This is a genomic window from Frankia sp. AiPa1 (assembly GCF_023243075.1).
In the GTDB taxonomy this organism is placed as follows: Bacteria; Actinomycetota; Actinomycetes; order Frankiales; family Frankiaceae; genus Frankia.
The window spans coordinates 1-55259 of the sequence record NZ_JALKFZ020000117.1; the positions used below are offsets into that span (position 1 = coordinate 1).

At 71.9% G+C, this 55259-nt stretch carries 40 protein-coding genes and 1 riboswitch; of the genes, 11 read left to right on the forward strand and 29 right to left on the reverse strand.

Annotated elements, in window-relative coordinates; genetic code table 11:
* Nucleotides 1-657 precede the first annotated feature (657 nt).
* Nucleotides 658-1935, reverse strand: coding sequence for a threonine synthase (gene thrC / locus MXD95_RS09275; protein WP_250640145.1), 1278 nt, complete (start codon nt 1933-1935; stop codon nt 658-660).
* Nucleotides 1936-1942: 7 nt separating this feature from the next.
* A riboswitch (SAM riboswitch) is annotated at nt 1943-2062 on the reverse strand.
* A gap of 238 nt (nt 2063-2300) precedes the next feature.
* On the opposite strand from thrC, the gene MXD95_RS09280 reads away from it, so the two are divergent.
* Both MXD95_RS09280 and MXD95_RS09285 read left to right on the forward strand, forming a co-directional pair.
* The gene (locus MXD95_RS09280) at nt 2301-3098 is read left to right on the forward strand and encodes an HAD family hydrolase (protein ID WP_250640182.1); all 798 of its coding nucleotides are present in this window, start codon (nt 2301-2303) and stop codon (nt 3096-3098) included.
* Nucleotides 3099-3401: 303 nt separating this feature from the next.
* Nucleotides 3402-4913: an alpha,alpha-trehalose-phosphate synthase (UDP-forming) gene (locus MXD95_RS09285; protein WP_250640146.1), complete on the forward strand. Its 1512-nt coding sequence runs from the start codon at nt 3402-3404 to the stop codon at nt 4911-4913.
* A gap of 47 nt (nt 4914-4960) precedes the next feature.
* On the opposite strand, the gene otsB is transcribed toward MXD95_RS09285, so the two are convergent.
* From otsB to MXD95_RS09300, 3 genes are all read right to left on the reverse strand, one after another.
* Nucleotides 4961-5830, reverse strand: a complete 870-nt coding sequence (gene otsB, locus MXD95_RS09290) for a trehalose-phosphatase (RefSeq protein WP_250640147.1) — start codon at nt 5828-5830, stop codon at nt 4961-4963.
* A gap of 89 nt (nt 5831-5919) precedes the next feature.
* Nucleotides 5920-6579 (reverse strand): LytR C-terminal domain-containing protein, encoded by a 660-nt coding sequence (locus MXD95_RS09295; RefSeq protein WP_250640148.1) that lies wholly within the window; start codon nt 6577-6579, stop codon nt 5920-5922.
* A gap of 7 nt (nt 6580-6586) precedes the next feature.
* Nucleotides 6587-6940 carry a DUF3263 domain-containing protein gene (locus MXD95_RS09300; RefSeq protein ID WP_250640149.1) on the reverse strand — a complete coding sequence of 118 codons (354 nt, stop codon included), beginning with the start codon at nt 6938-6940 and terminating at the stop codon, nt 6587-6589.
* 354 nt (nt 6941-7294) lie between these two features.
* Between MXD95_RS09300 and MXD95_RS09305 the strand changes: the two genes are divergently transcribed.
* Nucleotides 7295-7672 carry an RNHCP domain-containing protein gene (locus MXD95_RS09305; protein WP_250640150.1) on the forward strand — a complete coding sequence of 126 codons (378 nt, stop codon included), beginning with the start codon at nt 7295-7297 and terminating at the stop codon, nt 7670-7672.
* Between the two features lie 84 nt (nt 7673-7756).
* Here MXD95_RS09305 and MXD95_RS09310 read toward each other — a convergent pair whose 3' ends face one another.
* Nucleotides 7757-9013: a Glu/Leu/Phe/Val family dehydrogenase gene (locus MXD95_RS09310; RefSeq protein ID WP_250640183.1), complete on the reverse strand. Its 1257-nt coding sequence runs from the start codon at nt 9011-9013 to the stop codon at nt 7757-7759.
* Nucleotides 9014-9208: 195 nt separating this feature from the next.
* On the opposite strand from MXD95_RS09310, the gene MXD95_RS09315 reads away from it, so the two are divergent.
* Nucleotides 9209-10678 carry a hypothetical protein gene (locus MXD95_RS09315; RefSeq protein WP_250640151.1) on the forward strand — a complete coding sequence of 490 codons (1470 nt, stop codon included), beginning with the start codon at nt 9209-9211 and terminating at the stop codon, nt 10676-10678.
* Here MXD95_RS09315 and mptB read toward each other — a convergent pair.
* Nucleotides 10596-12560, reverse strand: a complete 1965-nt coding sequence (gene mptB / locus MXD95_RS09320; RefSeq protein WP_250640152.1) for a polyprenol phosphomannose-dependent alpha 1,6 mannosyltransferase MptB — start codon at nt 12558-12560, stop codon at nt 10596-10598. The two genes, MXD95_RS09315 and mptB, sit on opposite strands and share 83 nt — an antisense overlap.
* 2 nt (nt 12561-12562) lie before the next feature.
* On the opposite strand from mptB, the gene MXD95_RS09325 reads away from it, so the two are divergent.
* Entirely contained in the window at nt 12563-14299 is a 1737-nt protein-coding gene (locus tag MXD95_RS09325; protein WP_250640153.1) for a hypothetical protein, read from the forward strand.
* Between the two features lie 322 nt (nt 14300-14621).
* Nucleotides 14622-15014, forward strand: a complete 393-nt coding sequence (locus MXD95_RS09330) for an SCO5389 family protein (protein WP_250640154.1) — start codon at nt 14622-14624, stop codon at nt 15012-15014.
* 57 nt (nt 15015-15071) lie between these two features.
* Here MXD95_RS09330 and MXD95_RS09335 read toward each other — a convergent pair whose 3' ends face one another.
* The 14 genes from MXD95_RS09335 to MXD95_RS09400 all read right to left on the reverse strand — a co-directional run bounded on the left by MXD95_RS09335 (nt 15072) and on the right by MXD95_RS09400 (nt 39203).
* Nucleotides 15072-17000: an NAD-binding protein gene (locus MXD95_RS09335; RefSeq protein ID WP_250640155.1), complete on the reverse strand. Its 1929-nt coding sequence runs from the start codon at nt 16998-17000 to the stop codon at nt 15072-15074.
* Entirely contained in the window at nt 16997-18586 is a 1590-nt protein-coding gene (locus MXD95_RS09340) for a PP2C family protein-serine/threonine phosphatase (RefSeq protein WP_250640156.1), read from the reverse strand. Before MXD95_RS09340 ends, MXD95_RS09335 begins: the two co-directional genes overlap by 4 nt.
* A gap of 450 nt (nt 18587-19036) precedes the next feature.
* The gene (locus tag MXD95_RS09345; RefSeq protein WP_250640157.1) at nt 19037-22357 is read right to left on the reverse strand and encodes a hypothetical protein; all 3321 of its coding nucleotides are present in this window, start codon (nt 22355-22357) and stop codon (nt 19037-19039) included.
* A 43-nt stretch (nt 22358-22400) separates the two neighbouring features.
* The gene (locus tag MXD95_RS09350) at nt 22401-23654 is read right to left on the reverse strand and encodes a hypothetical protein (protein WP_250640158.1); all 1254 of its coding nucleotides are present in this window, start codon (nt 23652-23654) and stop codon (nt 22401-22403) included.
* 749 nt (nt 23655-24403) lie between these two features.
* On the reverse strand, nt 24404-26908 hold the full coding sequence (locus MXD95_RS09355) for an ATP-dependent Clp protease ATP-binding subunit (RefSeq protein ID WP_250640159.1): 2505 nt from the start codon (nt 26906-26908) through the stop codon (nt 24404-24406).
* A gap of 477 nt (nt 26909-27385) precedes the next feature.
* The gene (locus MXD95_RS09360) at nt 27386-28441 is read right to left on the reverse strand and encodes a (2Fe-2S)-binding protein (RefSeq protein WP_250640160.1); all 1056 of its coding nucleotides are present in this window, start codon (nt 28439-28441) and stop codon (nt 27386-27388) included.
* A 270-nt stretch (nt 28442-28711) separates the two neighbouring features.
* Nucleotides 28712-29587, reverse strand: coding sequence for an SGNH/GDSL hydrolase family protein (locus MXD95_RS09365; RefSeq protein WP_250640161.1), 876 nt, complete (start codon nt 29585-29587; stop codon nt 28712-28714).
* A gap of 278 nt (nt 29588-29865) precedes the next feature.
* A complete protein-coding gene (locus MXD95_RS09370) occupies nt 29866-30618 on the reverse strand; it encodes a type III pantothenate kinase (protein ID WP_250640162.1) in 753 nt (250 codons plus the stop codon).
* A complete protein-coding gene (gene nadC, locus MXD95_RS09375; protein ID WP_250640163.1) occupies nt 30618-31745 on the reverse strand; it encodes a carboxylating nicotinate-nucleotide diphosphorylase in 1128 nt (375 codons plus the stop codon). The genes MXD95_RS09370 and nadC overlap by 1 nt, the downstream gene beginning before the upstream one ends.
* Nucleotides 31742-33586 carry an L-aspartate oxidase gene (locus MXD95_RS09380; protein ID WP_250640164.1) on the reverse strand — a complete coding sequence of 615 codons (1845 nt, stop codon included), beginning with the start codon at nt 33584-33586 and terminating at the stop codon, nt 31742-31744. Before MXD95_RS09380 ends, nadC begins: the two co-directional genes overlap by 4 nt.
* On the reverse strand, nt 33583-34029 hold the full coding sequence (gene panD, locus MXD95_RS09385) for an aspartate 1-decarboxylase (RefSeq protein WP_250640165.1): 447 nt from the start codon (nt 34027-34029) through the stop codon (nt 33583-33585). Before panD ends, MXD95_RS09380 begins: the two co-directional genes overlap by 4 nt.
* A gap of 2 nt (nt 34030-34031) precedes the next feature.
* Nucleotides 34032-35126, reverse strand: coding sequence for a pantoate--beta-alanine ligase (panC, locus tag MXD95_RS09390; RefSeq protein WP_250640166.1), 1095 nt, complete (start codon nt 35124-35126; stop codon nt 34032-34034).
* Between the two features lie 214 nt (nt 35127-35340).
* Nucleotides 35341-38112 carry an MMPL family transporter gene (locus MXD95_RS09395; RefSeq protein WP_250640167.1) on the reverse strand — a complete coding sequence of 924 codons (2772 nt, stop codon included), beginning with the start codon at nt 38110-38112 and terminating at the stop codon, nt 35341-35343.
* A 179-nt stretch (nt 38113-38291) separates the two neighbouring features.
* Nucleotides 38292-39203, reverse strand: a complete 912-nt coding sequence (locus MXD95_RS09400; protein WP_250640168.1) for a phosphoribosylaminoimidazolesuccinocarboxamide synthase — start codon at nt 39201-39203, stop codon at nt 38292-38294.
* Nucleotides 39204-39772: 569 nt separating this feature from the next.
* Between MXD95_RS09400 and MXD95_RS09405 the strand changes: the two genes are divergently transcribed.
* The 4 genes from MXD95_RS09405 to MXD95_RS09420 all read left to right on the forward strand — a co-directional run bounded on the left by MXD95_RS09405 (nt 39773) and on the right by MXD95_RS09420 (nt 43662).
* Nucleotides 39773-40261: an HIT family protein gene (locus MXD95_RS09405; protein ID WP_250640169.1), complete on the forward strand. Its 489-nt coding sequence runs from the start codon at nt 39773-39775 to the stop codon at nt 40259-40261.
* Between the two features lie 40 nt (nt 40262-40301).
* On the forward strand, nt 40302-40847 hold the full coding sequence (locus MXD95_RS09410; RefSeq protein ID WP_250640170.1) for an NUDIX hydrolase: 546 nt from the start codon (nt 40302-40304) through the stop codon (nt 40845-40847).
* A 693-nt stretch (nt 40848-41540) separates the two neighbouring features.
* A complete protein-coding gene (locus tag MXD95_RS09415; protein WP_250640171.1) occupies nt 41541-42638 on the forward strand; it encodes an LLM class flavin-dependent oxidoreductase in 1098 nt (365 codons plus the stop codon).
* 136 nt (nt 42639-42774) lie between these two features.
* Nucleotides 42775-43662: a hypothetical protein gene (locus MXD95_RS09420; protein ID WP_250640172.1), complete on the forward strand. Its 888-nt coding sequence runs from the start codon at nt 42775-42777 to the stop codon at nt 43660-43662.
* A gap of 172 nt (nt 43663-43834) precedes the next feature.
* On the opposite strand, the gene MXD95_RS09425 is transcribed toward MXD95_RS09420, so the two are convergent.
* Complete coding sequence (locus MXD95_RS09425; protein ID WP_250640173.1) at nt 43835-44821, reverse strand: carbohydrate kinase family protein; 987 nt, start codon at nt 44819-44821, stop codon at nt 43835-43837.
* Nucleotides 44822-44987: 166 nt separating this feature from the next.
* On the opposite strand from MXD95_RS09425, the gene MXD95_RS09430 reads away from it, so the two are divergent.
* Nucleotides 44988-45905, forward strand: a complete 918-nt coding sequence (locus MXD95_RS09430; protein WP_250640174.1) for a CehA/McbA family metallohydrolase — start codon at nt 44988-44990, stop codon at nt 45903-45905.
* A 10-nt stretch (nt 45906-45915) separates the two neighbouring features.
* Here the strand turns inward: MXD95_RS09430 and MXD95_RS09435 are convergent, their stop codons facing one another.
* The 8 genes from MXD95_RS09435 to MXD95_RS09470 form a co-directional block, all read right to left on the reverse strand.
* On the reverse strand, nt 45916-47544 hold the full coding sequence (locus tag MXD95_RS09435) for an ATP-binding protein (RefSeq protein WP_250640175.1): 1629 nt from the start codon (nt 47542-47544) through the stop codon (nt 45916-45918).
* Nucleotides 47545-47706: 162 nt separating this feature from the next.
* The gene (purB, locus tag MXD95_RS09440; RefSeq protein WP_250640176.1) at nt 47707-49014 is read right to left on the reverse strand and encodes an adenylosuccinate lyase; all 1308 of its coding nucleotides are present in this window, start codon (nt 49012-49014) and stop codon (nt 47707-47709) included.
* Nucleotides 49011-49556, reverse strand: a complete 546-nt coding sequence (gene purE / locus MXD95_RS09445; protein WP_250640177.1) for a 5-(carboxyamino)imidazole ribonucleotide mutase — start codon at nt 49554-49556, stop codon at nt 49011-49013. Before purE ends, purB begins: the two co-directional genes overlap by 4 nt.
* A gap of 92 nt (nt 49557-49648) precedes the next feature.
* Nucleotides 49649-50977 carry a phosphoribosylamine--glycine ligase gene (purD, locus tag MXD95_RS09450; RefSeq protein WP_250640178.1) on the reverse strand — a complete coding sequence of 443 codons (1329 nt, stop codon included), beginning with the start codon at nt 50975-50977 and terminating at the stop codon, nt 49649-49651.
* A 286-nt stretch (nt 50978-51263) separates the two neighbouring features.
* Nucleotides 51264-52433 carry a hypothetical protein gene (locus MXD95_RS09455; protein WP_250640179.1) on the reverse strand — a complete coding sequence of 390 codons (1170 nt, stop codon included), beginning with the start codon at nt 52431-52433 and terminating at the stop codon, nt 51264-51266.
* Nucleotides 52434-52622: 189 nt separating this feature from the next.
* Nucleotides 52623-53906, reverse strand: a complete 1284-nt coding sequence (locus tag MXD95_RS09460; RefSeq protein WP_250640180.1) for an adenylosuccinate synthase — start codon at nt 53904-53906, stop codon at nt 52623-52625.
* 98 nt (nt 53907-54004) lie between these two features.
* Complete coding sequence (locus tag MXD95_RS09465; RefSeq protein WP_250640181.1) at nt 54005-54460, reverse strand: DUF3151 domain-containing protein; 456 nt, start codon at nt 54458-54460, stop codon at nt 54005-54007.
* Nucleotides 54461-54590: 130 nt separating this feature from the next.
* Entirely contained in the window at nt 54591-55211 is a 621-nt protein-coding gene (locus MXD95_RS09470; RefSeq protein ID WP_250640184.1) for a transglycosylase family protein, read from the reverse strand.
* Between the last annotated feature and the right edge of the window lie 48 nt (nt 55212-55259).

The window sequence follows — 55259 nt, forward strand, 5'->3', positions numbered from 1 at the left end:
ACAGCGTCGGCCAGCTGGTTCATGCCGCGCTCCAGGCCGCGCCGAGCCTCCTCGTCGAAGGCAATAATCTTCGGCATGGTTTCTGGGTCCTCCCAGTGGGATGGCAGGTTCGATGGCCTGGCCGCAACGACGCCCGCGACGGACGGCTCCCGTCGGCTCCGGCCCGGTGCTGACGAACCACCATGACGGCCTTGCGGACTGGGCAGCCTCGTCGTTCAGCCTTGGCACTCCCGGCAAGAGAGTGCCAGCTCCTGTTTAGCACTCACCCTGTGAGAGTGCAAGCGCGCGCCTGTCCGGCGCGCCCGGCTCCCTGGTCCGCACCTCACCTTTTCAGCTCCCTGTCGCCTGCGCGACACCTCATCCGCTCGGCACCCCAATCCGACCCACCCCACGGCTCTCCCGCCGCCGCGCATGCCGCCGCCCTCGCGCCGCCGATCCACCCCGCAACGCTCGCGCCGCCGCTCTCGTGCCGCCGATCCACCCCGCAACGCTCGCGCCGCCGCAGGCCTGGACCGCCTGGGGCGCTGCACCTGTTACGCGTCTCAGTCGCGCCCGCCGTCGCACTCCGTCACCCACTGCTCGGGTGGGGGGTCTCGGCGGTGGGGAGTCGGAACGGGGCCGGCGTCGCCGACGAACTGGCGAACTGGGCGCGACCGCCTAGTCGTCGCCTAGACCGGCGGCCTCGAAGGCGCGCAGGGACGGCTTGATCGTCGCAGTCGGGCCGCCGGTCTCGACCAGGGGGTCCAGGGTCTTCAGGCCGTCACCGGTGTTGTAGATGACGGTCTCGGCCGCAGGGTCCAGCAGCCCCTCGCGCAGCAGGCGGCGCAGTGTCGCGACGGTGACGCCGCCGGCGGTCTCGCCGAAGACGCCCTCGGTGCGGGCGAGCAGGCGCATGCCATCGAGGATCTCGGCGTCGGTGACGTCCGTGATGGCGCCGCCGGTGCGGCGGGCGACGTCCAGCGCGTACGGGCCGTCGGCGGGGTTACCGATGGACAGGGACTTGGCGATCGTCGACGGGCGCACGGGTGCGACGGTGTCGTTGCCGCGGGCGAAGGCAGCTGCCACGGGATTGCAGCCGGCGGCCTGGGCGCCGTAGACGCGGTACGGGGTCGGTTCGACCAGACCGAGCTTGCCGAGCTCGCCGAACGCCTTGTCCACCTTGGTGAGCAGCGAGCCGGACGCGATCGGCACGACGACCTGCTGCGGCAGCCGCCAGCCGAGCTGCTCGGCGACCTCGTACCCGAGCGTCTTGGAACCCTCGGCGTAGAACGGGCGGACGTTGACATTGACGAACGCCCACTCGTACTCGCCGGCGAGTTCGCTGCACAGCCGGTTGACGTCGTCGTAGGTGCCCTGGATGGCCACCAGCGTGCCGCCGTACACAGCGGTCGAGACGGTCTTGCCGGCCTCGAGGTCATGCGGGACGAGAACCACCGAACGCAGGCCGGCGCCGGCAGCATGCGCGGCCACGGACTGGGCGAGGTTTCCGGTGGACGCGCAGGCCACGGTGGTGAAGCCGAGCTCACGGGCGGCGGACAGGGCGATGGAGACAACCCGGTCCTTGAACGAGTGGGTGGGGTTGGCGCTGTCGTCCTTGACGTAGAGCGTCTTCATCCCAAGCGCGGCGGCCAGGCGCGGCGCGGGGCGCAGCGGCGTCCATCCGGCGCCGAGCGAGACCCGCCGGGCCGGATCGTGCCCGGCGGGCAGCAGCCCGACATAGCGCCACAGGTTCTGGGGGCCGGCCTCGATCGACTCGCGGGTGACCCGGCGCAGCAGGTCAGGGTCGTAGGCGATCTCCAGCGGGGCGAAACATTCCACGCACACGTGCGTCGGGGAGAGCGGATAGGTGGCTCCGCAGTGGCGACACGACAGCCCGACGGCGGGATTCGCGCTGCCCGTGACGGAGGCGTTGGCGCGCTCGGGCGCAAGAGTCATGAAAAGCTCCTCATCTTTCCCATGGCAACTTGCCACGGGTCGGAATTAGCACCTGCCGCGCACGCCTGACGTGCGGGTGGTTGCCGGGGCTTCGCTGGGCCGTTCCCTCTGCCCCTCTGGATGAGCCAGATGAAGTTGTCTGTCCGTACTGTAGACCGCGTGTGGGAGATCGTGCACCGATGTTTCGCGGCTCACGACGTGGGCGCGGCTGCGGCCTGGAGCCGGTCCGGCCTGGCGCAACGGCCGGAGCGCCGGTCGCCTGGGAGCGGACATCAGGCACCGGAATCGGGTGCTGGGCACCAGCCGCCCGGCCCGTAGTGCAGCGTGCCACAGAGCGCCGTCCGTCTACCAGGGGGTTCATGACAGTGAGTGTTCGCGTCGTCTACACCGATCTTGACGGCACGATGGTCGGCCCCAAGGGCTGTTTCTTCCTGGCCGAGGGCGGGGAGGTCACCCTGGAGCCGGCACGGGTGCTCACCGAGCTGCACACGGCGGGCATCAAACTGGTCCTGGTGAGTGGGCGGACCCGGCCTCAGCTTGTCGAGGCAGCGCAGATCTTCGGCGCGGACGGGTTCATCGGCGAACTCGGCGCGATCGTCGGCTGGAATCACGGGCGCGAGAGCGAGATCCTGCGCGGCGCGATGCCGCCCGAGTTCGACCGGGTCCCCCCCGAGCTGCTCGATCGGCTGATCGAACGCCATCCCGGCCAGCTCGAGCTGCACACCCCCTGGCACGCGGGGCGGGAGGTGGACGTCATGCTGCGCGGGCGGATCGACGTGCCCGAGGTGGACGCCTGGCTTGCCGAGGCGGGGTTCGGCTGGCTGAGCATGCGCGACAACGGGCTGATCTCGCCGGCGCACATGCCGCGGCTCGGTGCTCCGCCGCACGTCTACCATCTGGTTCCCGCCGGGGTCGGCAAGGGCGACGCGGTGGCCTACGATCTCAAGCGTCGTGGGCTGTCCGCGGCCGAGGCGATCGCGATCGGCGACTCGGCGAGCGACCTGGAGATGGCCACGTCCGTGGGGCGGATGCACCTGGTCGCGAACGCACTGCGGCATCCACACATCACCGGGCTGCTGCCGAGGTACGACAACGTCACCGTCGAGGCCGGACCGGTCGGCGCGGGCTGGGCGAGCGCGGTACGCACCGCCCTGACCTCGTGACCTCCAGGCCTTCAGGCTTCCAGGCCTTCAGAACTCCTGGCACACGACGGCCCCGGGGCTTCGACGCCTGGGCTTCGACGGCCGGAACGTCGTCGCGCACATCCGCCAGACGGCCCGGTCGGATGGCGATACCAGGTCGGGCATAGCGGCGGAAGGTTTCCGTGCAACGGCCACCGACCGGACGAGTGGCGGACACCTGCCGGGCGGGCCATCGTCACCTCGGTGCCGCATTCGCGCGGTCGGCGGGAGGCCGCGGTGCGGAGCTGGCTTTCTGGCCAGCGTCGATGGCCTACTCTCCGCTTTGTGCAACGCAGCCCGGAAGCCACGCAGAGCACGCCCGCGAGAACCGATCCCGCCGGGACGGCGCGGGTCCTCGTCGCCTCGAACCGGGGGCCGGTCGCCTTCGCCAGCGGTCCGGACGGCGAGCTGCAGCTGCGGCGTGGGGCTGGCGGCCTGGTGTCCGGCCTCGCCCAGGCAGCCGCCGACGCGCCACCAGGCGCGGAACCGATCGTGTGGGTGTGCGCGGCGCTGGGCGAGGCCGACCGGCGAGCGGCGGGCCGGGCACCGGACGGCCGGCTGGACCGCGCCGGATTCGACACCGGCCGGGCGGCGGTGCGGATTCTCGACGTCGATCCGCCGATTTTCGACCGGGCCTACAACGCGATCGCGAATCGGGTGCTGTGGTTCATCCAACATATGCTCTACGCGCCGGCGGCACAGCCGGTGTTCGGCGCGGAGTTCCGCCAGGACTGGGCCGGCTACGAGGCGTACAACGCGATGTTCGCCGAGGCCTTGGCCCAGGAGGCGGCACCCGGCGCCAGCGTGCTTGTCCAGGACTATCACCTGATGCTGGTGCCCGGGCAGCTACGCCGGATGCGTCCCGACCTGCGCATCGCCCATTTCAGTCACACCCCGTGGGCGCCGCCGGAGTATTTCCGCATCCTGCCCGACGACGTCCGCGAGCAGATCCTGCGTGGGCTGCTCGGCGCGGACCGGCTGGGATTCCTCACCGATGACTGGGCCGACGCGTTCGAACAGTGCGTGCGTGCCCTGCCCGGGATCGAGGTCCGGCGACGTCAGGTGCGTGTCGACGGCGGACGCACGGTGCGGGTCGGCGTTCACCCGTTGGGGGTGGATGCCGGCGAGCTGCGGGAGCGGGCGGGGCAGGCGGACGTGGCCAGCCGGGCGGCCGAGCTCGCGGCGCTGGCGCGGGGGCGGCGGCTGATCGTTCGGGTCGACCGGACCGAGCTGTCCAAGAACATCGTGCGGGGCCTGCTGGCCTACCGTGAGCTCCTGCGTACCCGGCCGCAGTGGCGCGGCAAGGTGATGCATCTGGTCTGTGCCTATCCTTCGCGGCACAACCTGCCCGAGTACCGCGAGTACACCGCCTCGGTGCGACGGCTCGCCGCCGAGATCGACGACGAGTTCGCCGTGGGCGACTGGTGCCCGCTTCGCCTGGAGGTGACAGACGACTATCCCCGCTCGATCGCGGCACTGTCACTGGCTGAGGTCCTGGTGGTGAACCCCGTCCGGGACGGGATGAACCTGGTCGCGAAGGAGGGGGCGGTGCTGTCCCGGCAGGACGCGGTGTTGGTGCTGTCCCGCGAGGCCGGGGCGCACGCCGAGATGGGCCGGTCCGCGCTGGTGGTCAACCCGTTCGACGTGCAGGCGACCGCCGCCGCGATGCACACCGCGCTGGTCATGCCGGCATCCGAGCGGCACCGACGGGCGGCGGAGCTCGCTGGCGTGGCCGGCCGGCTGCCCCCGCGCACCTGGTTCACCGACCAGCTCGCCGCCCTGGCCTCCGGCTCCTGAGCACCGCCGTCCGGCTGGCAGGCCGGGCTGGACCCCAGCCGAGGCGGTCAGCCGCCCAGGCGCTCGATCAGAACCTCGAGCAGCGAGACCATCCCGGCTGGGCCACTGACGACAAGATCCGCTCGTTCCCGCAGGATGCCGGGCACCTCGGGGCTGTCGCTGCACACCGCCAGCCCCGGCACACCGGACGACCTCAGTTCGTCGACGGCGTCGAACGCCGGCAGGTCACCGAGATCGTCCCCGGCGACCAGCACCGACCGGGATCCGCGGACGGCAACCAGTTCCCGCAGCGCACCGCCCTTGTTGTGGCCGGGTGGCCGTAGTTCCAAAACCCGTTTGCCGGGGGCGGCCTCCAGGCCGTGTTCCTGCGCGAGGGTGGTGAGCGCGGGGGTGAGCGCGGCGAGCGCCGCGTCCGGGGAGGCCGCACGACGCACATGGACGACCAGCGCGTGATGTTTGTCCTCGACGACCGTTCCGGGTGGCGCGTCCCGCAGCATCCCGGGCAGCGCCGCGCGCACGGCGGCGACGCCGGGCAGCGGGTCGGGGCTGGTGACCTTTCGGGTCTGGGAATCCCAGCGCTGCAGTCCGTACTGGCCGAGGATGACCAGTTCGCCGAGGTCGGTCAGCTTTTCGACGCCGGTCAGCTCCAGCACCGCGTCCACCGGCCGGCCGGTGATGATGGCGAGGGTGCCCACCAGCCGGGAGATTCCGAGCAGCGCCTCCACCGCTCCCGGCGCCGGGACGGCGTCGGTGGGCCGAGCGACGATCGGGGACAGGGTGCCGTCGTAGTCGAGGGCGACCAGGGCGCGCCGGGGCGCGGTCAGTAGCGCGGCGAGACCTGCTCCGCCCGCCGGGGTGCGGGGGGCGGGCGGCGTGTGCGGGTCGGAGGCGGGCTCGTGGCGGGTGGATTCGGTCACGGGGCCTTCCCAGGTCGAAGTCGAAATGGTCGAGATCCGGCGGACATGCCCACCGTGGGACATCACAGCGGGACGATCAGCGATCATTTTTACGGTTCGGCGGGGAAGTCGCGCGTGATGACGAGGATCAGGGGGTCGTCCACGACGATGCGGGTCTGTGACCGGGGGACGATTTTCTGGATGCCGGGGATGGCGTCCTTGAGCTTCTGGGCGGCCGCCTCCTGGTCGTCGGCGTAGAACACCGTCGGCACCGGGACGTTGTAGGTGGACTGGAAGTTGCCGGTCCGGGAGACCTGGAAGCCGGCCTCGGTGAGCTGCTTCGCGGTGGACTCAGCCAAGCCCTTGATGGTCGACTTGTTGAGCACCGTGATCGGGGTGGTGACCGCGGCCCCCGGCAGCCCGGAGGGACTCGACGCGGGGCGCTCGGGCGGCGCGGAGGCCGGCAGTGCCGGCGGCGTGGTGGACGGGCTCGGGCTTGGACTCGAGCTGTGTGTCGGCGTCGCCGGGCGGGTCGCCGACGGCTTCGCGGCGCCGGACGAGCCGAGGTCGGCACCGGAAGGGGTTCGGGTGGCGGCCGCAACCGGCCTGGTCGGGTCGTTGCCGTCGGGCTTGCCGTTGATGAGATTGACGACCAGGATGCCCACGAGCACCGCGAGGATCGCGATGAGGCCTGCCCACACCCCGCGCAGCCGCGACGCCCGCCGTTGCGGCGCTCGCTGCCGCCCCGCTGCGCCTGTGCCATGCGTCATGCGCGGCCTACTCCTCGTCCCGGTCGCGTCGACCGACTCGGGCTGCCCGGCGCTGGTCGCGCAACCGGCGAAGCCGACGGACGAGCATCGGATCGGAGATCAGCGCCGCCTCGGTGTCGATCAGCTGGTTGAGAATCTGGTAGTACCGCGTGGAGGACAGGCCGAACTCGGCCCGGATCGCTTCCTCCTTGGCACCGGGATGGCGCCACCAGCCCTGCTCGAAAGCAAGGATGCGCGTGTCCCGCTCGGCCAGCCGCGAGCCCGCGCCCCGCGCATCAGGTGCCTGCGCGGGAGTGGCCTGTGGGTCGGGCGAGGGTCCGGTTCGCTCGGACCTCTCCGGGGGCAGGGGGGCGGCCTGCACAGCGCGACCTCCTCGAGACGCGGCCGGGATGACTGACACAACCGGGCCTGGATACGCCACGACCGGTACGGTGCGACGCCCACTATTTCACCCCGTGGGTCCGACATCCCCGCTCGTCCCCCGCGCACACACTCCCCGGCCACACACGTCTCGGCCACGGAAACATCGCGGTGAAACATGCCATGGCCAAAGACCCCCCGGTCACCCACGCGCCGGCCACATGATTCGCGATCACGCGCCTGCGGCCACCCGTCTGCCGGCTCCGCTCTGCCGGCTCCGTGGAACCGGCGCGAGCACAGGCGACAGGGACAGACCGGGCGGACGTCACCGTGAGGCGATAACTAGGCTGAGGCGGTGAGCCGCCGTTTCACCCGCCTGCGTGAGGACTTCACCTGTCGTGTGTGCGGGCTGGACGTGCGTGGTGACGGCTACACCAACCACTGCCCCCGCTGCCTGTGCTCGCGTCACCTCGACCGCAGCCCTGGTGACCGGGCGGAGACCTGCGGCGGGGTGATGCGGCCGGTGGCCGTCGAGTTCCGTGCGCAGGACACGGTGCTCACCCACGCCTGCGAACGGTGCGGGACCCGTCGTCGATGCCGCACGTCGCCGGCGGACGACGGGGACGCCCTGCTGGCGGTGGCTGCCGCCGTTGCCGATGCGGTGACTCGCACCGGCCCCCGTGAGCCCCGTGAGCCCCGTGAGGCTCGCAGGGCGCGTGGCGAGAACGGGTAGCCGCACGAGTTGCCGGGGGCACGTCCGGTCGGTGGCCCTGACCGCACGTGCCCCCGGCAACCTGGCGACCGGTACCGGCCCGGATCAGGGATAGAGACCGCGGGTGCGGTGCGCGTCGGCGACCCGGCTGACGCCGATGCAGAGGGCGGCGCTGCGCATGCTGATGCCCTGTGTCGTGGCAAGCATCGCCACCTCGCCGTAGGCGCGCTCCATCAGGGCTGACAACCGGTCGTTGACCTGGTCCTCGGACCAGAAATACGCCTGGATGTCCTGCACCCACTCGAAGTAGGAGACCGCGACGCCGCCGCCGTTGGCGAGGATGTCCGGCACGACCAGGACGCCCCGGTCCTCGAGGATCCGGTCGGCCTCGGCGGTGACCGGGCCGTTGGCGCCCTCGACGATGATCCCGGCCCGGATCCGGTCGGCGTTCTCGACCGTGATCACACCCTCGAGCGCCGCTGGGATGAGCACGTCGACATCCAGTTCGAGCAGGTCGTCGTTGGTGATGCTGTCCGTGGCGGGGAAGCCGACGACGGTCTCGGCGCCCTCGGCGAGGTGGTGGATGAGCGCGGCCGGGTTGAGGCCCTGCGGGTTGTGGACGCCGCCCTTGACGTCGGAGACGGCGACGACCTTGCAGCCGGCGTCGTGCAGGTACTGGGCGGCGAGCGCGCCCACCTTGCCGAAGCCCTGGATGGCGACCGTCGTCGCGTACGGGTCGCGGCCGGTCTGGCGCAGCGCGGCGAACACCGCGAGCTGCACGCCGCGGCTGGTCGCCCCGGCCCGGCCGGCGGAACCACCGATCGACAGCGGCTTGCCCGTCACGACGCCGGTGGCGGTATGGCCGGTGTGCGTCGAGTACGTGTCCATGATCCAGGCCATGGTCTGCTCGTCGGTGCCGACGTCCGGTGCCGGGATGTCCTTCTCCGGGCCGATCAGCGGCACGAGCTCGGCCGCGTAGCGCCGGGTCATCCGCTCGCGCTCCTGCCGGGAGAGCATCCCCGGCTCCACCGCGATGCCACCCTTGGCGCCGCCGTAGGGGATCCCCATCAGCGCGCACTTCCAGGTCATCCACATCGCCAGCGCCTTGACCTCATCGAGGTCGGTGCTGGGGTGGTAGCGGATGCCGCCCTTGCCGGGGCCGCGGGCGAGGTTGTGCTGGACGCGGTAGCCGGTCAGCACCATCAGCTGCCCGTCGTCGCGTAGCAGCGGAACGCTGACGGTGATCGACCGTCGGGGCGTGCGGAGCAGTTCGTGCAGTCCGTCGTCGAGGCCCAGATGCCGAGCCGCGTTCGCCAGTTGAACGCAGGCCGTGTCCCATGCTGAGCCGGATCCGAGGATCACAGGCACCTCCACGGCGCGTTTCGAGCCACCCTCCGCCGTCGGACGCGCCGCCCGGTCCGACGGCCACGGCAAGCTCCGTTGCGTGCCATGGCAGTGACTCGATATGGCGCAAACAATAGGTGACGGCGAGGGGAGTCCGCCGAGCGCATCGGGGTGAGCCATCGCGCATCGCGACGCCCGGGTACGTTCGCGGACGTGCGTGTGGACCCGTCGGCCTGCCTGCCAGGGTCGAGCCGGCCGCCCCTGGCAGGCCGGTCCGGCACCGTGGCGCCCCCGGCCGACGGGCCCGCCACAGCCCGGAGTGCTCCGGGCTCGGAGCGTCGCGCGGGCGCCCGGCTCTGGGCCGCCTGGCTGGTCACGCGCGCCCTGTTGACCGTCCTGGTGCTGACCGGTCAGACCTTCGGTGCCCAGCAGAACGTGCAGGGTGACCTGCGGATCTATGCGGGCTGGGCGCACGCGCTCGGTCACGGTGGAGGACTGCCCGTCGGCGACGACCGGTGGCAGTACCCGCCCGCGGCCGCGGTCGCGTTCGTCCTGCCGGAGTTCGTGCACACACTTTCGATGTTGTCCTATCGGGTGGCGTTCGTCGGGCTGGCGTTGATCGTCGACGGGATGGTGACCGTCGCGCTGAATCGCCGCACGCGGGCGGCGGCGATGTTCTGGGTGGCGGGGATCACCGCGCTGGGCCCGGTGGTGCTGGCCCGGTTCGACCTGCTGCCGGCGGCCGCGGCCATGGGCACCGTGCTGGCGATGGCCCGCGGACGCCCCGGCCGGGCGGGATTCCACCTTGGCGTCGGGGTGCTGCTGAAGGTCTGGCCGGTGCTTCTGCTGGTCGCCGTGCCCCGCCCGGCCCGCGGACCGGGCGCCGGAGGTACTGGCCGGTCGATGCCCGAGGCCGCCGGGAGAGGGGCCGCGGGATCCTGGTCATGGGCGGGGCCGCGGCGGCTGGTTGGCGGGATGCTGGGTGCGGCGACGGTGCTCGGCGTGGTGCTGGCGGCGAGCGGGTGGTGGCGGGACGCCTTCGGTTTCGTCGGTGCGCAGCAGGCCCGCGGGCTGCAGGTGGAGGCGGTCGCGGCGACCCCGTTCGTCCTCGCGCACATGGCCGGTGGGCCGGGCCCGCGGTATTCCTACGGATCGTTGCAGTTCGACGGGCCCCTTGCCCGCGCGGTCGCGACGGCCTGCTCGTTGGCCGAGGCGGCGGTGATCATCCTCGCGGTGGCCTGGTGGTGGTTGTGGACCGTGCGCCGGCCGCAGGGGGCGCCGACCCCGGGGGCGACCGCGGCGACGCTGGCCGAGCGGGGCCTCGCCCTGGTCCTCGTGGTGGTCGTGACCGCCCGGGTCCTCAGCCCGCAGTACCTGGTCTGGCTGCTCGCGCTCGTGGCCGCGAGCCTTGCCGTCGGCCCTGCGGCCGACGGCCCCGGAACGAGGCCCTGGGGGTCCGGGCGTCCCGCCGGGCGGCTGGCGACAGCGCTGGTCGCCGTCGCGCTGGTGTCCCAGGTGATCTATCCGTGGCGGTACAACGACGTCGTCCAGGGCCGGATCGTGCTCAGTGTGCTGCTGGTGGCGCGCAACCTGGGAATGATCATGATGTGCTGGTGGGCGCTGCGGGCCGCCGCCGAGCCGACACCACTGCCCGGCCGGCGCCCGCCAGGGCCAGCAGCATGATCACGGCGAGCGCCGCCAACCCGCCCGCGCCGAGCAGGTGCCAGGTCGCGGCCAGCGGCGACAGGGTCGCGAGGCACAGCCACACGGACACCACGACGGTCCCCCAGAGCGTCCAGCCCATGACGCGGGAGGCGACGAACCGGGGGCGGTCTGTCATTCGGACCGGTTCCCGGGCCAGGGTCGTGACCGCACCGGGAGATGCGGCGGGTGCCGCGGGCTCGGCGAACATCGCGGCGAGGATGGCCAGCGCCGGCAGGCAGGTCGCCAGGTACCAGGGATAGACCACCGGGTTGGCCAGCGCCACCGCCAGCCCGCCGTAGCCGATCACGGCCAGATCGGGCCGGGCGAGCGTGGGAGTTGACCGGCCGAAGCCGGTGGTGCTGGTGGTGGTGCTGGTGGTGTGACGCCACGCGCGCACCACCAGCAGGACGAGGGCCACCGCTGCCGCGACCAGGCAGAGTCCGCGCGTCACCCGTAGCGTCACTGCGGTGACGGGATGTATGCCGACGAGGTCGAGCAGGGGATCGGCGGCGTAGGCGAGCAGCGAGGCGGGGGCGATGCCGGTGCTCAGGGCGCCCGAAGTGGACAGGGCGTGGATCCAGGTGGGCCCGAAGCCCGCGGCGAGGCTACTCAGCACGGTGGCCACGGCGACGGCCATGACATCCACGACAAGGCGCACCGCCCCGGCCCGCCCTGGGTGCGCGCTCCGCCGAGCGAGGAGCAGGTGGGCGACGAGCAGCCAGACGACCACCGGCAGCACGGTCGCCTTCACGTTGGCGGCGAGGGCGGCGAGCCCGGTCGCCCCGGCGCCCGCCACGATCGGCCGCCACCGCGCGGCCCGGCTGGCGACGAGCCCGGTGCGGCGTTGCGGGTCGACCGTGGTGTCGCCCGCCGCTTCGGGTGCTGGGGCGGTGGCGGTCCCGAGCCGGGCCGTCGCGGTCTGGCCCTGCTGGGCGCCCGCACGGTCCAGGAGAAGGGCGGCGACGACGAGCGCCGCGGCGCTCGCGTCGAGATGGGCGCCGCCGACGAGATGGATGGCGACCACCGGGTTGGCCGCGACCAGTACCGCGACGGCGGCCCGCCGCCCGGGCGCGCGGCCAGCCAGCAGCAGGGAGCCGAGGATCAGGCCGAGCACGGCAATCACGGCGAGCACCCGCAGCGCCACGACCGTCCCTGCCGGGCCGCCGCCCACCACCGCGGCGGCCTTCTCCAGTGCCACGGCGGCCCCGCCATACGGACTGTGGGTGAGCGTCCAGCGCGGATCGACGGCCCGGACGAAGGTCGGCCCCGATCCGTCCGCCGCGCCTGAGGTCAGGAGGGTCGCGATCCCGTGCGTGGCCGGGTCCAGACCGAGCCGGGCGAGCTCACCCTGACCGGCGTAGGCGTGGACGTCCCGGCTGAACAGGGGCGGACCGACGGCGAAGGGGAGGGTCCAGACGAACGCGGCGACCAGCCCGGTGCGGGTCGTCACCCGCCCGGCCAGCATGGCGAGGACCAGCGCGGCCCAGCACAGACACAGGGCGATGACGCCGAGCGCGGACAACCCGGCCAGGACGCCCCTCGTGGTCTCGCCCGGTGGTGCCGATGGAAGAATTCCCCACCAGGATGTCGGGTCAGTGACGTTCGGATCACGTGGTCCGAGCCGTCCCTCGGTGACCATGGCCGTGACCGCGGCGATGGCACCCGCGATGACCAGCCTGAAGACCCCGACCGGGGCGCGCTTCGTGGTCGGGCGGGGGCGGGTGGGAGCGGCCGTCGGGGTCGCCGTCGGTGTCGCCGTCGGCATTCTGGGCGTCACCGGGCGCTCGCTCGCGGGCGGGACGCCGGGAGATGATCGGTGGAGCGCGGCGGACGGACCGTCGGCGATGGCTGGGGAGGACATACGTGACTGCCCTCGCCTCGACCGGCCCTCCCCTGGACGCGACGTCGGCACCGGTCGATCAGCAGTCGGCCGCGGATGCGGCGCCCTCGGGCCCCGCGTCGGCTCCACCTGCCCAGACCCCTTTCCTTGCGCTTGAGCCGCCGCGGCAGCGCGGGCGTTTCGTCCGCGGGCTGCTCGTGGTGGCCGCGATCGTCCGCCGCTGGCCGTGGACGGTGACCGCCGCTCTGTGCCTGCTGTGCCTGCTGCTGCGGGTGACCGGTCCCGACACGCCCGCCCAGGAATACCGTGTGTGGCTGTTCCGCCACGGGGGACCTGTCCTCTGGGACGATCAATGGTACGGCGGTCACACGATACCCGGGTACAGCGTGTTGTTTCCCCCGCTGGGGGCGCTACTCGGAGCCGAGCTGCTCGGGGCGCTGGCGTGCCTGGCATCCACCGTGATCGTCACCCGGCTGCTGCGGGGGCCGCGGGTCCGCCGTGGTCATGACCTGGTGCTGGTCTGGTTCGCCGTGGCCACGGTGTCGAACCTGGTCGTCGGGCGGATGCCGTTCGCGCTCGGGATGGCCTTCGGCGCGTTGGCGCTTCTCGGCGTCCGGGAACGCCGGACCAGGCTCGCCTGGGCCGGCGCGGTGCTCTCGTCGCTGGCCTCGCCGCTGGCCGCCGGATTCGTGCTGCTCGTCGGGGCCGCGCTGCTGCCGACGATCGGCTGGCGCCGCATCGTCCCGTTCGTCGGCGCGCTCGCCGGCATCATCGTCGCGCTCGCCTTCCCCGAGAACGGCTACCAGCCCTTCCCCGCCGTGACCTACCTTTCGCTGCTCGCGCTGATCGGTGTGGGTCTGCTGGTGGTGCCGAAGGACGCCCGGGCGATCCGGCACGGCCTGCTGCTGTGGGCGGCGGCGGCGACGGTGTTCTTCTTCGTCCAGACCCAGATCGGCGGCAACATCACGCGCCCGGCGACGATGCTGGCCGGGCCGGCCGCGGCGCTGCTGCTCGCCGACCGGCGCCGGGTGCTCGCCGTCGTGGCCGTCCCGCTGATCGGCTGGCAGATCGGGCCCATCCACGGCGCCCTGCTCACCCGTGGCGACCCGTCCGCCAAGGCCAGCTACTACACCGGTCTGCTCGACTATCTCGATCGCGGCACCCCCGTGCCGGCGGGCCGGGTGGAGGTACCGTTCACCCAGGCACACTGGGAGGCGCGCTACGTCGCCCCGTCGGTCCCCATGGCGCGCGGCTGGTTGCGGCAGCTGGACAGCAAGTACAACGCCCTGTTCTACGACGGAACCCTGAACGCCGCGACCTACCATCGCTGGCTGCTCGCTCGCGGTATCCGTTACGTCGCCCTGCCCGACGTCAGTCTCGACCCGTCCGCCGTCGCGGAGGCCACGTTGCTGCGCGCCGGACTGCCTTACCTTGACCTTGCCTGGCAGGACGCCCACTGGAAGGTCTGGCTGGTCAAGGACTCACCTGGGCTCGTGCAGGGCCCGGCCAGCCTCACCGAACTGGGCGTGAGCTCGGTGGGCGTCGACTTCCGCGCCCCCGGCATCGCCACCGTGCTGGTGCACTACACCCCCTACTGGCAGCTCACCCAGGGTCAGGCCTGCGTCTTCCGTGCGGCCGGCGGCTGGACCGGCATCGTCACCGAGTCCCCCGGCCCGGTCCGTCTCACCGCCCGCCTCTCCGTCGACGGTCTGACCCGGGCCAGCGCCCTCGACTGCCCCGTAGACCAGCGCGTCGCCTGACGGCGCCCCCAGACCGTCACCTTCCGCGAGGGGCGGTCGAGCAAGATCCGGCCAACTAGGTCGTCGTGGGGGGCAAATCGGACGCGAACACCCCCACCGCGACCTCTTTAGATCTTGAGTCCGCCCGGATCCGGTATGCCCGCCACGGAATGTGACGCCGACGTGATGATCTGGCCGTCGACGCGCCACTTGATGATATTGACAACGGTTTTCATTTCGGTCAGAGTGGCCTTGCCGGTCGACGGATGGTGGTCCACGGATGTTGGGCGGCGAGGTCGTCGACGGTCGTCGACGGCGCGGATCCGATGTGCTGGAGGTTGCGATGTCCCTGACCGTGTCCCCTGAACTGCTCGCGGCCGCCGAGCGAGGTCAGGTCGGTGAGCCCGAGTTTCTGGACTGCGTGCGCGAGTCCCTTCCGTACGCGTACGCCCTGGTGGAGCGGTTGGCCGGGGAGCTGCCCTCGGCGGCGGGAGTGTTCGTGGACAACCAGGTGCCGCCGCCGGACGAGCGGGCGCAGGGAGAGCTGCTGCGGGCGATGGCGAGCACCTCGATCCGGGGGGCGCTGGAGCGACGCTTCGGAGTCGCCCTGGCATTCCAGAACTGCCATCGGGTGGCCGCGTTCCGTCCGAGCGCAGTCGATGGTCCCGAGCACAAGCGGTTCGTCTCGGTGACGGGTCAGCTGCTCAACCAGCAGCCGGGGTTCGTCAACTGCTGAGACCTGACGGCTGACCGGGCGGTCGCCGCTCGGTTGTCGGGCGGTCGTCGGGTGGGGTCAGGCTGGATCGTCGAGGCGGACGATGCGCAGGCCAGCGTGGGCGAGGATCGACGGCATGGTGCGGATGACCTCGCGGTCGCGCTCCCGGTCGGCGTCGGGAAGCACCCGCCAGTCGACCATCGCCGGGTGGCGGCGCTCGGAGCCGCTTTCCTGGCGGATCGGGCCCAGGCGGAAACCCTGGTTGGCTCGTTCCAGGAGCCACCGTTCATGCTCCAGCGGGGCGAGCCGTTCGATCTCGGCATCGGTGAAGGCGAAGTCGGTGTCGGCGGCGCCGACCGGCAGCAGCATCAGGTTCTGCGCGCGCAGGATCTCACCGAAGCCGGCGACCTGGTCCCGGTTGGAGCCGCGCAGGTCGTCGGGTAGCTCGTCCCAGGGAACCATCGAGCGGCGGGAGCCGAGCTGGGCGCCGCGCAGCTGCTCGGAGACCAGGAAGCGGGTATGGGTGGCCTGCGCGAACCGTTCGATGAGATCGGTGTCGCCGAGATCGATGGGCAGTGCCTCGTCGTTCACGGCGAAGAACCGCACGCCTCCCTGGAGGTCCTCGAGCAGCGGGCGGGGGGTGCTCGGAGTCTGGCGCGATGACGTCGGCTGGCCGAACACCTCCTGCAGGCTGCGCTGGCGGTCCGTGCACACCACGATGGCGCTCTGGCCGACCCCGAACCGGTCATTGACCAGCTGGGCGGCGTCGAGCCCGCAGAGCAGGGCCTGCTCCTCGTCGTCCTGGCAGACATAGACGAACTCGGGTGGCCGGCCGGATCCGTCTGGCCCGTCCGGGTTATCCGGCCTGGGTGGCCCGTCCGGCCGGCCGGATCCGGCCGCGGTGAGCACGGCCTGTGTCAGCTCGCCGCCTGGCGTGTCGTGGGCGGTGAGCTGGATGCGGGCCAGGGCTGGCTCGCGGGAACGCAAGGCGGCGAGCTGGGTCGTGGCGGCCGGGTCAGACACGGCGATGGTCAGGAGGGGCCCGTTCGGGCCAGCGTAGGACGACCAGCGGCGCGCCAGCTCCAGCACGAGGGCCCGGCCGAGCCCGGACAGGCCGAGGACCACCAGCGGTGCCGGTGCCGGTGACGGAGGCGGGCCTATGGTGCTGTCCGCCGCCGCCCAGCTCGGCGGGTGCCGGGCCAGCATGGCGTGCGCGCCGAGCACCTCCACGGCAAAGAAGTCCAGCCGGAAGCCAGCGTCGTCGCTCAGGCCGATCCGGCGGGCCCGCAGGTGCGGGATCAGTGAGAGATCGCCCACTTGGGCCAGGCAGCGCAGTGGCTGGTCCCATCGGGTGGCCGCAAGACGTCGGGCGGCCAGCGCGATCGCCAGATTGGAGGAGGTCTCCGGCAGGCAGCCGTAGACCACATCGGCCCGGGCCACGCCTGCCTGCGCGAGGACGAGTGGCTCCACCGGGTCGCCGATCACCCGCAACAGGCCCGGGGGGAGCTCCGCGTCCGGGTACTCCCGCTGGGCGTCCTCGGCTACCAGCACCACCCGTCTGGACCGGACGAGCCGGTCGACCAGTGCGGTCGCCGTCGGTCCGCTGCCGCAGACGATCACGTGGTAACGCGCACGGCGGGCCCGGAATCGCTCGAACCTCTGTGCGAAGACGGTGCTCACGGCATCGGCGACGCCGACGGTCGTGGCGATCGGTGCGAGGAAACGGGCGATCTCCAGCGGCAGCGGGTACTGCCCCTGATCCTGGAAGACCGTCCCGTCGGCGATGAACAGCGTGGCGGCGAAGAACACCACGTTCGACCAGGTGAACGTCTCGGGATTGGCATGGAAATGCCGGTATGTTCCGACCAGGCCGAGGGCGAAGGCCACCACGCCGAGCACGGCGAACACGGCGAGCAGATGATGTCGCAGCCACCGTGCCAGCCGGCCGGTCAGGGCAAGCGCCGCCGCCGCGGGGTGCGGCCGGTGGCCCTGGCGGCCGGACGTCACCGTCCGGCGGGTTCGGACACCAGGTCGGCGACGACGATGGTGGTGTCGTCACGGGCCCCGGCGAGCAGGGCAGCTTCGACCAGCGCGTCGGCGGCGCGCTCGGGCGGCTCGGAGCCGAGCTCGCTGAGCAGGCCATCGAGCTGCTCCGGCCGCATCACCTTGGTGATCCCGTCGCTGGCCAGCACCACCCGGTCGCCGGCGCGGACCGGCTCGGAGAAGATGTCGGCCTCGATCTCGTCAGCTAGCCCCACGGCGTTGAGCAGCGGCCCGTTGCGGATCGCGTGCGGGGTGGTGAGCGCCCGGGGCCGGCCGCGCCCTGGCTGCAGCCAGACCGAGCTGTCCCCGACATGGGCGACGGTCAGAAACTCACCGGTGCTCTGCTGGCGGCCAAGAATCACGACGTCGAGGGTGCACGCCATACCGAGCCAGGTCGGCTCCTCGCGGGCGCGTCGGCGCACCTCCCGGTTGGCTCGCTCGACCGCGCGGCGCAGGCCGACCAGTGGATCCTCGGCATACTGCGGCCGGAAACCGGCGACGGTGGTGACGGTCAGCGTCGAAGCGATCTGGCCTGCGGCTTCGCCACCCACACCATCGGAGACGGCGAGCAGGCCATCGACGACCACGAAGGCATCCTCGTTGGGCCCGCCGCGCTTGCCCCGCCGGGTGCGTCCGGCTGCGGCCAGCCGCAGCGGGGCGGCCGTGGTCTGCTCCGGCTCGGTCGCGATGAGGTCCGCGGCCTGCTCCCGAGGCGGACGGGCCGGGCCCGTGGGCAGCGTCGTGGCCTCGTGCGAGCTCTCCCAGTGCGGCTCGGCCGCGACCGAGGACGGCTGGAACGCAGCGGTCGACGCGCTGGCCGGTGCCGGCGGCGCGACCCGCGCGGTCAGGGGCGGGACCAGGGGGTTCTCGCCGGTCAGCGGGTCGAAGTAGCGGGTCGCGTTCTGTCGATCGTCGTCGTAGGAAGGGATCTGGCGCGGTGGCCCGGCCGGCGGTGGCGTCCAGCCGGTCGCATCCGGATCGCGACCCTCGTCATCCCCGCCTGATGGCTCCTGCGCGGCCACATCCCCTCCCCATGGTGAGCCCGCGTCCTCGCCCCCGTTGTTCTGCCCGCCGTGGCGGCCCTGCGGTTCGGGCCGGTCCTGGCCGTCCTGGCCGTCCTGGCCGTCCTGGCCGTCCCACGCGCCATGGTCGCCGCCGGGCCGGTGCGTCACCATGGTGTCGGCGTGGTCCGGCGGGGCGAACGCGGCGTCAAACTCGTCCGGCCCGTCGGACGAGCCGGATTCTCCGGACGCATCGAGCTTCCCCGAAATGGTTGGCATGCGGGACGTACTGGACGAGCCGGTCGATACTGACGCCGTGGGCGCCGCGTCCTGCTCGGCGAGCACCTCGTCGTCGGCGGGGGCCGGGGGTGGCGCCGCGCCGGCGGCCTCCCGGATCGGCACCGCCCCGGACGGATGACGCTGCCGATCCAGACCATGGCCTCGACGCTGGCCGTTCTGGCGCACCGGCCGGTTGTTGAGAGCCAGGAACACCACCAGGGCCACCAGCAGCACCACGATGAGCATGATTGGCACCAGCGAGCTACCCATGGCCTCCGTCCTCGCCGTACCAGTCACGATCACGCTGTCGGACGTGTCGCCGGGTGTCTTCCTTCATACCCAAAGGCACTGCCACGCCGCAGACCCCGGGAGTGTCGCGACACCGACAGATGCGCGGGTTCGACGCGGGCGGGGAGCGCGACGCACAGTGCAGGCCCGGCGCGGAGTGCAGGCCCACGCGGTGGCAGGTCCCACGTAGGTCGCGGGGCCGTCGCCGGTAGTGGGTCCAACGCCGGTAGCGGCCCGACGCCGCCTGAGGTCATTGTTCCAGACTCACCCGATCCCGAGTAGAGCGAACCGTATGACGGCGACTCTCCAGGCGCCAATACGGCGCGGCCGCCCGTGTCCCGTGTCCCGGCGCGGCCGTCGACGGCGCGTCGGGCGTCCGGACGAGACCTCGGGTCCGCCCGGCCTCGCCTCGCCGTGTGCCAGCGCACGGTCTCACCGCCCGGCCGGGTGGCCGGCCGAGGCGGCCGAGGCGGGCGTGACAAAGGCGGGCGTGAATGGCAGTCCGGGCAGCCCGAAGGCGCGGCGCCGTCGCCGGTCCGGGCCGCGACCGGCGACGGCGGCGACGATCCAGGTTTCGACGGCGCGGGTCAGATCCCCGGCGGTCGGCAGGCGAGGAGCGTCGACACCGGTCGTACGGTCGCGATCACCGCTGTGCGTGGCCCGTGGATCAGGTCCGGCGCCGCGGGCGTGCGCCGCGATGGTGGGCCCCGACGACGCTGCTGCCGACGCCTGCCACGCCTGGTCGTGCCACGCCTGGTCGTGCCAGGAGTGTTCTGGCCCGAACCGGTCAGACCGGGCCTGTTCGGGCCAGGCTTCGCCCGTGCTGGTGCGGGAGCCAGCGCCGGGGTGGAGGTGGGGGTGGCCATCGGCGTGGGCGGGCGAGGGCTGTCGGGCGTGGCTCGGACTGACCGGGCTCGGACGGTCCTGGTCCAGCCGGGCCTCGTCCGAGGGGGCCTCGTCCGATCGGGGCAGGTGGTACAGCGCGATCAGGCGGCGGGTGACCCGTTCCAGATCGGCCGGCCGCGGCCCAGGGGTCTCGCTGTGGGCGCCCTGTAGAGCCTGACGGAAGTACTCCTCCGCCGCGGCCGCCAACCGCGCTCCGCCCGGCCAGGAGCCGCCGTCCCGATGATCATGTTTTCTCCAGCGGCACAGGGCCTGATAGAGGTCCTGGTCCGCGCTCCAGTCGGGCACGTGCTGGGCAAGGAGTCCGAAGGCCCGTGCGGCGTCTGGCCGTCCCGGGCCGCAGGCGGCCAGGAACGCCGCGGCCGGATCGGGTCGCACCCCTAAAGCGGCGTGCGACCCAGGGAGCGCATCTCGCGGCCCGCCCGGAGCGAGCCGAGCGTCGATTTCGGTGCACAGATTCTGCAGATCCACGTCGGGTCCGGCGGCCGGCCGCGCTCCACCACGGGAGTAGAGGTCCAGCAGGCGCCGGATGACGGCGGGCCGATGTCCCGGGTCGGCACCGGAACCGCCGGCGGCGTCCAGCCGGCGGTAGAACGGCCCCACCCCGGTGGCAAGGACGGCCTGGCGCAGGTCGTGCGCGCCGGACCAGTCCGGGACGTAGAGGATGAACAGCCGGAAGGCATCCGCTCCCCATGCCTGGGTCTCCCGCATCAACCGGACGACGGCAGCGGACGGTGACTCCGCGGCGGTCGCGGGCGTCCAGCCCGTGCGTGGCGCCGGGCGGGTGACCCCTTGCGCGGTGACGACCGGTGTCCAAGCGGCCTGGTGGGCAGGGAGGGTGCCGTGGGCGGTGTCCCTCCCCACGGCACCCTCCCTGGCACGGTCGCTGCCGTGGGCATCCGCGGGAGCGGGTGACGCGGGCTGGCCTGATGTACTCGCCTGAGCGGGAGAGTGGCCATGGCCGGCCAGGTGGGGCTGCCCGGCAGGCCATGGCGTCGGGGGGCCCGGGCGCAGGGAGTCCAGCGTCCGAGCGGTGAGGCGACGGGCCTGGTCGGCCGACGCGGGTAGCCCGTAGGCGGTGAACAGAGTGGTGAGGCCTGCCTCGAGCGTCGAACGGGCCTCGTCCAGTGATTCGCAGACGGTCCGCGCGGGCGAGGGCCCACGCAGGGATGCGAGCGTGTCGGCGAGGGTGACCAGGGCAGCCTCGACGCGCCGCTGTGCCTCCAGAACGGCGATCTCCGCCGCGGCGGTGCTCATGTCTGGTCGGGACGGGCCAGCATCCCTGACTCGGGCCATCACCGCGGCAGCGATCTCGGAGGCCGCCGGTCTGGCCGGTGCTGGCGAGCTGGTTGGCATTGCTGGACCGGCCGGCGTTGACCGGCCGGCCGACTGGCCAGAGCGGTCCGGCGCCCGTGACGGTCGGGATTCCCGCGAAGCGATCTCGGCCGGTCGGGTCAGCAGACCGGCGAGCCGGCGCAACTGTCCCCGAAGCCGATCGGCGCCGGGGAGGTCCGGGGGCAGGCCGATCGGGGCGGTCAGAATGGTGATCAGAAGCTGGGTTGGATCCGGCCCTTTGGGGTCTGCCGCCTGGCCGTCGTCGGACCCGTGCCCGTCGAGTATCTGGGTGTAGGCATCGCGCAGGTACTCACCGACCGCCCGCGTCTGCGGGCAACGGTGCTCGGCGGCCGGCACGTGTCTGGCCGGGGGCGTCGGCGGTGGGATGGTCCGACCCGGCGCAGGTGGCCTCGCACTCGTGCGGGCGGCGGCGACCAGGCGTTGGCTCCACCGCTCGGGCTCCTCGAGGTCGAACGGTTCCAGGCGGCCGCGGCCCAGCAGGGTGGCGACCCCACGCATCCCGTTGTGGCCGTAAACGTCCACCAGGACCCGGGCAGCTTCGAGCACGATCAGCGGGGCCGCCGGATGGATGCGTGGATCCACGTGAATCATCGTCTGCTCGGTGCCGGGTCCGGCGGTCGGCGGTCGCGGGGCGAGAAGGAACCTTGGTAGGAGCCCCGCTTCGCCCGGTGGGAAGCCCTGGTGCAGGGCGCCTTCGCTCGCGTAGGCGGTGCCCCTGGGCGGTTCGCCGGCTCGCCCGGCCTGCTCGTCAGCCGCGTCCCAGGCGAAACTCGGCGTCATGCGCGAGGCGAAGGTCAGGCGGTAGGGGAGGACATCCTCCAGCAGTTCCACCAGGGCCCACATCAAGGTCACCGCCTCGTCGCTGCCCGTGTGTGAGATCGCGAAAGGCTGGCCAGCGCGGGACGAGACCAGCACGGAAGCGATCACGTTGGCCAGTCGGTGCCGGCGCGCGGTGGCCCGGGCGGCCTGGCGCAGTGCGCCCTCGCCGGTCCGGCGGGTCGTGGTCAGGTCGGCCAGGTGCAACGGGGCGAGGCGGGTCGAGGTGCGCGGTGAGTCGGCCCGCCCGGTCCCGGCCGCGTGCAGCGCGAGGGCCACCCGTTCGGTCAGGTAGTCCGCCCGGCCGGTCAGGACGTGTGCCCGCAGGCGGCCAGGGCCGGTCCCGCTGCGCCGCGGGACCCGGATGCGGTGCACGAGCGCGGCCCGCTCCGAGACGTCGGCCATGGCACCCGGGGCTGGGCCGACCTGCGCGGGCGAGCCGACCACATAGGCCAGGGACGCCGTGGCATGGTCGGCCAGGGCGTCCTGCGCGAGCAACTGGCTTGCGGGCAGGTCATCCCAGGATCTGGCGGTCGCCGATCCCAGCGAGCTGGCGACCGGGAAGAAGCCCTGGGCGCCGGTTCGCGGATGGCGCGACCACACATAGACGACCTGGTCGATGCGGCTCGCGTCGGGTGACCAGCCGGCACGAGTCAGCGCGGTCGAATCGCCGATCATGAAGCATCGGGTCCGATCGGGCGGCGTCGCCGGCTGGTCGCGTTCATCCGCGGGCGATGGTGGGGCCGTCGCCGACGTTGCCGCCACCGGGGAGGGGGAGATCCTCCGCGGTCGCGGCGAGGGGGGCGAAGCGGCGCATCCGGGTCGGCAGCCAGGGACAGAACCGGCCAAGCCGATTCCGCGGCGCCCGTCGCGGCAGGCGGCCACGGCGCGGGCGGGGCGCGCCGACGGAGGAAGGAGTCGGAGCGGCCAGGGACTCAGCCGGCCCAGTCAGACGGCCCAGCGGGTCGCCCTTGGTGGCCGCGGGCCTGGGCTCGGGCGGCGGCGGGAGGGATCCCGGCTGAATGCCGGCGGCGCGCGGCTCTCCGGCCGGGCGGGATCGCAGGCCGCGTAGCGTCTGCTCGGGCAGCCCGCCGATGACCGCACCGATCCTGGGAAGGACGACATGCCCGGGCGCCGCGGCCACGTCCCGGCACACCCGGTCAAAGACCTCAGGGGTGCGCAACGCCTCGAGGATGGTGCCCAGGAGGTCATCGTGGGTGGGTGGGCGGTCGGTTGGCGAGCGGTCGGTGGAGGAGCGCAGGACCCGCGGATCCGGCTCCGGTTGCGACGGTCCGGCCGCGGCCGCGGCCGCGGCGATCGAGGGTACGGCCGTCACCGTGATCCTCGCCGCCGCCCCGGTCGCCTCGACCCCGCCGGTCGTCCCTGCCTGGCCTCTCGGTTGCAGCCGGTGGGCTGACCGTATCCGGTCTGCCGGCCGGACCTGATCCGCCGACCGGGTCCGGCCCGTGAGCGGCGCCCGGGCCAGTTCCGCCGATCCGACCTCGAGGAACGAGTACCGATCGGGGTCATAGGTGGCGTCCAGATCGTCTGACTCGCCCGAGAAGTCCCCGTCCATCGGGTTGCCGTCGAGCGGGTTGCCGTCGATCAATTCGCTGTCGATCGGTTCGCCACGCGCAGGACGGTGCGGGCCGTCGGGCAGTCGGGTGGGCGGCGTGCCGACCAGGAGGACCAGCGCCGCGCCGCGGTCGCGGGCGGCGAGGAGCGGGTCGAGCGCCGCTCGAAGGTCCGCCAGCACCGACGTCGTGACCAGGACGAGCCGGGAGGCCGGCGGCACCTGGTCACCGGTCGGCGGTGGGAGCGCGGACATGCCCGCGGTGTCACCGCTGGTCATCGGGGCGGGTGGGGACTGGCGGGGTGGGCCGCCAGCGCGAGGCCTGCCGCCGTCCGGTGCCCTGTGATCGGGGCGATGCCCGCGGAGATCGAGGACGACGACGGCGTCCGGATCGGAGTGCATGGGCTCACCCACCGGACCCGCCGGACCCGCCGAGCCCGCCGTGGGCCGCGACCGCCCCGGGGGATAGCGGTCGGCGCCTTTGTGCTCGGCATTGATCGTGCTCCCGCAATACGGACACATAATGCGTGCACGGCATTGCCTGGATGGGTCCGACCCGGAGATCTGGTCGGGTAGCTCCCTGCTCGGTGGCCAATGATTGTCTCCCCGGCATGTCCGGCCGCGGCGCTGATCGCGTAGTTACCTGATTACCAGTTCCTGGCGAAAAGGTAATTCCTGAAGCGGGCTGGCGTCCAGAGAAGGGCAAAAAAATCATCCGAGCCGGGCCGGGAAGCCCTGGCACAGCAGTGATCAGGCCTGGTGCGTGGCTGGTGTCAGGCCGCGTCGAGGGGATTTCCCCGACTTTGGGGCGAGATGATGGCACCGATCGACGTTTGCCATCGCGCGTGCAGCAGCATGTGCAGCGGCCGGTTCCGGATTCCGAAGCGTTCTACGGACCCGTGCGGGCCGACTGCTGGTCGGCAACAATCCGCCAGAAATTCCGGTCGGCGTCACGAGGAGATCATGTCGCGGTACTTCGACTCGGCAGTGGTGCTGTGGCTGCAGCGATCTGTCCGGCGCACACAGAGGTGAGCCCCGGAAACCTGGGGGGTTCCGGGGCTCACCTCATGGTGTTCGGGTGCTGCTTCGGCGCCGCTCGGCCGGGCCGGGGGCGTGTGGTGGGACGACCACCAGGGCTCCCGGCCGGGCCGTCACTCGCTGGACTTGGCCAGGTCGACCGGCGGCGCGTCGGGAACCTCGACCGGCTTCGTCTCGCCGCGGAAGATGAACTTCGCCTCTTCGCCCTCGCCCTCGACGTCGCCGACGACGATCTCGCCCGGCTTGAGCGTGCCGTAGAGGATCTTCTCGGACAGGACGTCCTCGATCTCCCGCTGGATCGTCCGGCGCAGCGGCCGGGCGCCGAGCACCGGGTCGTAGCCCTTCTTCGCCAGCAGCGCCTTGGCCGCGGACGTGAGCTCGAGGGCCATGTCCTTGTTCTTCAGCTGGATGTCGACCCGGGCCAGCATCAGATCGACGATCTGAATGATCTCGGCCTCGGAGAGCTGGTGGAAGACGATGATGTCGTCGATCCGGTTGAGGAACTCAGGCCGGAAGTGCTGCTTGAGCTCGTCCTGGACCCTGGCCTTCATCCGCTCGTAGTCAACCGCGCCCTGACCGGTGGCGAAACCGATACCGGGGCCCTTGGAGATGTCTCGGGTGCCCAGGTTCGACGTCATGATCAGGACGGTGTTCTTGAAGTCGACCAGCCGACCCTGGGAGTCGGTCAGGCGACCGTCCTCCAGGATCTGCAGGAGGGTGTTGAAGACATCGGGGTGCGCCTTCTCGACCTCGTCGAACAGCACGACCGAGAACGGCTTGCGCCGGACCCGCTCGGTGAGCTGGCCGCCCTCCTCGTAGCCGACATACCCGGGCGGGGAGCCCACCAGCCGCGAAACGGTGTGCTTCTCCATGTACTCGGACATGTCGAGCTGGATGAGAGCGTCCTCGTCGCCGAAGAGGAACTCAGCGAGCGTCTTGGACAGCTCGGTCTTACCGACGCCGGACGGGCCGGCGAAGATGAACGAGCCTCCGGGACGCTTCGGGTCCTTGAGGCCGGCGCGGGTACGCCGGATCGCCTGGGAGACGGCCTTGATCGCCTGCTGCTGGCCGATGACCCGCCTGTGCAGCTCATCCTCCATGCGCAGCAGCCGCGCGGTCTCCTCCTCGGTGAGCTTGAAGACCGGGATGCCCGTCCAGATGGCGAGGACCTCGGCGATCTCCTCGTCGCCCACCTCGGCGACGACGTCCATGTCGCCGGCCTTCCACTCCTTCTCCCGCTTCGCCTTCTCCGACAGGAGGGTCTTCTCCTTGTCGCGCAGCGAGGCGGCCTTCTCGAAGTCCTGCGCGTCGATCGCGGACTCCTTGTCCCGGCGGACGTTCGCGATGCGCTCGTCGAACTCGCGCAGGTCCGGCGGGGCGGTCATCCGGCGGATACGCATCCGGGAGCCGGCCTCGTCGATCAGGTCGATCGCCTTGTCCGGAAGGAAGCGGTCGGAGATGTAGCGGTCGGCCAGGGAGGCGGCCGAGACCAGGGCGGCGTCGGTGATCGAGACGCGGTGGTGCGCCTCGTACCGGTCGCGCAGTCCCTTGAGGATCTCGATGGTGTGGGCCACCGATGGCTCCGCGACCTGGATCGGCTGGAAGCGGCGCTCGAGGGCCGCGTCCTTCTCCAGGTGCTTGCGGTACTCGTCCAGGGTGGTCGCACCGATGGTCTGCAGCTCACCGCGGGCGAGCATGGGCTTGAGGATCGAGGCGGCGTCGATCGCGCCCTCGGCGGCGCCCGCGCCCACCAGCGTGTGCAGCTCGTCGATGAACAGGATGATGTCGCCGCGGGTGCGGATCTCCTTGAGGACCTTCTTCAGCCGCTCCTCGAAGTCACCGCGGTAGCGGGACCCGGCGACCAGGGCGCCGAGGTCGAGGGTGTAGAGCTGCTTGTCCTTCAGGGTCTCGGGCACCTCGCCCTTGACGATCGCCTGCGCCAGCCCCTCGACGACGGCCGTCTTGCCGACGCCGGGCTCGCCGATCAGCACCGGGTTGTTCTTGGTCCGGCGCGACAGCACCTGCATGACGCGCTCGATCTCCTTCTCGCGCCCGATGACCGGGTCGAGCTTGGACTCGCGCGCCGCGGCGGTGAGGTTGCGGCCGAACTGGTCGAGCACCAGCGAGGTGGACGGCGTGCCCTCGGCGGGTGCCCCTGAGGTCGCGGTCTCGCCCTTGCCCTGGTAGCCGGAGAGCAGCTGGATGACCTGCTGGCGCACGCGGTTGAGGTCCGCGCCGAGCTTGACGAGTACCTGGGCGGCGACGCCCTCGCCCTCGCGGATGAGACCGAGCAGGATGTGCTCGGTGCCGATGTAGTTGTGGCCGAGCTGGAGGGCCTCCCGAAGCGACAGCTCCAGGACCTTCTTCGCACGCGGCGTGAACGGGATGTGCCCGCTCGGCGCCTGCTGACCCTGGCCGATGATCTCTTCGACCTGTGACCGCACACCCTCAAGGGAGATGCCGAGGGACTCGAGGGCCTTGGCGGCGACGCCCTCGCCCTCGTGGATCAGTCCGAGCAGGATGTGCTCGGTCCCGATGTAGTTGTGGTTGAGCATCCTGGCCTCTTCTTGAGCCAGGACGACGACCCGACGTGCCCGGTCGGTGAATCTCTCGAACATGTGCGCTCCTTCGAGCTGCGACCGACCACACGACAGCCGGTATCCGCATGCTAGCTCCGCCGAGGCATGTCCTCACGCATCGAACAGAAACCTACCCGCCGGCTCCGACCTCTTCGATGAGTCCGGACGACCGGCACAAGGACCGGCGCGACCAGCGGAGACGCTTAGGGCAACCGTGGCCGACCGGCCATGATTCCGTCACGTCGTTCCGCCAAGAGCAGAACGACTCGTGCCGGACAGCGCCGGTGCCATCCCGCGTGCCGGGCCCCGTCGACGGCTGTACCGCCTGCCGTGGCCCGCGCCGTCGTCACTGACGGTAGTGCACGCCAGGATGCTGCACGGTATGATCCACATCATACTTGCAAGTATCTGTTATTGTATAGCTACATTCCGTAGTCAGGCTCGGGGGCTCCGAGTCCGACGCGGCTCCCGCACTACTTTACGTGCCTCGGCGCGAATGGGTGGACTGGCGTTGTCTCATACCGCAAGGCCACCGTCACCCTGAGTTTCAATCCAGGCCCGCATCCGGGTCTCCCGATCCGCGTCGGCGGTGAACGGGCAGGTGGTGCAGTACTCCGCGTCCAGCTGGTGGGCCAGGCAGCAGGACCCGCGACGCATACCGACGTAGCTGCGTCCGCGATGGACGAACTCCTGCCATCGCGGGCGGGCCAGCATGGTCGGGGCCGCCCGCGCGAAGAAGGCATCGGCCTCGTCCCGCCCCATCGCGGGATCCCCGGTCGCCCGTTCCGTGAGCAGGAACGCCCGGGCGCACTGCGCCGCCGCCGCCCCCCACAGCGCGGGCCGGCCCAGCCGCACCATCCCCCGCAGATGCGCGAGGAACGGCTCGAGGTGAGCCAGGATCTCCTCGACCAGGGCGGCACGTAGCCGCTCGGGATCCGCGGCCACCCGGATCCCCGCCTCGCCGCGGTCCCCGCCACCGGGAACGTCCGCCGCGGCGCCGAAGCCGAGCGGGGCCCCGGGGCCGGACCCAGCCGCGGGGCCGGACCCGGCCACCGGGCCCGACGCGGCCGGGGGTCCGAGCGTGGCCAGGGGTCCGGATCCCGTCAGGGCAGCGCAGAGCAGGGGATCGGTGGGGAGCGCCGTGGCGACCGGGCGGTACAGCGCGGTCCGGTCAAACCAGCCGTTGTCCGGCACGCTCAGGGCCATCTGCTGGGGCGAGAGATCCGGCACTCGCCGCAGCAGAAGATAGGAGGCGATGGCGGGGCCGACGACGGCGGCCGCGTACCAGTTGGCGAGGTAGCTCGCGGCGACCTCCGCGCTCGCGCCCGGGTTGGCCCGCGCGACCCGGGACAGCGACTCGGCCACGCCGGTCTGAGTGTTCAGGCGGGCACAGCTCACCCACGTAGGCCCTACCGGAATGCCGAAGTGCAACCCACGGGGTGCCAGCGACTCGGCAACGACGGAGGGAACGGGCCAGGGCGCGGTGCGGTCCGCGCTGCCGGGCCGGGTCGCGAGCGCGGCACCGGTGATCGGCTCCCGCGCGGGCGTCGACGGCGACGAGGGAACGAGCATGATGGTTAGGTAAGGCTAACTTCAAGTCATTGTCAAACGGTCGGCGCCACAGGTGCCGCGCGCCGTTCGGGTTCGCTCCGACGCTCCGGCGCACGTTCCCCGCACGTCGCGGCCCTGCGCCTGTGCGGCGTGCTCCCGACGCGGCCAATGCGTGTGACGAACATCATCCGCGGCCGCCGCGGATGATGCTGGTTACGCTACCCATTCGTAGTGATGCGCAAGGTACTTGATTTTCGCTGCGGGGGTGCCGCGCCGCGGCCGGAGTGTCGGTCAGCGGTCGTGGCTGTCCAGGTAGTGGTCGACGGCCTTCGCGATCGCCGCCTGGCCGTCGGCGTCGGGGTGGGCGCTGAGGTTGCGGCCGGGGGAGAAGAGGCTGATTGGTGCCACCCAGGAGTCCTTCGTGCACATCTCGTGCCCCCGCAGGGCGCGGTCGATCGAGACATATTCGACGTCGGCCTTGGCCGCCGACCGTCGAATGGCCTGGTTGAGCTGCCTGTTCAGGATGGTCAGCTGGTTACGCTCGGTGTTGCTGAGCCACTTACAGGTGTTCTTGCTCTGTCGGGCGGGGAATATGCTCGGATAACCGACGACAAGTATTCGAGCGCCCGGAGCCGCCGTCCTCATCGCGGTATAGCTCGCGACCAGACTGTCCGGAAGTTCCTTGTTGACGTAATCGCGCTCGCGTTTGTCGTTGCCGGTCCAGAAACATTTCCAGGTGTAACAACTGACGATGACCTGGCTGAACCCGGCATCGTTGCCACCGATCGTGATGGTGACGATGTCCGGGGCGGGTGTGGCCTGCCGCAACTGGACGAGCTGAGGTTCCTCCCCGTGGAACGACGAGCTCAGCGCATCCGTGGTCGCGCCGGCGCAGGCGGCGAACAGGTCGATCGAGATCGAGCTGTCGATCGTGGTGAGCAGCCGTGGCCACGCCTGACTGCTGTGCCGGCAGCGGGCGTCGGCGGGGTCGAACGGCGGGGTGCCCTCGCCCGAGGAGTACGAGTCGCCCAGCGCGGCAAGGACGTGATGCGCGGGCGGCGCCGCGGCCAGCGCCGGATCGCCCCACCCGGACGACAGCGTCCCCGTGATGACGAGAATCACCAGCACAAGGGCGAGTCGAAGGGGCTGGGCGGGGTACGCCCGCATGAATGTGCGCCGACCGAGTCGGCATGCGGCGCAGGCGGCCAGGTCTCGGTCCCGCATAGCTTCAGATAGTAACCGGCCGACCCGGCCGCGCACCCGCGGACCTTGGCGAAGTCCTTATTCTGACGCCTTGCGACGCCACCCGCCAGGGGGATATCTCGGCCGAATCCGGTCTGTACCCGCCCGGATCCGGCGGCTGACCTCTGGAACCGGCCGGCACCTCATGGGGTGCGCTTCAGAGGCGGTATCCGTGGGGCCCCGGCGGTTGGACGGCGCCGAATTCAGGTGTTCTTCTCGAACACCAGCCGAAGGCCGATCAGGGTCAGATGCGGCTCATGCCGGTCGAGGGTCTCGCTTTCCTTGAGCACCAGCGAGGCAAGACCGCCGGTGGCGATCGCCGTCGCATGGGTGCCGAGCTCGGTGCGGATCCGCCGCACCAGCCCGTCCACCTGGCCGGCGACGCCATAGATCATTCCTGACTGCAGTGCCTCGACGGTGCCCCGGCCGATGACCGAGCGTGGCGGGGTGAGCTCCACCTTGCGCAGTTGGGCGGCACGGGAGGCGAGCGCGTCCAGGGCGATCTCGATGCCGGGTGCGAGTGCCCCGCCGACGAACTCGCCGCGGGCGGAGACGACGTCCAGGTTCGTCGAGGTGCCGAAGTCGACCACGATCGCCGGACCGCCGTACAGGTGGTACGCGGCGAGCGTGTTCATGATCCGGTCGGCGCCGGCCTCCTTCGGGTTGTCGATGAGAATGGGCACGCCCGTGCGGGTGCCGGGTTCGACGATGACGACCGGTGTGTCGCGGAATCTCCGCGCCACCATCCGGCGCAGCTCCCGCAGCGCGGCGGGCACGGTCGAGCAGATCGACACGCCGGTGATCCGGTAGTCGCCGAGCAGACCGCGGTAGAGCAGCACCAGCTCGTCCGCGGTCGAGTGGGGATCGGTGCGGACCCGCCAGGAGTCGACGAGGGTCTCGTCGGCGAACACGCCGACGACCGTGTTGGTGTTGCCGACGTCAATGGCGAGCAGCATCAGGCCTCCTCCACGATCGAGCCCACGGCTGATCGGGCTGTGCTGGCGGGGCTGGCGGGGCCCGTGGGGTGGCCGGGGTCGAGATCCAGGCCAAGATCCAGAGCTGGCGCCGAATGGGTCAGCGCTCCGACCGCAAGATAGTCCACGCCGGTGGCCGCGACGTCCGCCGCCACCGCGAGGCTCAGGCCTCCGCTGGCCTCGAGCCGCACTCCGGCCGGCCGGGCGATCGCCACCGACGCGCGCAGCTCCCGCGCGTTCATGTTGTCGCACAGGATGAGATCGGCACCGGCCCCCACGGCTTCGGCGACCTGGTCGACAGTGTCGCACTCGACCTCGACCGGCAGCTGCGGGAACGCCGCCCGGACCGCGGCGAACGCGGCGGCCACCCCGCCGGCCGCGATCACGTGATTGTCCTTGATCAGTGCCGCGTCGGCCAGCGACATCCGGTGGTTGACTCCACCTCCGCAGCGCACCGCGTACTTCTCCAGCGCGCGCAGGCCGGGCAGCGTCTTGCGGGTGTCGCGGATGGCCGCGCTCGTGCCGGCGACGGCATCCACCCAGGTCCGGGTGAGAGTGGCGATGCCACTGAGATGGCACAGCAGGTTCAGTGCGGTCCGCTCGGCGGTGAGCAGTCCCCGCACCGGGCCGTTGACCCGAGCGACGGTCTGGCCTGGGGTGACCTGATCGCCGTCGGCGGCGACGAGGGTGACGGTCACCGTACGACCGAGCACCGTCTCGAACACGGCGGCGACGACCGGCAGCCCGGCCACGGTGCCGGCGGCTCGGCTCACCAGGGCGCCGTGGCCGACCAGCCCCACGTCGACGGTCGCGGCCGAGGTCGCGTCGACCGCGCCGGCCGGTTCCGCGCAACCGCCCGCCGGTGAACCGTCTGCTGTGAGTCCGTAGCCGTCGACCGCCGTCTCGGGTCTGCCCGCGTTGCCCGCGTCGCCGGCCCGGGTGGGCGTCCAGCCGGGGAGGTCTTCGGCGAGGGCGTGGCCGATGACGGCGAGGACCTGGTCGGGGTCCAGCCCGGCGACGGCGAGCCCGCTGCGGGTGGCCGGGGACAGCCGTCCGCCGATGCCACTGTGGGCGGCCTGGCCGCCGTGGACGGCGAGCGGGCCGCTCACGATGCTGGCCGGACGGTGTCGGCATCCCCGCGCACGGCTGGGCCCGCGACCCGGCCCGGGGCACCGCCCGCGTCCCTGCCTGCCTCGATGCGCGGGTCCACGATGGGCTCGACATCGACGACGAGCTCGCCCTCGGGGCTCAGGCGGGTGACCACCCGGCCGAGCCAGTGAGCGTCGTCGCGCTCAGCGAAGTCCTCCCGCCAGTGGGAGCCGCGGGTCTCGGTGCGGGCGGTGGCGGCGGCCACCAGCGCCGTCGCGACGGTGCGCAGGTTGGTCATCTCCCAGGCGGGCGGGCCGGCGGTGACGGTTGCCCCACTGACCCGCAGGTCACCGAGGCCGGAGAGGACCTTCGCGGTGGCGTGCAGGCTCTCGGCGCTGCGCAGCACGCCGGCACCGTCGGTCATCGCCCGGGCAAGCTCGGCGCGCTCCGCCGGGTCGGTCAGCCCGCTGCCCCGCCGCACGACAGGGGCGGCCGGTACGGCATCGCGCAGCCGGCCGGGCCGACCCCCGCCCGCATCGGCATCGGCTCCGGCTCCGGCCTCCCCGGCAATGTGCGTAGCGATGCGCGCGGCGAAGACCAAGCCCTCGAGCAGACTGTTGGACGCGAGCCGGTTGGCACCGTGGACGCCAGTGCAGGCCACCTCCCCGCACGCGTACAGCCCGGGGACGGTGGTACGACCCCACAGGTCGGTGCGGACCCCGCCGGAGGCGTAGTGGGCCGCCGGCGCCACCGGTATCGGCATGGTCACCGGGTCGATGCCGTATGAGCGGCACCGGGCGGTGATGGACGGGAACCGCTCCTCGATCATCCGTACACCGAGGCCGCGGGCATCGAGGTACAGGTGGTCGGCCCCCTGGGCGGCCATCACTCGCGACATCTGCTTGGCCACGACGTCGCGGGGCGCGAGGTCGGCCAGTGGGTGGGCGCCGGTCATCACCCGTTCTCCGGCGGCGTCCACCAGGATGGCGCCCTCGCCGCGCATCGCCTCGCTGACCAACGGCTGCTGCTCGCCGAACAGGGCTGTTGCGGCTGTGACGGCCCCGTCTCCGCCGGCGGCGGAGACGGGGGGTATCCACAGCGCCGTGGGATGGAACTGGACGAACTCCAGGTCGGCGACGACCGCGCCAGCACGCAACGCGAGCGCCACCCCGTCGCCGGTGGACACCCCGGGATTCGTCGTGGAGGCGAAGATCTGCCCCATCCCGCCGGTCGCGAGCACCACGCTCGGGGCGGTGACCGCGCCGACGCCGTCCCGGCTGCCCTCGCCGAGCACGTGCAGGGTGGCCCCGGCGGCCCGGCCGTCCGCATCCAACAGCAGATCGAGGACCAGGGCGTTCTCGATCACCTCGATGGACGGGTCCGCTCGCACCGCCGCGATCAGCGCGCGTTCCACCTCGAGACCGGTGGCGTCCCCGCCGGCATGGATGATCCGGTTGCGCAGGTGGCCACCCTCCCGGGTCAGGGCGAACGACCCGTCGGCGGCCCGATCGAACCGGGCACCGAGCTCGGCGAGTTCCCGGACCCGGGCCGGCCCCTCGTCGACCAGGACCCGGGCCGCCTGCGCGTCGCACAACCCGACTCCGGCCACCAGGGTGTCGGCCAGGTGATCCGCGGGGGAGTCCTCGGCGGCCAGCGCCGCGGCGATCCCGCCCTGCGCCCAGCGGGTGGAGCCGGCGTCCAGATGAGCCTTGGTGACCAGCAGCACCCGGGCGGCGGGCAGCTCGCGGCGAGTGTGCAGCACCGCGGTGAGGCCGGCGATACCCGACCCGATGACGACGATGTCAGCGCTACGACTCCACCCCGGGCGGGGTGCGCCGAGCCGGCAGGGCAGCACGATCACCGGGAGGCCACGACCGTCCGGCTCGCCGGAATGGAGAGGTCGCCGCGCAGGCTCGACGGGTCGCCGGGCAGTGCCTCGGCCGGATCGCCGCCGCGGCCGATGATCCGGTTCTCGGCGTCCACGAACAGCACCCGCGGGACGTAGCGCCGCGCCTCGGCGTCCTCCATGATCCCGTAGGCGATGATGATGACCAGGTCGCCGGGGTGGACGAGCCGGGCCGCCGCCCCGTTGATCCCGATCACACCGCTGCCCGCGGGTCCGGGGATGGTGTAGGTCTCCAGCCGGGCGCCGTTGTTGATGTCCACGATCGTCACCTGCTCGCCGGGCAGCAGGTCCGCGGCCTCGAGCAGGTCCGAGTCGATGGTGACCGAGCCCACGTAGTTCAGGTCGGCCTGGGTCACGGTGGCCCGGTGGATCTTGGCGGTGAGCATGGTGCGCAACACGGTCAGGCCCCCTGACGGTCGACGGGGAGGACGGGTTCGGCTGGGAGAACAAGCAGCTGGGCGGGGATGCCCGGTTCGTCGGGCCAGGCGGCCTCGGCGGGAACTTCGGGCTCGGCGTTGGTGTCGGGCTCGGCGTTGGTGTCGGGCTCTGCCGGCCCGCCGGGCAGGACGAGCGAGACGTTGTCGATCAGCCGCGTGGTTCCCACCCGGGCCGCGACGAGCAGCAGGGCTGGTCCGGCGCTCACCGGGCCGAGATCGTCGGGGCTGGCGAGGGTGAGGTAGTCGACGTCGACGCGGGTTCCCGCACCGTCCAGCACGGCGTGCGCCGCGGCGAGCACCCGCTCGGGTCCGCCGCCGGCGGCGGCCGCGGTCTGGCCCGCACGCAGGGCTCGCGAGAGGACCAGCGCGTCCTGGCGCTGGTGGGGGGTGAGGTAGACGTTGCGGCTCGAGCGTGCCAGCCCGTCGGGCTCACGAACGGTGTCCACCCCGACCACGGTGACGTCGAAGGCCAGGTCGGCGACCATCCGCCGGATGCAGACGAGCTGCTGGGCGTCCTTACGCCCGAAGAACGCCAGGTCCGGACGGACCAGGTGCAGCATGGTGGCGACGAGGGTGAGCATCCCGTCGAAGTGGCCGGGCCGCGACGCCCCTTCGAGGATCTCGCCGAGTGCTCCGGCGCTCAGCCGGACCAGCGGTGGCGTCCTGTGGATCACCCGCGGGGCGAACACCACGTCCACGCCCTCACGGGCGCAGATGCCGAGATCGGCCTCGAGGGTGCGCGGATACCGGTCCAGATCCTCACCGGCGCCGAACTGCAGGGGATTGACGTAGATCGTCACGACCACCTGGTCGGCCTGCGCTCGCGCGGCTCGCAGCAGGGCCGCGTGCCCCTCGTGCAGCGCCCCCATCGTCATGACGACCGCCCGGGTGGGCCGCCCGGCCGCTGTTCCGGGTGCCGCTGTTCCGGGCGCGGCTGGGACGGCGAGTGCGGCATGGAGCTCGGCCCGGCTCCGCGCGATCGTCGGACGACGCAGCCGCTGGTCACGGGCCTGATCGGGCGCATGGTGGACAGGCGCGTGGTGGACCACAGTGCTCATGGATCCGTTCCAGTCCTCGAGTGGGGTACCGGACGTCGAGCCACACTGTAACTCGGCTGCAACGCACCCGCGACTGCTGTGACCAGCACGGTGGACCAGCTCTGCGCCATGGGCCCAGACGCGGAAACGCCGCCGGCCGGACGACGCTGAGGTCGGTCCGGCCGGCGGCCTGGGTGGGCTGGGTTTCGGGCGAGGTGGGCCCCCGCGGACAGGCTCAGGCGGGGGGCATCGACCAGCGGGGCGTGGGGTAGCTCGGCCGTGGCGCGCCGGTCCGGCCGTCGGGGGCGCGGTCCGCGGGCGTGGTGTACCGCGGCGGTACGGGTGTACCGCCCCCATCCGTCCACGCGGTCCGTGCGGTGTGGCCGGCGTCGGCCGGGGCGGGCAGGCTGGCAGTGGGACCGCCGGACCCACCTGACCCGCCGGGCAGACCGGGTGCGGGCCGGCCCGAGCCGTGGTCGAGCGAGCCGTGGTCGAGCGAGCCGTCGTCGATGAAGTGGTCGTCGATGAAGTGGTCGTCCGCGGAGCGGTCGCGCCAGAGGCGGTTCTCCAGCAGGGTGAGCACGGCGGGCATGAGTACCACCCGGATGAGCGTGGCGTCGAGCAGGATCGCGGCGCCGAGCCCGACGCCGAGCTGCTTCATGCTGACCTGGGAAAGCGTCGCGAAGATCGAGAACACCGCGACCATGATGACCGCGGCACTGGTCACCACCCCGGCGCTGCGCCGCACTCCGACGGTCACCGCGTCCCGCATGGGCAGACCGGCCTCGCGGGCCTCCCGCACCCGGCTGAGCACGAAGACCTGGTAGTCCATGGACAGGCCGAACAGGATCACGAAGAGCATCAGCGGCAGCCAGATGGTGATCGCCCCGGTGGAGGTGTAGCCGAGCAGGCCATCGGCCCAGTGATGCTGGAAGACGGCGACGAGCAGACCGTACGCGGCGCCGACCGAGAGCAGGTTCAGCCCGACGGCGACGGCCGCGACCAGCGCGCTGCGGAACGCGGCGAGCAGCAGCAGGAAGGCGAGCACCAGCACGAAGCCGATGATCAGCGGCGTACGGGTGTGCAGGCGGTCGTTGAAGTCGACGGAGTCCGCGGTGGTGCCGGTGACGTCGGCGTGCAGGTTCGTCCGGGCCCCGGTGGATGCGGCGCCGAAAGTCGCCGGGATGACCGTGGAGCGCAGCACGTGCAGGGCTTTCGCCGACTCGCCGTTCGTGCCGCTGCCCGCGACCGGAATCTCGACCTTGGCGACCTGGTGGTCGGGGGTGTAAGTGATGCTCACCGGCTCGAACATCCGGCCGGAGGCGACCGCCCGCCGGTGCAGATCGTCCAGTGCGTGCTGCGCGGCCGCAGTGGTCAGGCGGGAACCATCCGTGCTGGAGACGACCACGGACGCCGCGACCTGGCCGCCGGGGAAGGCGTCCGACAGCCGCTCGTAGGTCTTCATGATCGGGAGTTTGCGAGGAATGTCGTCCACGCCGGGCTCGGCCGTGTGCATCCCGAGCGCGGGCAGGGCGAGCAGGAGCAGCAGGCCCCCGGTGATCACGGCGACCGGCTTCGGCCGGCGCAACAGCCGGCCCATCACGCCCGGCTTCACCAGCTGCGCCTGGTAGACGCGCCGCCGCGCCAGCAGCTCGTCCCTCGGGTCAATCACCGCGTCGCCCGCGTCGCCCGCGTCGCCGTGCGGACCGGCCAGATGGGCCGGGCCGGGCTGGCCGGGGATGGTCGCCTCGCCGGCACCGTCGTGACGCGGACCGTGGCTCCGGGCCCGACGCCCGCCGCGACGGACGGTCGCGCCGCGGCGGCGACGCCAGGGCAGCCGCAGCAGCTCGACCCGGTCGCCGAGCATCGACAGCAGGGCCGGCAGGACGGTGATCGATCCGAGCACGGCCACCAGCACCACGATGATCGTGCCGACGGCGACGCCGGTGAACGTGGCCATCCCGGTGAGGAACAGCCCGGCCATCGAGACCGCGACGGTCAGGCCCGAGGTCAGCACGGCGTGCCCGGACGTGTCCGCGGCGATCTCCAGCGCGCGCTCGGGGCTGTGCCCGGCGGCACGCTCCTCCCGCTCCCGGCGGATGTAGAACAGGGCGTAGTCGACGCCGACGGCCAGGCCGATGAGCAGCATCACCGAGGTGGCGGTTTCGTCGGTGGGGAAGGCGCGGCTGGCGAACGCGACGAGGCCGAGCGCGGCGACGAACGAGGTCAGTGCCAGCGCCATCGGGATCAGTGCGGCGACGACCGCGCCGAACACGGCGAGCAGGATGCCGAGGGTAAGCGGGATCGCGAGGAACTCGGCGCGGTGGAAGTCCTTGCCGACGGTGGCGCTGAGCGCCTTGTCGGAACTCGCGTCCCCGAACTGCTCGACCGACACGCCCGGATGCGCGGCCTGGACGGCCTTGACCGCGTCCAGAGTGGGCTCGACCTTGGCGTGATCGTCGGCGTCGCCCTTGAGGTCGAAGGTCACCAGGACGGAGCGCAGGTCGTGGGAGACCAGCCCCGGGTCGGTCCGCGCCCCGGGCGCCGCGATGGGCGCGCGCAGCTCGACGGCCACCCCGGTGGCCTGGATGCGGGTCGCGGTGTCACTGACCGTCGCCCGGATCTGGGGATCGGCGAGCAGCGTCTGCGCGTCCGCCGCCGGGGTCGACCGCTGGATGAGGACGTTCTCGCTGTCCGTGTCGACCCAGCCGTGCGCGGTCAGGGTCTTCTCGGCCCGGCCCGACTCGCCGATGCCCTCGTCCGCGTCGGTGATGGTGTGCGTCCCGATCAGGCCACCGACGAAGATCGCGAGAACGACGCCCAGCACCCAGCCGCCGACGGCGAGCTTGCGGTGCCGCACGCTCCAGCGCGCCGCCCGCGCGGCGAGGTGGGTGGGATGCCGGCCGGGCGGCCCCTGCCCGTCCGGTGGGCCGACGGTCCAGTCCGGTTGTCCGGGTCTGGCCGGCTGACCAGGGAGATTGGCCGATGTCCGAGGCGTCGATCGCATGGAACGACGATCTCGTCCCGTTCGTTGACCGTCACTGCGGCGAGCTACCAGATGTCTACTATGGTCCTCCGCCGCCCCACGGCTATGGCCTGCCGCCCTGCCGGGGTAGGGCTGTCCCCCCCGACGGGCGGCGCCCGGATCGGTCGGTCGGGCGCCGGGTCGGTCGGGCGCCGGGTCGGTCAGGCGCCGGCGAGGTAGTCCTTGAACGAGATGCCGGTCAGGCGCTCGTACGCCTCGACGTAGCGGGCCCGGGTGGACTCGACGACATCGTCCGGCAGCTCGGGGCCGGGCTCGGTCTTGTCCCAGCCGGTGTTGACCAGGTAGTCCCGGATGAACTGCTTGTCGAACGACGGCTGCGCCGCGCCCGGTGCCCAGGTGTCCTCCGGCCAGAACCGCGAGGAGTCCGGGGTGAGCACCTCGTCCGCGAGGCGCAGGTCGCCGTCGGTGTCGTGCCCGAACTCGAACTTGGTGTCGGCGAGCAGGATGCCTCGCTCGGCGGCGAGGTCGCTGGCCCGGCCGAAGATCTGCAGGGTGAGCCGCTCGAGCTCGGCGGCGAGCTCCGCGCCGACCCGGCCGGCCGCGTCGGCCCGGCTGATGTTCTCGTCATGCTGGCCGATCGGTGCCTTCGTCGACGGCGTGTAGATCGTCGTGGGCAGCTTGCTTCCGTCCACCAGGCCGGGTGGCAGCGGGTGGCCGCTGACGGCGCCGGTGCGGTTGTAGTCCTTCAGGCCGCTGCCGGTGAGGTAGCCGCGGGCGACACACTCGATGAGCACCATGTCGAGCCGGCGGCACAGCATCGAGCGGCCACGCAGCTGCTCGGCGTACGGCGCGAGCTCGGCCGGGTACTCGTCCACGTTCGAGCTGATGACGTGGGACGGGACGAGGTCGGCGAGCTGGTCGAACCACCACAGCGACAGCCCGGTCAGCACCGCGCCCTTGTCCGGGATCTCGGTGGGCAGGACCACGTCGAACGCCGAGATGCGGTCGCTGGCGACCAGGAGCACGGCGTCGTCCCCGACGGCGAACAGCTCCCGGACCTTGCCCGAACCCAGATGCGTGAGCCCGGCGAACTCCTCATGTGTCAGCGGCATGCCCTGCACCGTACCCATCCCCGACACGTTCCCGCGTCCGAACGCGACGCGGTCAGGCCAGCTCAGCGACGAGATCGGCCGCCTCGGCGAGCGCCGGGCCCCCCGGGCCAAACGTGATCTACAACAGCGACAACTCGATCTACAACTTCAGCGGACAACAAGCGCGGCGAGTTGTCGCTCACGTTGTAGATCATTCAGGGCCGGCGCGCCGCCGCCCGAGGATCAGCGTCACATCTTGTAGCGGAAATCTCGTGGCCAGGCGGACTCAAGATCCAAGTAGGTCGCTGTGGGCGTTTTCGTGTCCGATTTGCCCCCCACGGCGACCTACTTAGACGGATCTTGCTTTTCGGCCGGCCGCACCCGGCTACACAGTGTGGCGATCATGGGCTCCGGTTGGTGTTGCCGGGGGAGAGGAGAGGAGGGGAGCGGGGGGTGCGGTGGGGGGTGGGTATGGGGGTGCGGAATGTGGGCCTTGGGGTCTCGGTTCGGGGATTGGCGCGTCCCCACGTCGGCGGCGAGGGTTCCGATGGCCGCGCCGGATGCGATGATCCGGGTGGGGAGGTGTGGGTGTGAGTGCCGAATGGCTGGCGATGCTCCGGCGTGGTGAGGATCCGAACGTGCTGTACCGGCTGCGGACCGGATGGGCCGTTCTGGGTGACACGCAGCATCTTCCCGGATACTGCGTTCTGGTCCATGCGGACGACGTCGACCACCTGACCGATCTTCCGCGGGCCCGGCGGGCTGACTTCCTGTTCGATCTCGCGCTGCTCGGGGAGGCCATCAGCCGGGTCTGCGCGGCGAACGACCCGGGATTTCTCCGGATCAACTACGAGATTCTCGGGAATCTCTGGCCGCACCTGCACGGCCACGTTCGCGCTCGCTATTCCTGGGAAGAGGCGCGCCTCCGGGTCGGGCCCGTCTATCTGTATGGCGACGACGTCCGCCGCGCCGAGCGTCATGCGGTCGGCCCCGTGCACGAAACCCTGCGGGCCCAGCTCACCGACGCGCTCAGAGCGATCACCCGGGACGCCTACGGCGAGGATACTCTTCAGCCCTGAAACCGGAATACCGGGTAGCGTTGGGGAGGCGGGTCGGACGGTGCGCTGGAAAGTGCGGGGACGCCGCCTGGCTTTCGCCACGCCCTGGCTCGGGGTCTGGTTCCTGGACGTCGAGCAACCCGACGGTACGGCCAGTGAATACCATGTCGTGCAGCTGCGTGACCTGGCAGTTGTCGCCGCCGTGGACGATTCCGACCGGGTGCTGATGATGTGGCGGCACCGGATTGCCACGGACAGCTGGGCCTGGGAGTTCCCCATGGGCCTGGTCGAGGATGGCGAGGATCCGCAGGCCGCCGGGGCGCGGGAGCTCGAGGAGGAGACCGGCTGGCGGCCCGGCTCGGTCCGTCCGCTGCTCTACGCGGAGCCTGCCAGCGGCATCACCAACGCCCGGCATTTCCTGTTCCGGGCTGACGGATGTGTGCGGGTCGCTGCGCCCACGGAGCAGAACGAATCCGACCAGATTTCCTGGATCCCGCTCGCCGAACTCCACGGAATGATCAATCGCCGGGAGATCGTCAGTAGTGCGACCATCAGCGGGGCGCTGCTTCTTCTTTTGTCGTCTCCGACCGGTGTGACGCCGGCGTGAACAATCGCCGGCGTCGGATATCTGGTCCTCCTTTCCCGAGTGGTGGCGTCGGGCTCGGCAGCCCACCTCGGGATCTTCGTACTCCGCGATCTTTGATGATAAGTGTCCGCGATCGATGCGATCGTGAATCGGCGTTGGACGTCCAGGGGGATTCACCACTAACTTTGTGAACATGGTTGAGATCGCGGGCGGAACGTCGTCGGGCGTCTCCTGCGCGCCTGCCGTGCTCCCGGCGGGGATCCCGCTCGCGCCCGGATGGCACCTCGTCCAGCGGCGTGTGATCGACTTCATGCGTCGAAGCACAGCCTGCTGTCGCTGACCTGTCGCTGACTCGGCGGCCGGGCCAACCGCCGCCGGCCCCCTTTCTCTTGATCTTCTGATCGGCGCGGTTCCGCCCAACCGGACGCGCTGGCTGTCGCGGCTTCTGACTGTCGAGACGCAGGGGCAGGTCAGTTGGACGCGAGCCGCGTCGCCGCCGGCGGCCCACCCCGGCCCACCCCGGGACAGCGCCGTGATGCGCCTGCCTCGACCGCCGTGTGCCTTCTCGGGCCTGCCCGTTCTCACGATCCTGAGCGCTCTGGCGGCGGTCGTCCCGGACCCGTCTGAGCAGATGTCGATGCGGCCGAACCTCGCCGTGCCCTGCCCGTGACCGCAACACCGGCTGCATGACCAACACGATCGGAGATACGTCAGATGACGACGCTGACAAGGCCGGACACCCCTGGTCCGGACGCGGCCCGGCCGACGACGCGGCTCGGCTTCAACAGCCGTGTCTCGTTCACCACCGGCGAGGCGGGGCGCGGTCTGCGGGAAGGTATCGAGCTGTTCCAGGCGGCCGAGGGGCTCGGCTACCAGTCCGGCTGGACCTACCAGCGGCACTTCGACAACTACCTGTCCTCACCGTTGCCGTTCTTCGCCGCCGCCGGGCAGCACACCAGCCGGATCACCCTGGGCAGCGCGGTCATCCCCATGCGAAACCAGGAACCGATCCTGCTGGCCGAGGCGGCCGCTACCACGGATCTGCTCACGGATGGGCGGCTCCAGCTCGCCTTCTCCAGCGGCAGCGATGCCTGGGACGGCGTTTTCGGCACCGTCGCCACGGACGCCCGCACCGAGGGTCAGCGCCGGCTGCGCCGGTTCCTGGCCGGCGTCTCCGGCGAGGTCCTGCACACCGTCACCGAGCACCGGCCGCCCGGCCCCCCGCCCGGCACCGAGCTTCGGGTGACCCCGCACAGCCCGGGCCTGCGCGACCGGATCTGGTATGGCTCCGGCCACATCGCCTCGGCGGTGAACGCGGCCCGGCAGGGGCTGCGCCTGATCACCGGGACCATCCTGCGGGGGCTGGAGGAGGGTGAGACCTTCGGCGAGTACCAGGCCCGCCTGATCGGCGAGTACCGGACCGCCTGGGCGGACACCCACGGCACCCCGCCGCCACCGGTCGCCGTGGCCGCCTCCGTGCTACCCGCGCCGACCCGCGAGCTGCGGGAGATCTACGCCGCCTACGACCTGGAACGACGCACCTATGGTCCGGCCGCGTCCCGGCCGCGGGGCGCTCTGCCGCCGGTGAAGCTCGCCGACCTGCCCGCGGGGTTCGCGATGAGCCCGGTGTACCACGGAGACCCCGACACGGTGACCGACGCCGCCCTGGCGGACCCGGGGCTGTCCGCCGCCGACGAGCTGGTCCTGTTCCTCCCGCCCGCCTTCGGCCTCGACCAGAACATCCGCCTGCTCACCGACCTGGCCACCACCGTCGCCCCCGCCCTCGGCTGGGCTCCCGCCGCTTCCGCATAGACGACCCGGATCGCAACCATCTGCGGTGAGGTGCCGGGCGTCCCGGGGTCGTCGTTCTGCGGCGTGGGTATGCGCGAGCGGTGAGTGACGCCGAGCATGGACACGGCCGGACGGGCGTCGACGGGAGGCGGAACGGGTGGATACCTCGCAAGGCCGTTGCGGCGACTCCCCCGGCGATGCCGCGGTGCCGGTCGGCGGGGTGCCCGCCGACGAGGCCGCTGTGCCGACGGGCGGTAGGCCTGCCGACGAGGCCGCGGTGTCCGTGGGCGAGGCGGTCGCGGTGTGTGTTGGCGAGACCGGCGTGCTCGCGGGGGAAGCTGCCACGACTCGGCCGGAGCACGGCATCTACGGGACGATCCTCACCGCGGGCCTGATCGGTGCGCAGGATCCCCGAACCGACTCGCTCGCGGACATTGTCACGGATGTCCTGGTCACGGTCGCCGTGTTCTGGCTGGCGCACGGCTATGCGCGCGCCGCCGCTCGTCCCTTCGCCTCCGATGGACGGATCACCGTGTCCGGGCCCCCACCGGCCACGCCAACGGCGTCATCCCCGCCTCCGCCACCGTCGTCGTCACCGCGACTGCCACCGTCGCCGTCGTCGCCACCGCTGTCGTCGCCACCGCAACCGCCGCCGTCACCGCAACCGCCGTCGTCGCCACCTCCGCCATCGCTACCGCCACCGTCGTCGCCATTGCCGCCCCCACCACCGCCAATGCCGGCATCGCCAACGTCGCCGGCGGCGAGTCACGGGCTGCGGGTGGTGTGGCCGGCGCTGGTGGCGAGCTGGCCGCTGGCCAGGGCGTCGTTGCTGCCGCTCGGGGTGTTGGTGGTGGCGCGTCTGCTCGGGGCGTCGATGGACAACGCGCAGGAAGCCGCGCTGTGGGCCTGCGTCCTTCTGCTCGCCGTGTGGGGCCTTCTGGCTGGTAGAGCCGGCGGTCTCGCCGGCTGGCGGCTGGTGCGCTACACCCTGGGCAGCTGCCTGTTTGGTCTGGTTCTCGTCGCCCTGGAGACTGCCATCCACTGAGTACCCGTCCTGAATCTGAGCGACGCCTCCGCCTGCCAAAGTCCCCCTGCGCGCCGAACTCTCGGCCGCACTGAGCGCGCTCACCGCCGAGGCCTACCGCGAGACCGACGCCAAACCATGAGGGGCGGGTGGGGGATGGATTCCGTTCATCGGCCGAGGAAGTGACGACAGATCAAAGCGGTTCCGCCGCGCCTGCATCGAGGCGGGCGAGGTCCGCATGGGTGGCGTAATGGCTGGTGCCGGGAAAGGCGACGGCCCAGCCGGCGGTGCGTATCGCCATGGTGATGGCGTCGTCGGGGTCGCGGGAGCATAGCCAGGCGTGGAGGAAGCCGGTGAACAGGGCGTCTCCGGCGCCGGTGGTGTCGACCACGCCGAGCGGGGCGTGGGCGGCGATCCGCCGCGGTGGGCCGCCGCCCGCGACGGCGAGCAGGCATCCGTCGGCGCCGAGGCCGATCACGACGATCCGAGTCTGTCGGCCGGCCCGCCGTCCGTTAACTCGCTGGCCACGCGTAACTCGCTGGCCACGCGCCGGCCGGCCGTGGGCCCGCTGGCCGTGGGCCAAGACGTCGGCGGCGAACTGTTCGGGGGTAGTGGTGAGGCGTTCCGCGGAGGCGAACACGATCGTGGCGGCATCGATCCAGTCCGCGCCGTAGGCGTCGTCCAGGCCGGATGTCGCCTGCAGATCGACGGCGATCGGCACGCCCGCCGCGAGGGCGATCGGCAGCAGGTCGCGGGCGAATCCGATGGTGGAGATCGATGCCAGCTCGGCGCCGTCCAGCAACGCGCGGAACGTATCGGGCGGGTAGCTCGCCTCCGGTAGCCCCGCCAGGTCGGTGACGATGTGCCGGCGGCCGTCCGGGGCGACGAGCACCGCGGACTGGGCCGTCGTCGCCGTGCCCAGGATCCCCGGGCCGGTCAGCCCCTCCCGGGCGAGCGTGGTGCGCGCCAGCCCTCCGGCGGCATCATCACCGAGGAGCGTGGCGAGGCGGACCTGGTCGCCGAGCGCGGCCAGCCCACGGGCCACGTTGGCGCCGACGCCCGCGACCTCCAGGCGCAAGGCGTCCCGTACATACCGCACCGGCGTGTACGGCACCGGGAATCCGTCGACTGGAATGATCTGTTGAACGTTGACCACTCCGGCCACCACGATCGACGTCACCAGTCGCTCCCTCCGCGCGAATCCTTCGCCTGGCATATCCACCGTGCGATGTCCGCATTCCCAGATCTCGCCGGTCCGAATCGTGCGAAACTTACCCTGGAGGGCGACAGGGGATACCCGTCGGCGGCTGTCGCTGGAAAAGCGTTGGTGGCTGGAAGGAGCAGGGGTGTCGGGGCTTCCGTTCGGGATGTCCGGCCGGTTCTGGCGGGGTAATCTGCATACCCATTCCGATGGGTCGGACGGGGCGCTGCCGCCGGCCGAGGTCGCCCGGGTCTATCGGGAGGCGGGTTACGACTTCCTGGCCATCACGGATCATTTTCGGGCCCGGTTCGGCTTTCCGCTGACGGACACCCGGTCGCTGCGCACGCCCGGTTTCACCACGCTGCTGGGTGCCGAGCTGCACGCGCCGCGCACCGAGCTGTCGCCGGAATGGCACATCATCGCCGTGGGCCTGCCCCTCGGGTTCGCTCCGCCCGGTGACGGGGAGACCGGGCCGATGATCGCGCGGCGGGCGCGGGCGGCGGGGGCGTTCATCGGCATGGCCCATCCGGCGGCGTCCCTGCTGACCCTCGCCGACGCGGAAAGCCTCGACGCCGCGCACGCCGTCGAGGTGTACAACGCCCTGTCCGCCCGGGAGGACCGCGGGGACAGCTGGCACCTGACCGATCTCCTGCTCGCCCGCGGATGGCAGCTCGGTGCCTACGCGGCCGACGACGCGCATTTCCAGCCGCAGGACCCACCGGGCTGCGCGGCCTGGGTCCAGGTGAAGGCCGACTCCCTCGAACCGGACGCGCTGCTCGCCGCGCTCAAGGCCGGCCACTACTACGCCAGCACCGGGCCCGAACTGCACGACGTCGAGCTCGTCAACGAGAAGATCACCGTCCGTTGCTCGCCGGCACGCAAGGTGCTGCTCACCGGGGGCGTGCCCGGCGCCGAGGTCGTCCAGGCCGCCGCGGGTGCGGCGCTGACCGAATGCTCCCTGCCGACCGCCCTGTTCCGCCCCGGCTACTGCCGCGTCACCATCGAGGACGCAGCCGGCGGGCGAGCGTGGACCAACCCGATTCGCCTGCCCGCGGACGTCTGACCGCATGGCATCACGCTCGCAGCAGGGTGATGCCGCGTCCGGTGGGGCTCGACACGGTGGTGATGCTGGTCCGTTCGGCGATCGGCTTCGCGGTGGGCCGGCGGTCGAAGATGACGAGCGTCCCATGGTCCAGGCCGAGGCGGTCCAGATAGCCGTCGAGCTGGTCCAGACCGGTGCGCAGGGGGTCGGCGGCGCCGCCCGCACGGGCTTTGAGTTCGAATGCCTCCCGCTGGAGAGCGGGTCTCCCATCAGGTCCGGAATACGGCCAGCGGACCAGCAGGTCGATCCGTCCACGGCCCACACCGTACTCCCGGTCGACAAAACCCCCGCCATTGATGACGCGTTCCAGGAAGGCCATGAGAACCAGATGGGGTGCGGCCTCGTGGTAGACCTGGCGAGAGGTGAGGATGTCGCCGTTGGCTTTCCAGAAGGCGGCGAACCGATCGATCAGGCTGGGGACGTCAAGACGGCCGTCGGGTAGGACGAAGGAGCGGGCCGGCGGAACGGGGGCGGAGAACTCGAGCACGGTGTCGGTGAGGACCCGGGCGACGACCTCGCGGTAGATCGGATTGGCGATCTGCGCTGGCGACGTCTGCGCGAGCAGCCCGAGATCCCGGGCGTACTGGACGTCGTCCGCCGGCGGGTCGGTGACCGGGTCCGTGCCGGCCAGCACCGGTTCGATGATGGCCCGCACCCGGGGTTCGTGCAGCTTGTCGGCGAGCGAGTCCAGATGGGTCGCTCGGGCGCGGATCAGGCGCTCCTTCGCCGCGTCCACGTGCACGGTGGTGATCGCCTCGGTGGGTGGCACCGCCATCTCGTCCACGATCTCCGCGGCGAGCGCGTTCACCAGCCAGGGCTGGCCGGCGGTCAGCTCCATCACCCGGTCGACCGCTTCGGCGGTGAAAACCTGCGCGGTCTCGGCCGTGTGCTGAGCATAGAGGCCACGAACCTCGTCGAGGGAGAAGTCACCGAGCCGCAGCGACCTGACGACGATGTTGAACGGGCTCGGGCCACCGAGCCGGTCCCGGTCCGGGTTACCGCCCGAGGCCGTCCCGGGACCGCTACGCGGATCCGCCGGGCGGTCCCCTGAGCGGTAGTCCCGCAGGTCGCGCAGGCCGCAGAGCGCCACGGACGCGGGGAAGGCAGCCGGCCGGCGGCCGGCACCGCTGCGGAGCTGACCGAGGACGCTGATCAGCGTTCGTCCCGCCAGGGCGTCGATCTCGTCGAGGAACAGCACGAGTGGCCGGGGGCAGACCTGCGACCAGGCCGCCAGCGCCGCGCCCAACAGACCGCCGTCGGACGCCTCGGGCCATCGAGGCGGGTGCAGCCGCGGTGGCAGGGCGGCGTGGGCATCGGCCAAGGTCCGGTCGAGGATCGCGCGGGTCGCCGCCCCCACGTCGTCGCCCCAGGCCCGGCCCGGCTCACACGAGGTCAGCAACGCGGCGTAGTCGCCGCTGGCCGTGAGCTCGGCGGCCAAGGCCGCGAGCGTGGTCGTCTTGCCGGTCTGGCGGGGTGCGTGCACCACAACGTAGTTCCCTCGGCTGACCAGCCGGGGGACCTGCGGCAGGCGCGCCGACGCCGGGACCATGTAGTGCCGGTCCGGCATACAGGGCTCGGCTGTGTTGAACCAGCGTCCCACCCCGACGGACCTCCGGTCTCGGACCTCGACTCCGATCCACGGTATCCGGTAGCGCGTCCCAGAGCCTGGGTCCCGGTCGTGGCCATCGCCCGCATCCTGCGTTCCCAGCGGCCCAGGAACTGATCCGGTATCCCGGGGCGCCAGCCCCCCCGAGACCCCCGCTCAGGTCAGGGCGGCGAGGGCGTCGAAGACGGGGGTGAGGCGTTCGGTGTAGCGCTCGGGGCGGCTGACCTCGTCCAGACGGGGCTCGTCCAGGGGGAGGTTGCGTTCGGCCGCCTGTTTGCGCAACGTGTCGCGGAACGGGATGCCGGACTGCCAGGTCTCCATCGCCGCGGCCTGGGTGATGGCGTAGGCGTCCTCGCGGGACAGGCCCGTCTCGACCAGTTCCAGCAGCACCGCCGAGGTGTAGACGAGACCGCCGGTGGCGTCCAGGTTCGCCCGCATCCGGGCGGTGTCGACGACCAGGCCGCGGACCAGGCGGGTGGTCAGCGCCAGCAGGTAGTCGGTGCCGGCGGATGCGTCCGGCAGGGCGACGCGTTCGGTGGACGAGTGGGAGATGTCACGCTCATGCCAGAGCGGAACTCCCTCGAGCACCGGGACGTACTGGGCGCGGACGATCCGGGCGAGGCCGGCGATGCGCTCCGACATGATCGGGTTCTTCTTGTGCGGCATCGCCGAGGAACCCTTCTGCCCGGAGCCGAACGGCTCGGACAGCTCGCGGACCTCGGTGCGCTGGCCGTGGCGGACCTCCAGCGCGATCGCCTCGCAGACGGTGACGATCCCGGCGAGCGCCGCCACCCAGTTCGCGATGCCGTCGCGCAGCACCACCTGGGTCGCCACCGGCGTCGGGCGCAGGCCGAGCTTGCCTGCGACGTATGCCTCGACGTCCGGCTCGATGTTGGAGTACGTCCCCACCGCGCCGGAGATCTTGGCCAGCGCCACGTCGGCGCGGGCGGCGCGCAGCCGGTCGCGGCAGCGGGCCAGGCCGAACGCGAGGTCGGCGACCCGGTGGCCGAACACGGTCGGCTCCCCGTGGATGCCATGCGTGCGCCCGACCCTCAGCGTGCCGCGGTGCTCAAGGCCAAGGTCACGCAACGCGGCGACGAGCGTGTCCGCCTTGGCGAGCAGGAGGTCGGTGGCCTCGACGAGCTGCAGCGCCAGCGCGGTGTCGAGCAGGTCCGACGAGGTCATCCCGAAATGGACGTAGGCGGCGGCCGAGCGTGGCTCGGTGTTGTCCGCCCAGGCGGTCAGGAAGGCGATCACGTCATGCTGGGTGACAGCCTCGATCGCCGCGACCGCCTCGGGCGTCGGAGCGGGCGCCGCCCGGACCGGCTCGACCGAGTCGGCGGGGATCCGGCCGGCGGCGGCGTGCGCCTCGCTGACCAGCACCTCGACCTGGCACCACAGCTCGTACTTGTGCGCCTCCGACCACACCCGGCCCATCTCGGGCAGGGTGTAACGGCCGATCACTGACCGGTGCCGGCAGCGGCTCCGGCACTCGCGGGTTCCTTCAGCGCGGACAGGTTCTCGGCGGCGTTGCGCTCGAAGTCATCCTTGAACTCGGCGAGCCTCGCGCTCAGCGTCGGGTCGGCCAGCGCCAGGATCTGGGTGGCGAGAATCGCCGCGTTCGTCGAGTTGTTCAGGCCCACGGTGGCGACGGGCACGCCCGGCGGCATCTGCGCGATCGCCAGCATCGAGTCCATCCCGTCCAGCGCCCCACCGGAGATCGGCACGCCGATGACCGGCAGCGTCGTCATGGACGCGACCGCCCCGGGCAGCGCGGCGGCCAGGCCCGCGCCGGCGATCACCACGGAGATCCCGCGGGCCCGCAGCTGGCCCACGTAGTCGGCCAGGGTGCGCGGCGCCCGGTGCGCGGAGATCGACACCTCCTCGTACGGCACGCCGAACCGCTCCAGGGTGGCCCCGGCCTTGCTCATCGTCTGGGCGTCCGACGGCGACCCGAACACGATGGCCACCTGCGCCGGCCCCGGCGCGCTGCTGCTCTGCGACACGCTTCGCTCTCCATTCCTGTTGCTGTTGATCCTGGTGCCCCGGTCCGCGACCGGTTGCCCTGCCCCCCGGCGCCGTCCTCAGTCGGCGGACTTCATCCCTCGCCCGCGAGGTGCTCACGGGGCGCGATGCCCCCGGGGTGCTGGCTGGGCGCGGTGCCCGTGGGGTGGCCATACGTGGCCCGCCGCATCCGGGACGGATCCCCGATGTCGGTGCGGTAGTGGGCGCCGGCCAGCGAGATGCGGCTGACGGCCTCGTAGGCGGATCCTCGCGCGGATTCCAGGTTGGAGCCGATAGCCGTGACGGACAGCACGCGCCCCCCCGCCGACACCACCTGGCCGTGCTCGTCCCGCCGTGTGCCCGCATGCAGGACGTCCACGCCGGTGAGCGCCCCGGCAGCGGCCAGGCCGCGGATCGGATCGCCCAACTGTGGTGACACGGGGTAGCCCTTGGCTGCGATGACGACGGTGATCGCAGCGCCCGAGCGGAACCGCGGCGCGGTCCGTCCGGTGAGGACGTCGGTCAGCGGGGTCGCGAGCAGGGCGAGGATCGCCTGCACCTCGGGATCGCCGAACCGGACATTGAACTCCACCACCCGCGGGCCCTGGGCGGTCAGCGCCAGCCCCGCGTACAGCAGTCCGCTGAACGGCGTGCCGCGCCGGGCCAGCTCGTCCACCGTCGGCCGGATCACCGTCTGGACGATCTCGGTGGACAGCCCGTGCGACGCCCACGGCAACGGTGTGTACGCGCCCATCCCGCCGGTGTTCGGCCCGGTGTCGCCATCTCCGACCCGCTTGTGGTCCTGGGCCGGGAGCAGCGGCATGATCGCGCCGGACTCGGTCACGATCGCGAACAGCGAGACCTCCGGCCCATCCAGGTACTCCTCGAGGACGACCCGGTCGTCCGGCCCGCGCAGGCTTGCCCGCACGGCGGCGACGGCGGCATCCCGGTCCTCGGTGACGGTGACGCCCTTGCCCGCTGCCAGCCCGTCGTACTTGACGACGTAGGGCGGGCCGAACGTGTCCAGGTCGGCGAGGGCCGGCTCGATCTCGGCGTGGTCGCGGGCCGCCGCCGTCGGCACCCCGGCCGCGTGCATCACCTGTTTGGCGAACGCCTTGCTGCCCTCCAGCCGCGCCGCCGCCGCACTCGGCCCGAACACGGCCAGCCCCCGAGCCCGCACCTCGTCGGCCGCACCGGCGACCAGCGGTACCTCCGGCCCGATCACCGTCAGGTCCGCGCCCACCTGTTCGGCGAGGACCGCGACGGCGTCCGGGTCGGACACGTCGAGGGACCGCGGCTCGGCGAGGTCGGCCGTCCCGGCGTTCCCCGGCGCGCAGACCAGCGCGTCCACCCGGGGGTCACGTGACAGCGCCCGGCACAGCGCGTGCTCACGCCCTCCCGAGCCGACGACCAGAACCTTCATATGCTCCCCTCGGCGTCGCGGACAGCAGCGAGGCCGGCCATCACCTCCGGTTCCCGGCGCGCGGTGCCAGGGTGCGGACCGACGGCGACACGGCCTCATCGGACCGATATCCGAGCCAGCCGGGTCGAGTCACCCTCACAGGGTAGCGTGAACACTGATCATCATGCCCATCGTGCGAGTTCCACCTCTTTCGAAGCCGTTCTGCCCCGCCGCCCGACGGCGGCCAACCCCGCTCGGCTCTCCGCCTCCGCCCCCCTCGGGCGTCGCGCGGGGCGGGGGCGCGTCGTCACAAGCCGACGCCGGCTCGCCACAGAAGGTGGGCCATGCCGTGGACCAGTTGGAGGGCGCAGCGTCGGGCGTCCACCTCGGCCATGCCGGCGACGATCGCCGCCGCGTCCACGGGCCAGACCCGGACCTCGCGGCCGAGCACGGTCAGGGGGGCCGGGTCGTCGCGGCCCTCGAAGGTGCGACCGTTCGGCTCGACGAAAAGGTGCAGGGATCGGCCCGCGGCCGGGAACGACTCGCACCGCCAGTAGAGCAGTGGCCAGGCCTGTAGCCGTTCGCGCCGACGCGGACGGTGCCGGCGGTGCGGCTCCTCGCCGCCGTGGTGTCTGGATTCGTCGTGATGCCTGCGTCCGCCCCGATGCTCGGCGTCGCCGCGGCGCCTGGAGTTTCCGTGACGTCCGGTTTCGCCGTCAGGCCCGAATGCGAGATCGGGCCCGGTTTCGCCGTCAGGCTCGAATGCGACGTCAGGCTCGAGCTCGCCGAGTTCCTCGCCTGCGCCGTCCCCCTCGGCTTCGCCACGCCCGGCGAGGCGGCGGTGCTGGTCGTCAACCCGGATCCGGTGGCGGGCGTCCGGACGATGAAGATCGTCGAAGCGGTGGAGATCGTCCAGTCGACGCGGGCCGTCAGTGCCGCCGCGCTCGCCGGGCCAGTCGATGCGGGTCGCCGTCCTGGCGAGCAGATGGGGCTCGGTGAACGGGTGATCGGCGCCCGGGAATCGGTGATCGGAGCCGGGAAGTGGATGGTCGGCTCCGGGAAACGCATGGTCGGCGCCCGGGAACGGTGCGTCGACGCCGGGAAGCGGGCGGTCAGCGCCGGCGCCGGGGCCATGGCGCACGGAGCGGCGTGGGCGGGCGGCGCAGGCGCGGACGGTCACGGGGGGCACGAGATTCTCGGCGGCGCAGAAGTCCAGGAAGTCGCGGATCTGCGCGTCGACGTGGTTCGCGACGGCCGCTGCACGTTCGAGCCGCTGCGCCTCCGCCCGCTTCGAGCTGCGAATGGCGTGGCTGCCGCGCAGCAGGACATCGGTGAGGGTCTCGGGCAGCGCCTCTCCGGTGGGCGAGAAACCCACCGGCCAGGCATCGGAGTCGGCCGGGTCGGCGCGGTTCAGGTAGCGGTGCCGCACCGCGGGGACCAGCACCGCGGACGGCGCCGGAGGTGCCTGACCGGGCACGGATCGGTCATCGCCGGACGACCGGGATCCGGTAGTGGTCACAGTCCTCACCCCACCCCGCCATCGCGTTCCGTGACGACATCAGCCTCGACGGCAACGCTGAGTAATGCAAGTGCGGGGCGAGTGAGCCGCCCGGCACCTGCCCGCCGCGGGAGCGCGTGGACCGCCGGACGGGCCGGGCGCTCGACGTCAGACGAGGTCGTTGATGACCAGGGTCTGGTCGCGGCCGGGACCGACACCGATGGCGGACACCGAGGCGCCGGAGAACTCCTCGAGCGCGCGGATGTAGTCCTTGGCCGCCGCCGGCAGATCGGCGTAGCTGCGGACGCCGGAAAGGTCCTCGTGCCATCCGGGCAGCTCGGTGTAGATCGGCCGGGCATGGTGGAAGTCGGTCTGGGTCATCGGCATCTCGTCGACCCGCGTCCCGCCGATGTCGTAGCCGATACAGATCGGCACCCGGTCGAAACCGGACAGCACGTCCAGCTTGGTGAGGAACAGGTCGGTGAGGCCGTTGACCCGCACCGCGTAGCGAGCGATCACCGCGTCGAACCAGCCGGTACGCCGGGCGCGTCCGGTGGTGACGCCGAACTCGCCGCCGATGCGGCGCAGCTCCTCGCCGACCTTGTCGTCGAGCTCGGTGGGGAACGGGCCGGCGCCGACCCGGGTGGTGTAGGCCTTGATGATGCCGATCACCCGGTTGATCTTCGTGGGCCCGATGCCGGCGCCGGTCGCCGCGTAACCTGCCGTCGGGTTCGATGAGGTGACGAACGGATAGGTACCGTGGTCGACGTCGAGCAGCGTGCCCTGCGAGCCCTCGAGCAGGACGACCTTGCCCTCGCGCAGGGCGGTGTCCAGGATGAGCCCGGTGTCGGCGATGTGCGGGCGCAGGCGCTTGGCGTAGCCGGCGTACTCGTCGCACACCTCGTCGAGCTCGATCCGCCGCCGGTTGTAGACCTTGGCCAGGATCTGGTTCTTCTCCCGCAGCACGAGCTCGAGCTTCTCGCGGAAGATCCCGGGGTCGAGCAGGTCCTGCACGCGGATGCCGGTGCGCGCGACCTTGTCGCCGTAGGTCGGGCCGATGCCGCGCCCGGTGGTGCCGATGCGCGCCTTGCCGAGGTAGCGCTCGATCACCCGGTCCAGCGCCCGGTGATGCGGCATGATCAGATGCGCGTTCGCGCTGATCAGCAGGCGAGAGACGTCGATGCCGCGGGCTGCGAGGCCATCCATCTCGCCGAGCAGCACGCCGGGGTCGATGACGACGCCGTTACCGATCACCGGGATGCAGTCGGCCCGCAGGATGCCACTGGGGATCAGGTGCAGCGCATAGCTGTCCTGCCCGATGACCACCGTGTGACCGGCGTTGTTGCCGCCCTGGTAACGGACGACGTAGTCGACGGCGCCGCCCAGCAGGTCGGTCGCCTTTCCTTTTCCCTCGTCGCCCCACTGGGCGCCGATGAGGACGAGAGCAGGCACTCGGGCGAGGTTACTAGGGATGACGGCCGCGTGCGGCCAAAGTGTCAGGTCGGGACAGCGTCCGGACAGACCGCCTGGTGATCTTGCAGGCGGCGAGGTTAGGCCAGGCCGAGTTCGCGGGCGGCGGCGGGGTCACTGTCGGTGAGGAAGGTCCGGCAGCGGTCGGCCTCGTCGGTTTCGCCGATCGCGGCGGCGGCTTGGCCGAGGGCAGCCAGTGATCGCAGGAAACCGCGGTTGGGCTCGTGCGACCACGGCACCGGCCCGGTACCCCGCCAGCCGGCGCGGCGTAGTGCGTCGAGCCCGCGGTGGTAGCCGGTGCGGGCGTAGGCGTAGGCCTCGACCGAGCGACCACCGGCGAGGGCCCGTTCGGCGAGAGCCGCCCACGGCGCGCTCAGCGCCGGACCGGCCGCCGCGACCGTCTCCGGTGCCGCACCCGCGGCCAGCGCGTCGGTGGCGACCGCATCCGAGGGCAGCAGGGTGGGTGGCGGGCCGGAGAGCAGGTTCCGGGCCGGATCGCCCGGACCCGCGGCGGATGGCGCGGACGACGTTGTCATGACTGCATCCTGCCGTATGCCGAGGGCGCCCCGCCGCACCGGGTGCGGGTCGCCCTACTGATCGTGACGTGCGGTCCGTCGTGACGCGTGGTCCGCCCCGTCGCGGTCGAACCACGACCGCGACGCACGGTCAGGCCTTGACCGTGACGTTCCAGAGGTTCTGACCGACGGCGCCGGACTGGCCGTCGCTGGTCCGGGTCAGGTAGCCGTACAGGGCAGCGATGCCCTGGGAGTGCGGCCCGAACTTGCCGTCGACGGTGAGCACGAAGCCCTTGTCGCGCATGGCTGCCTGCCAGACGAACGCGTCGGGACGCACGTCGTCGCCGTAACTGGCGTTCAGGACGGTGCCGCTGAACGCGCCGTCGCCCATCTCCTGGCGGGCACGGTCCAGCGTCATTGGCGGCTCGGCGGGGGTGATGGCCTGCTGGATGACGTCTCCAGAGCCGGAACCCGCATCCGCGGGGCCGTTGTTGACCAGCCCCATCTTGCGGGAGCATGACGGCCACGGCTGCCAGCCGCGCGAATTGTACAGCTTGGCCGCAGCCTCGTCCTGGGTCGCGGGGGAGGCCTGATAGGGGCTCCCGGAGTAACCGAGGCCGTGCCAGGTCTGGTTGTCGAACTGGTAGGCGCCGGAGAACCCGTTGCCCGTGTTGATCGCGTAGTTGCCACCGGACTCGCACTGCCGGAGCTTGGCGAAGTCGTCGGCGGTGGCGGGGGGGGGGGGGGGCGCGCGCCCCCCCCCCCCCCCCACCCCCCAGCCCCCCCCCCCCCCGCCCCCCCCCGCCGCTCGCTCGATGCG

Bases quoted from the DNA above. Each gene is read 5' to 3' on its own strand.
- thrC (WP_250640145.1), bottom strand. From the start codon at position 1,935: ATGACTCTTGCGCCCGAGCGCGCCAACGCCTCCGTCACGGGCAGCGCG.
- MXD95_RS09295 (WP_250640148.1), bottom strand. From the start codon at position 6,579: ATGACGCATGGCACAGGCGCAGCGGGGCGGCAGCGAGCGCCGCAACGG.
- mptB (WP_250640152.1), bottom strand. From the start codon at position 12,560: ATGTCCTCCCCAGCCATCGCCGACGGTCCGTCCGCCGCGCTCCACCGA.
- MXD95_RS09330 (WP_250640154.1), top strand. From the start codon at position 14,622: ATGTCCCTGACCGTGTCCCCTGAACTGCTCGCGGCCGCCGAGCGAGGT.
- MXD95_RS09340 (WP_250640156.1), bottom strand. From the start codon at position 18,586: ATGGGTAGCTCGCTGGTGCCAATCATGCTCATCGTGGTGCTGCTGGTG.
- MXD95_RS09345 (WP_250640157.1), bottom strand. From the start codon at position 22,357: ATGATCGGCGATTCGACCGCGCTGACTCGTGCCGGCTGGTCACCCGAC.
- MXD95_RS09350 (WP_250640158.1), bottom strand. From the start codon at position 23,654: ATGCACTCCGATCCGGACGCCGTCGTCGTCCTCGATCTCCGCGGGCAT.
- MXD95_RS09355 (WP_250640159.1), bottom strand. From the start codon at position 26,908: ATGTTCGAGAGATTCACCGACCGGGCACGTCGGGTCGTCGTCCTGGCT.
- MXD95_RS09360 (WP_250640160.1), bottom strand. From the start codon at position 28,441: ATGCTCGTTCCCTCGTCGCCGTCGACGCCCGCGCGGGAGCCGATCACC.
- MXD95_RS09365 (WP_250640161.1), bottom strand. From the start codon at position 29,587: ATGCGGGCGTACCCCGCCCAGCCCCTTCGACTCGCCCTTGTGCTGGTG.
- MXD95_RS09370 (WP_250640162.1), bottom strand. From the start codon at position 30,618: ATGCTGCTCGCCATTGACGTCGGCAACACCAACACGGTCGTCGGCGTG.
- panC (WP_250640166.1), bottom strand. From the start codon at position 35,126: ATGAGCACTGTGGTCCACCACGCGCCTGTCCACCATGCGCCCGATCAG.
- MXD95_RS09395 (WP_250640167.1), bottom strand. From the start codon at position 38,112: ATGCGATCGACGCCTCGGACATCGGCCAATCTCCCTGGTCAGCCGGCC.
- MXD95_RS09400 (WP_250640168.1), bottom strand. From the start codon at position 39,203: ATGCCGCTGACACATGAGGAGTTCGCCGGGCTCACGCATCTGGGTTCG.
- MXD95_RS09415 (WP_250640171.1), top strand. From the start codon at position 41,541: ATGACGACGCTGACAAGGCCGGACACCCCTGGTCCGGACGCGGCCCGG.
- purD (WP_250640178.1), bottom strand. From the start codon at position 50,977: ATGAAGGTTCTGGTCGTCGGCTCGGGAGGGCGTGAGCACGCGCTGTGC.
- MXD95_RS09465 (WP_250640181.1), bottom strand. From the start codon at position 54,460: ATGACAACGTCGTCCGCGCCATCCGCCGCGGGTCCGGGCGATCCGGCC.